General features: G+C 71.6%; 50 protein-coding genes and 2 pseudogenes (1 of these 52 cut by a window edge). 25 read left to right on the forward strand and 27 right to left on the reverse strand.

Annotated elements, in window-relative coordinates:
* Positions 1 to 1,307: Re/Si-specific NAD(P)(+) transhydrogenase subunit alpha (locus ACFT2C_RS14385; protein ID WP_377207738.1), on the reverse strand; the 1,307-nt coding region annotated here is incomplete at its 3' end.
* 102 nt (positions 1,308 to 1,409) lie between these two features.
* Positions 1,410 to 2,675: a cytochrome P450 gene (locus ACFT2C_RS14390; RefSeq protein ID WP_377207739.1), complete on the reverse strand. Its 1,266-nt coding sequence runs from the start codon at positions 2,673 to 2,675 to the stop codon at positions 1,410 to 1,412.
* Between the two features lie 318 nt (positions 2,676 to 2,993).
* Here ACFT2C_RS14390 and ACFT2C_RS14395 point away from each other — a divergent pair, with 318 nt between their 5' ends.
* Positions 2,994 to 3,752 (forward strand): IclR family transcriptional regulator, encoded by a 759-nt coding sequence (locus ACFT2C_RS14395; protein ID WP_377207740.1) that lies wholly within the window; start codon positions 2,994 to 2,996, stop codon positions 3,750 to 3,752.
* Between the two features lie 9 nt (positions 3,753 to 3,761).
* Here the strand turns inward: ACFT2C_RS14395 and ACFT2C_RS14400 are convergent, their stop codons facing one another.
* Entirely contained in the window at positions 3,762 to 4,004 is a 243-nt protein-coding gene (locus tag ACFT2C_RS14400) for a hypothetical protein (RefSeq protein WP_377207741.1), read from the reverse strand.
* Here ACFT2C_RS14400 and ACFT2C_RS14405 point away from each other — a divergent pair.
* Positions 4,003 to 4,251 carry a hypothetical protein gene (locus tag ACFT2C_RS14405; protein ID WP_377207742.1) on the forward strand — a complete coding sequence of 83 codons (249 nt, stop codon included), beginning with the start codon at positions 4,003 to 4,005 and terminating at the stop codon, positions 4,249 to 4,251. The genes ACFT2C_RS14400 and ACFT2C_RS14405 overlap by 2 nt on opposite strands.
* Positions 4,252 to 4,321: 70 nt before the next feature.
* On the opposite strand, the gene ACFT2C_RS14410 is transcribed toward ACFT2C_RS14405, so the two are convergent.
* Together ACFT2C_RS14410 and ACFT2C_RS14415 are read right to left on the reverse strand one after the other, a co-directional pair.
* Entirely contained in the window at positions 4,322 to 5,239 is a 918-nt protein-coding gene (locus tag ACFT2C_RS14410) for a diacylglycerol kinase (RefSeq protein ID WP_377207743.1), read from the reverse strand.
* Positions 5,240 to 5,334: 95 nt separating this feature from the next.
* Positions 5,335 to 6,948 (reverse strand): FAD-binding oxidoreductase, encoded by a 1,614-nt coding sequence (locus ACFT2C_RS14415; protein ID WP_377207744.1) that lies wholly within the window; start codon positions 6,946 to 6,948, stop codon positions 5,335 to 5,337.
* Positions 6,949 to 7,009: 61 nt separating this feature from the next.
* On the opposite strand from ACFT2C_RS14415, the gene ACFT2C_RS14420 reads away from it, so the two are divergent.
* Positions 7,010 to 7,627 carry a TetR/AcrR family transcriptional regulator gene (locus tag ACFT2C_RS14420; RefSeq protein WP_377207745.1) on the forward strand — a complete coding sequence of 206 codons (618 nt, stop codon included), beginning with the start codon at positions 7,010 to 7,012 and terminating at the stop codon, positions 7,625 to 7,627.
* A gap of 73 nt (positions 7,628 to 7,700) precedes the next feature.
* Entirely contained in the window at positions 7,701 to 9,314 is a 1,614-nt protein-coding gene (locus ACFT2C_RS14425; protein WP_377207746.1) for a glycerol-3-phosphate dehydrogenase/oxidase, read from the forward strand.
* A gap of 15 nt (positions 9,315 to 9,329) precedes the next feature.
* On the opposite strand, the pseudogene ACFT2C_RS14430 reads toward ACFT2C_RS14425, so the two are convergent.
* Positions 9,330 to 9,419: pseudogene (locus ACFT2C_RS14430) on the reverse strand (type I methionyl aminopeptidase); the annotation flags it as partial.
* Positions 9,420 to 9,556: 137 nt separating this feature from the next.
* Between ACFT2C_RS14430 and ACFT2C_RS14435 the strand changes: the two are divergent.
* Genes ACFT2C_RS14435 through ACFT2C_RS14450 form a run of 4 tightly spaced genes read left to right on the forward strand, consistent with a single transcriptional unit; the run spans position 9,557 to position 13,209 of the window.
* Positions 9,557 to 10,579 carry an extracellular solute-binding protein gene (locus ACFT2C_RS14435; protein WP_377207747.1) on the forward strand — a complete coding sequence of 341 codons (1,023 nt, stop codon included), beginning with the start codon at positions 9,557 to 9,559 and terminating at the stop codon, positions 10,577 to 10,579.
* A 2-nt stretch (positions 10,580 to 10,581) separates the two neighbouring features.
* Entirely contained in the window at positions 10,582 to 11,421 is an 840-nt protein-coding gene (gene cysT / locus ACFT2C_RS14440; RefSeq protein WP_377207748.1) for a sulfate ABC transporter permease subunit CysT, read from the forward strand.
* Positions 11,414 to 12,262, forward strand: a complete 849-nt coding sequence (locus ACFT2C_RS14445; RefSeq protein WP_377207749.1) for a sulfate ABC transporter permease subunit — start codon at positions 11,414 to 11,416, stop codon at positions 12,260 to 12,262. The genes cysT and ACFT2C_RS14445 overlap by 8 nt, the downstream gene beginning before the upstream one ends.
* On the forward strand, positions 12,259 to 13,209 hold the full coding sequence (locus tag ACFT2C_RS14450) for a sulfate/molybdate ABC transporter ATP-binding protein (protein WP_377207750.1): 951 nt from the start codon (positions 12,259 to 12,261) through the stop codon (positions 13,207 to 13,209). Before ACFT2C_RS14445 ends, ACFT2C_RS14450 begins: the two co-directional genes overlap by 4 nt.
* A 72-nt stretch (positions 13,210 to 13,281) precedes the next feature.
* On the opposite strand, the pseudogene ACFT2C_RS14455 reads toward ACFT2C_RS14450, so the two are convergent.
* A pseudogene (locus ACFT2C_RS14455) lies at positions 13,282 to 13,986 on the reverse strand (hypothetical protein); the annotation flags it as partial.
* 46 nt (positions 13,987 to 14,032) lie between these two features.
* The gene (locus tag ACFT2C_RS14460) at positions 14,033 to 15,112 is read right to left on the reverse strand and encodes a LacI family DNA-binding transcriptional regulator (protein WP_377207751.1); all 1,080 of its coding nucleotides are present in this window, start codon (positions 15,110 to 15,112) and stop codon (positions 14,033 to 14,035) included.
* Between the two features lie 187 nt (positions 15,113 to 15,299).
* On the opposite strand from ACFT2C_RS14460, the gene ACFT2C_RS14465 reads away from it, so the two are divergent.
* The 4 genes from ACFT2C_RS14465 to ACFT2C_RS14480 all read left to right on the forward strand — a co-directional run bounded on the left by ACFT2C_RS14465 (position 15,300) and on the right by ACFT2C_RS14480 (position 20,428).
* A complete protein-coding gene (locus ACFT2C_RS14465; protein ID WP_377207752.1) occupies positions 15,300 to 16,169 on the forward strand; it encodes a carbohydrate ABC transporter permease in 870 nt (289 codons plus the stop codon).
* Between the two features lie 3 nt (positions 16,170 to 16,172).
* Positions 16,173 to 17,102 (forward strand): carbohydrate ABC transporter permease, encoded by a 930-nt coding sequence (locus ACFT2C_RS14470; protein WP_377207753.1) that lies wholly within the window; start codon positions 16,173 to 16,175, stop codon positions 17,100 to 17,102.
* A 75-nt stretch (positions 17,103 to 17,177) separates the two neighbouring features.
* The gene (locus tag ACFT2C_RS14475; protein ID WP_377207754.1) at positions 17,178 to 18,521 is read left to right on the forward strand and encodes an ABC transporter substrate-binding protein; all 1,344 of its coding nucleotides are present in this window, start codon (positions 17,178 to 17,180) and stop codon (positions 18,519 to 18,521) included.
* Positions 18,522 to 18,637: 116 nt separating this feature from the next.
* The gene (locus ACFT2C_RS14480; protein ID WP_377207755.1) at positions 18,638 to 20,428 is read left to right on the forward strand and encodes a beta-galactosidase family protein; all 1,791 of its coding nucleotides are present in this window, start codon (positions 18,638 to 18,640) and stop codon (positions 20,426 to 20,428) included.
* Between the two features lie 130 nt (positions 20,429 to 20,558).
* On the opposite strand, the gene ACFT2C_RS14485 is transcribed toward ACFT2C_RS14480, so the two are convergent.
* From ACFT2C_RS14485 to hutH, 8 genes are all read right to left on the reverse strand, one after another.
* Positions 20,559 to 21,479 (reverse strand): carbohydrate ABC transporter permease, encoded by a 921-nt coding sequence (locus ACFT2C_RS14485; RefSeq protein WP_377207756.1) that lies wholly within the window; start codon positions 21,477 to 21,479, stop codon positions 20,559 to 20,561.
* Between the two features lie 11 nt (positions 21,480 to 21,490).
* The gene (locus ACFT2C_RS14490; RefSeq protein ID WP_377207800.1) at positions 21,491 to 22,345 is read right to left on the reverse strand and encodes an ABC transporter permease; all 855 of its coding nucleotides are present in this window, start codon (positions 22,343 to 22,345) and stop codon (positions 21,491 to 21,493) included.
* Between the two features lie 131 nt (positions 22,346 to 22,476).
* A complete protein-coding gene (locus ACFT2C_RS14495; protein WP_377207757.1) occupies positions 22,477 to 24,156 on the reverse strand; it encodes an extracellular solute-binding protein in 1,680 nt (559 codons plus the stop codon).
* A 256-nt stretch (positions 24,157 to 24,412) separates the two neighbouring features.
* Positions 24,413 to 25,609, reverse strand: coding sequence for an imidazolonepropionase (gene hutI / locus ACFT2C_RS14500; protein ID WP_377207758.1), 1,197 nt, complete (start codon positions 25,607 to 25,609; stop codon positions 24,413 to 24,415).
* Complete coding sequence (locus ACFT2C_RS14505; protein WP_377207759.1) at positions 25,606 to 27,057, reverse strand: formimidoylglutamate deiminase; 1,452 nt, start codon at positions 27,055 to 27,057, stop codon at positions 25,606 to 25,608. The genes hutI and ACFT2C_RS14505 overlap by 4 nt, the downstream gene beginning before the upstream one ends.
* Positions 27,058 to 27,106: 49 nt before the next feature.
* The gene (locus ACFT2C_RS14510) at positions 27,107 to 28,513 is read right to left on the reverse strand and encodes an allantoate amidohydrolase (protein ID WP_377207760.1); all 1,407 of its coding nucleotides are present in this window, start codon (positions 28,511 to 28,513) and stop codon (positions 27,107 to 27,109) included.
* Positions 28,510 to 30,204, reverse strand: coding sequence for a urocanate hydratase (locus ACFT2C_RS14515; protein ID WP_377207761.1), 1,695 nt, complete (start codon positions 30,202 to 30,204; stop codon positions 28,510 to 28,512). The genes ACFT2C_RS14510 and ACFT2C_RS14515 overlap by 4 nt, the downstream gene beginning before the upstream one ends.
* 38 nt (positions 30,205 to 30,242) lie before the next feature.
* Positions 30,243 to 31,865, reverse strand: a complete 1,623-nt coding sequence (gene hutH / locus ACFT2C_RS14520; protein WP_377207762.1) for a histidine ammonia-lyase — start codon at positions 31,863 to 31,865, stop codon at positions 30,243 to 30,245.
* An 89-nt stretch (positions 31,866 to 31,954) separates the two neighbouring features.
* On the opposite strand from hutH, the gene ACFT2C_RS14525 reads away from it, so the two are divergent.
* The 4 genes from ACFT2C_RS14525 to ACFT2C_RS14540 all read left to right on the forward strand — a co-directional run bounded on the left by ACFT2C_RS14525 (position 31,955) and on the right by ACFT2C_RS14540 (position 35,280).
* Entirely contained in the window at positions 31,955 to 32,722 is a 768-nt protein-coding gene (locus ACFT2C_RS14525; protein WP_377207763.1) for an IclR family transcriptional regulator, read from the forward strand.
* 349 nt (positions 32,723 to 33,071) lie between these two features.
* Positions 33,072 to 34,199 (forward strand): hypothetical protein, encoded by a 1,128-nt coding sequence (locus ACFT2C_RS14530; protein WP_377207764.1) that lies wholly within the window; start codon positions 33,072 to 33,074, stop codon positions 34,197 to 34,199.
* A 303-nt stretch (positions 34,200 to 34,502) separates the two neighbouring features.
* Entirely contained in the window at positions 34,503 to 34,901 is a 399-nt protein-coding gene (locus tag ACFT2C_RS14535; protein ID WP_377207765.1) for a hypothetical protein, read from the forward strand.
* A gap of 100 nt (positions 34,902 to 35,001) precedes the next feature.
* Entirely contained in the window at positions 35,002 to 35,280 is a 279-nt protein-coding gene (locus ACFT2C_RS14540; RefSeq protein ID WP_377207766.1) for an IclR family transcriptional regulator C-terminal domain-containing protein, read from the forward strand.
* Positions 35,281 to 35,424: 144 nt separating this feature from the next.
* On the opposite strand, the gene ACFT2C_RS14545 is transcribed toward ACFT2C_RS14540, so the two are convergent.
* The 3 genes from ACFT2C_RS14545 to ACFT2C_RS14555 are packed head-to-tail and all read right to left on the reverse strand — an operon-like array spanning position 35,425 to position 38,184.
* On the reverse strand, positions 35,425 to 36,534 hold the full coding sequence (locus ACFT2C_RS14545; protein WP_377207801.1) for an NAD(P)/FAD-dependent oxidoreductase: 1,110 nt from the start codon (positions 36,532 to 36,534) through the stop codon (positions 35,425 to 35,427).
* Between the two features lie 5 nt (positions 36,535 to 36,539).
* Positions 36,540 to 37,067 carry an isoprenylcysteine carboxyl methyltransferase family protein gene (locus tag ACFT2C_RS14550; RefSeq protein WP_377207767.1) on the reverse strand — a complete coding sequence of 176 codons (528 nt, stop codon included), beginning with the start codon at positions 37,065 to 37,067 and terminating at the stop codon, positions 36,540 to 36,542.
* 1 nt (position 37,068) lies between these two features.
* Positions 37,069 to 38,184: a type III polyketide synthase gene (locus tag ACFT2C_RS14555; RefSeq protein ID WP_377207768.1), complete on the reverse strand. Its 1,116-nt coding sequence runs from the start codon at positions 38,182 to 38,184 to the stop codon at positions 37,069 to 37,071.
* 67 nt (positions 38,185 to 38,251) lie between these two features.
* Here ACFT2C_RS14555 and ACFT2C_RS14560 point away from each other — a divergent pair, with 67 nt between their 5' ends.
* Both ACFT2C_RS14560 and ACFT2C_RS14565 read left to right on the forward strand, forming a co-directional pair.
* A complete protein-coding gene (locus ACFT2C_RS14560) occupies positions 38,252 to 39,109 on the forward strand; it encodes a UbiA family prenyltransferase (protein ID WP_377207769.1) in 858 nt (285 codons plus the stop codon).
* A 78-nt stretch (positions 39,110 to 39,187) separates the two neighbouring features.
* A complete protein-coding gene (locus ACFT2C_RS14565) occupies positions 39,188 to 40,708 on the forward strand; it encodes a hypothetical protein (RefSeq protein WP_377207770.1) in 1,521 nt (506 codons plus the stop codon).
* A 48-nt stretch (positions 40,709 to 40,756) separates the two neighbouring features.
* Here ACFT2C_RS14565 and ACFT2C_RS14570 read toward each other — a convergent pair whose 3' ends face one another.
* From ACFT2C_RS14570 to ACFT2C_RS14585, 4 genes are read right to left on the reverse strand one after another with little or no spacing between them, the layout of a single operon-like run.
* On the reverse strand, positions 40,757 to 42,412 hold the full coding sequence (locus tag ACFT2C_RS14570) for a hypothetical protein (protein ID WP_377207771.1): 1,656 nt from the start codon (positions 42,410 to 42,412) through the stop codon (positions 40,757 to 40,759).
* A gap of 6 nt (positions 42,413 to 42,418) precedes the next feature.
* On the reverse strand, positions 42,419 to 43,249 hold the full coding sequence (locus ACFT2C_RS14575) for a carbohydrate ABC transporter permease (RefSeq protein WP_377207802.1): 831 nt from the start codon (positions 43,247 to 43,249) through the stop codon (positions 42,419 to 42,421).
* 2 nt (positions 43,250 to 43,251) lie between these two features.
* Positions 43,252 to 44,208: a carbohydrate ABC transporter permease gene (locus ACFT2C_RS14580; protein ID WP_377207772.1), complete on the reverse strand. Its 957-nt coding sequence runs from the start codon at positions 44,206 to 44,208 to the stop codon at positions 43,252 to 43,254.
* Between the two features lie 5 nt (positions 44,209 to 44,213).
* Entirely contained in the window at positions 44,214 to 45,512 is a 1,299-nt protein-coding gene (locus tag ACFT2C_RS14585; RefSeq protein WP_377207773.1) for an ABC transporter substrate-binding protein, read from the reverse strand.
* A 252-nt stretch (positions 45,513 to 45,764) separates the two neighbouring features.
* On the opposite strand from ACFT2C_RS14585, the gene ACFT2C_RS14590 reads away from it, so the two are divergent.
* The gene (locus tag ACFT2C_RS14590; RefSeq protein WP_377207774.1) at positions 45,765 to 46,394 is read left to right on the forward strand and encodes a ClpP family protease; all 630 of its coding nucleotides are present in this window, start codon (positions 45,765 to 45,767) and stop codon (positions 46,392 to 46,394) included.
* Entirely contained in the window at positions 46,391 to 46,978 is a 588-nt protein-coding gene (locus ACFT2C_RS14595) for a ClpP family protease (protein ID WP_377207775.1), read from the forward strand. The genes ACFT2C_RS14590 and ACFT2C_RS14595 overlap by 4 nt, the downstream gene beginning before the upstream one ends.
* A gap of 33 nt (positions 46,979 to 47,011) precedes the next feature.
* Here ACFT2C_RS14595 and ACFT2C_RS14600 read toward each other — a convergent pair whose 3' ends face one another.
* Both ACFT2C_RS14600 and ACFT2C_RS14605 read right to left on the reverse strand, forming a co-directional pair.
* Entirely contained in the window at positions 47,012 to 47,398 is a 387-nt protein-coding gene (locus tag ACFT2C_RS14600) for a helix-turn-helix domain-containing protein (RefSeq protein ID WP_377207776.1), read from the reverse strand.
* Between the two features lie 72 nt (positions 47,399 to 47,470).
* Positions 47,471 to 49,690: an alpha-galactosidase gene (locus ACFT2C_RS14605; protein WP_377207777.1), complete on the reverse strand. Its 2,220-nt coding sequence runs from the start codon at positions 49,688 to 49,690 to the stop codon at positions 47,471 to 47,473.
* A gap of 98 nt (positions 49,691 to 49,788) precedes the next feature.
* Here ACFT2C_RS14605 and ACFT2C_RS14610 point away from each other — a divergent pair, with 98 nt between their 5' ends.
* Positions 49,789 to 50,973 (forward strand): ROK family protein, encoded by a 1,185-nt coding sequence (locus ACFT2C_RS14610; RefSeq protein WP_377207778.1) that lies wholly within the window; start codon positions 49,789 to 49,791, stop codon positions 50,971 to 50,973.
* A gap of 154 nt (positions 50,974 to 51,127) precedes the next feature.
* On the forward strand, positions 51,128 to 51,892 hold the full coding sequence (locus ACFT2C_RS14615) for a hypothetical protein (protein WP_377207779.1): 765 nt from the start codon (positions 51,128 to 51,130) through the stop codon (positions 51,890 to 51,892).
* Between the two features lie 51 nt (positions 51,893 to 51,943).
* Here ACFT2C_RS14615 and ACFT2C_RS14620 read toward each other — a convergent pair whose 3' ends face one another.
* Both ACFT2C_RS14620 and ACFT2C_RS14625 read right to left on the reverse strand, forming a co-directional pair.
* Entirely contained in the window at positions 51,944 to 52,759 is an 816-nt protein-coding gene (locus ACFT2C_RS14620) for a phosphotransferase enzyme family protein (RefSeq protein WP_377207780.1), read from the reverse strand.
* A 9-nt stretch (positions 52,760 to 52,768) separates the two neighbouring features.
* The gene (locus ACFT2C_RS14625; protein WP_377207781.1) at positions 52,769 to 54,475 is read right to left on the reverse strand and encodes an FAD-dependent oxidoreductase; all 1,707 of its coding nucleotides are present in this window, start codon (positions 54,473 to 54,475) and stop codon (positions 52,769 to 52,771) included.
* Between the two features lie 90 nt (positions 54,476 to 54,565).
* Here ACFT2C_RS14625 and ACFT2C_RS14630 point away from each other — a divergent pair, with 90 nt between their 5' ends.
* The 3 genes from ACFT2C_RS14630 to ACFT2C_RS14640 form a co-directional block, all read left to right on the forward strand.
* The gene (locus ACFT2C_RS14630; protein WP_377207782.1) at positions 54,566 to 54,730 is read left to right on the forward strand and encodes a hypothetical protein; all 165 of its coding nucleotides are present in this window, start codon (positions 54,566 to 54,568) and stop codon (positions 54,728 to 54,730) included.
* Between the two features lie 14 nt (positions 54,731 to 54,744).
* Positions 54,745 to 55,005: a metal-sensitive transcriptional regulator gene (locus tag ACFT2C_RS14635; protein WP_377207783.1), complete on the forward strand. Its 261-nt coding sequence runs from the start codon at positions 54,745 to 54,747 to the stop codon at positions 55,003 to 55,005.
* A 112-nt stretch (positions 55,006 to 55,117) separates the two neighbouring features.
* On the forward strand, positions 55,118 to 55,878 hold the 5' portion of the coding sequence (locus ACFT2C_RS14640) for a glycosyltransferase (RefSeq protein ID WP_377207784.1). It continues 415 nt past the right edge of the window; only the first 761 of its 1,176 coding nucleotides appear in the window; it begins with the start codon at positions 55,118 to 55,120; the stop codon falls past the right edge of the window.

The raw sequence follows: 55,878 nt of genomic DNA on the forward strand, positions 1-55,878 counted from the left end.
ATCAGGGCGGGTGGAGCTGGGCGCGCGCCCCCCCCGGCTGGCCCCCCCCCCCCCCCGGGGGGGGGTGGTTGGCGACACCGGGGGGTGTCCACCACACGCCCCCCCGGCGAGGCGCCGCCCACCGCAGGCCCGGCCTGCGCCGTCACCGGCGACGACACCGCCACCGGTGGCGGCGGCCAGAGCACCTCGCCGTCCCGGGCCACCGTCATGCCGCGCACGACGACGTCGTCGGGGTCGAGCACGAGGCGACCGTCGCGCTCGGGCGTGCCGAGCTGGACCAGGTTGGCGACCGCCGTGCCGAGCAGCTCGGAGGTGTGCCGCGGCATGCGGTCGGGCAGGTCGGTGTACCCGAGGACCACCACCCCGTTCGCGCTGACCACCCGCGCGCCGGGCACGGTGAGCTCGCAGTTGCCGCCGCCGGGCGCCGCGAGGTCCACGATCACGCTGCCGGGCCGCATGGCCGCAACCATCTCGGCGGTGATCGTGGTGGGCGCCGTCCCGCGCACCAGCGCCGTCGTGATGACGATGTCGGCGGCCGCCGTCTCGACGCCGTACGCGCGCAGCGCCGCCGCCTCCTGGTCCGCGGTGAGCGCCGAGGCGTACCCGTCGGCGCTGACCTGCTGCGCGGCGTCGTCGGCCCGGACCACAGTGGCGCCCATGGACTCGATCTGCTCCGCGACCTCGGGCCGGACGTCGAAGGCGCGCACCTGCGCGCCGAGGCTGCCGGCCGCGCCGATGGCCGCGAGCCCGGCAACGCCCGCGCCGATCACGAAGACGTTCGCGGGCGGGGTGGTACCGGCCGCCGTGACCTGGCCGGAGAACATGCCGCCGAACTCGGCCGCCGCCTCGACGACCGCCCGGTACCCCGCCACGTTAGACAGCGCGCTCAGCACGTCGAGCGACTGCGCCCGGGAGATGCGCGGCACGGCGTCCAGGGCGAGGGCGGTGACGCCGCGGTTGGCGAGCGCGCGCACCAGCTCCGGCCGGGCGGCGGGGGCGATCTGGGCGATCAGCACCGCACCGATCCGTAGCCCGTCCGGGCCTCGCGCGCCCGGCCGCAGCCCCGCCGGGCCGGGCTCGCCGAGCGAGTCGGGCGCCCGGGTGACGGCCACGACGTCGGCGGCCCAGGCCACGGCGTCGGGCACGACGACAGCGCCCGCCGCCGCGTACGCCGCGTCGGGGAAGCCCGCCCCCGCGCCGGCCCCTGTCGCGACGGCGACGTCGTAGCCGAGGCCGACCAGCCGGGCGGTGGTCGTCGGGGTGGCGGGCACGAGCGGCCCGCCGTCGTCCGGTATGCCGATGCGCATGTGACCCTCCTCGCTCACGTGCGCAACCTACCCCGTGCCACCCACGCTCCGGGCACTACCCGGCCGCTGCGCCGAGCCCTGTGCCGAGCTTTGTGCGGCGTCCTATGCCGAGTCGACAGACGGCGGGAACGTGACCGGGAGGCTCACCGGCTGGCGGATCCACAGCGACTGGTCCCAGGTGACGTCGGACGCCGGGATCCTGAGCACGACGTCGAGCCGGCGCAGGATCACCTCGACCGCGATCCGCGCGATCACGCGCGCCGTGCGCGGTGCCGGGCACGCGTGCGGGCCGGTGCCGAACGACACGTGGGCCCGGCTGCCGACGTGGTCCCAGGGGTCGCCGGTGTCCATGCGCGGGTCGGTGTTCGCAGCGTGGACCGCCAGGACGAGCGGGTCCCCGGCGGCGATGAGCTTGCCGTCCAGCATGATGTCCTGGCGCGCGAACCGCGGCAGGGTGTTGATCGTCGGGGTGGAGCGCCACAGCACCTCGTCCATGGCGTTGTCCAGGTCGAGGCGGCCGCCGTGCAGCCGCCCCGAGAACCGCGAGTCCGTGAGCGTGAGCAGCAGGGTCTGCGCCACCCACGCCGTCAGCGTCAGGTTCCCCGAGTAGGCGACGACCAGCAGGGTGTGGACCACCTCGGTGTCGTCACGCATGTTCGGGTGCGCAACCAGCGAGCTCGCGAGGTCCCGCTGCGGGCGCTCCCGGCGGAGGGCCACGAGGTCGCCGAGCATCCGGTCGACCTCGGCCACCGCGGGAGCGGCGTCGGTCCCGCCGCCCGCCACCCGGCGGGTCAGGTCGAACAGGCGCTGCCCGTCCTCGGGGTCGAACCCGATCATGTCGGCGACCACGAGGAACGGGATCACCGACGCGTACTCCAGCATCAGGTCCGCCCTGCCGCGGTCCTCGAAGCGGTCGATGAGGAGGTTGCAGAACGAGCGGACCTTGGCCGCCGTCATGCTCTCGGAGAGCTGTTCGAAGGCGTCGTCGAGGGGCTCGCGCAGGCGCTGCCGCAGGGCACCGTCGGTGTGGTTCGCGGCGTAGCGCTGGTGCGACGTGAAGACCGGCCGCAGACCCGACGTCGCGGGCAGGCCGCCGCGCTCGTGCCCGTTCCACGTCCGGGGGTTGGTCGCGAAGACGTGCTCGTTGCGCATGACGTCGTAGACCAGCCGCTGTCCCATGACGAGCCAGGCGGGCACCCCGGGCTCCAGCTCGACGGGGGCGACCTCGCCCCACTCGCTCTCGAGCTCGTCGTAGAACACGCGCGGGTCCGGCATCGCCGACGCCTGCACCAGCGGCCTCAGGTTCGTGACGCTGTCGAGCCGCACAGGCCTGGTGCCCGGCCAGGGACGGTCCTGCGTGCTGCGCATGTCGTCGAGCAACGTGTCAGGCCCTCTCGGGGTGGTGTCCCGGGCCGGGCGACGGGCCGAGAGCCCGGTGGATGCTTGCCCGGTATCACCCAGTTCAGGTAAATTCATACATCCGCCGTATCTGTGCAGTCATCTTCGATCGCCCAGGGTGAACTTACCCGTGTTGCCACCCTGTATCGTGACCTCTTCGCAACCCGTGGCTACGATGTCCGCGAGGGCACACACACTGTTGCACCCTCGAACCACCCTGTCGAGACCCATTCGCGCAGTACCACGGTCGAAATAACTGTCGGCACCACCGACGAGCAAGGGGGGCACGTGACTTTGTACGCCGAGCGGGAACGCCCGGACGACCTCGTGCAGAGCGTCACGCGCGCCCTCCGCGTTCTCGAGGTCGTCACACGCTCCCCGGGTCTTCCCGTCAAGGCCATCGCCCGCCGCAGCGGCCTCAATCTCTCCACCACCTACCACCTGGTGCGCACGCTCGCCTACGAGGGCTACGTGACGCGGCTCAAGAACGGCACGTACGACGTCGGCGAGCAGGTGAGCATCCGGTTCTACGAGCAGCTCGGCTCGCTCGGCCGCGGCGCCGGCACGCGCGAGGTGCTGAGCCACCTCGCCCAGAGCACCGGCTACAGCGCCTACCTGGGCCGCATCAGCGCCGGCCGCGTGGTCGTCGTCGACTACGCGGAGGCCCCCGGCTCGCCGTACCTCGAGGACCTGGAGCGCGGGCTGGACGTGTCCGCCCACGCCACTGCGCTCGGCAAGGCCCTGCTGCTCGGCGTCTCCCGTCGGGAGCGGCACGAGCTCGTGATCGACGCCGGGATGCGCAAGTTCACCGCGCGCACCACCCCGGACCTGGCGGTGCTCGACGCGCAGCTCGCCCGCCTGCGGCCCGACTCCGTGGTCGAGGAGCACGGCGAGTTCCGCGACGACATCACCTGTGCCGCGTACCTCGTCCCCCGCAAGGACGGCGAGGTCACCTGGGCGGTCGGGCTCAGCATCCCGGGCGAGGTCGTGCCGCAGCAGGCCCGCCGCGAGCTGAGCCTCGTAGCGGGAGACCTCACGACGATCTGACCGGGCGGGTCAACCGGGCGGCCGGCCCGCGGGCACGTGCGCGCCCTCGCAGAGCGTCGGCGCCTCACGGCGCGCCTCGATCGTCACGAACAACGGTCCGACCCGCTCGCCGTCCGCATACGCGACCAGACCTGCCAGGGCCTCCAGGGGGATCTCGGACCTGCGTAGTGTCGTGACGTCCGGCCGCTCGAGGCAAACAGGCGCGCAGCCGGTCCTGCGCGATGTCAGGGGCGGGCGATAGTCTCTTCGCATGACAGTCGACCCGCACGGCCATGACGCACATGGTGAGGATTCAGACCGGAAGCGATTCGGTCTGCGCGCCTACGTGACGCGCCAGTTTGCGGGATTCGACGATCGCCCGACGATGGACGCCCTAGCGAAGCAAGCAGATGCTCGCCGGGCACATGGAGCAGCGCTCGACGGTACAGCGCTCGTCGATGTTCTGCGTGAAGCGAGGGACGAGGACGAGGCTGGACAGTGGCGCACTCGGACGGTCTGATCGTCGTACACAACGCCGTGATCGAACTCTTCCCGACGTCCGGCGCACGCAGCCAGCATTAGTTCGGACGTCACGCCGGGACGCAGAGCGTCAGCGACTCTCGGTGCGCCTCGACGGTCACCGGCAGCGGCCCCACGAGCTCGCCGTCGGCGTACGCCACCAGCCCCGCCGGTGCCTCCAGCCGGACGGCGGACGCCCGCAGCGTCGTGACCTCCGGCCGCTCGACATGCGTACCTGCCTTGATCAGCGGGTCGAACGCGAGGATCTTGAACCGGCCGACGGCCTGCACCAGGGTGACGTCGAGCAGCCCGTCCGCGGGGTCGGCGCCCGGGCAGATCGGCACGCCGCCGCCGTAGTACCTGGTGAGCCCGATCGCGAGCATGTACCCGTCCTGCTCCAGCGCCGGCGCGCCCGTCGGGAGCAGCCGGTACCCGAACTTCCGCAGCCGCAGCCACTCCAGGTAGACGGCCACCTGGTACCGCGCAGGGCCGGTGGGCCACGTCATGCGGTTGGTGCGCTCGTTGGTCAGGGAGTCCAGGCCCGCGCACAGCACCGTGACGAAGTGGCGCACCGTGCCGTCGTCGGCGGTGATGGTGCCCGTGTCGACGCGGCGGCGGGCGCCGTCGAGCGCGACGTCGGCGGCGGCAGCGGCGTCGTCCAGGGGGATGCCGTGCTCGCGCGCGAGGTCGTTGCCCGTGCCGCCGGGGATCACCGCCAAGGGGACGCCGGACTCCAGCACGGGCGCCAGCACCGACGAGACCGTGCCGTCGCCGCCCACCACGACGAGCACGTCGGGGCCCTCGTCGACCGCCCGCCGGGCGAGCGCTACCGTCTCGGCCTCGCTGCTCCCCTGATAGACCCGGACGTCGGCGCCCCGGGCCCGCAGCCGGTCGATCGCGACCTGCCCGCTGTCGGCGCCGGTACCGCGCCCCGAGACGGGGTTCACGAGCACCGCGATGTGCCCGCCCCCACCTGACTGCTCCGTCATGCCCGAAACCTACCCGACCACCGTGACTTGGCTGTGAACGCGATCGTTTCGCCTAAAACGGGCTGGTAGTGACAACGATCGCGCCCACAGCCAGGTCAGGGGCGGGGGATCAGGGCGGTCGGGTTCATGATTCCGGCCGGGTCCAGCTCGGCCTGGACCGCCCGGAGCATGCGGATGCCGGCCGAGCCGATCTCGTGCTCCAGCCAGGGCGCGTGGTCCGTGCCGACCCCGTGGTGGTGGCTGATGGTGCCGCCCGCCGCCATGATCGTGTCGTTCACCTGGGACTTCACGCGCCCCCACGGCTCGAGTGGCTCAGGTCCGAGCCCGGCGATCACCGTGAAGTACAGCGACGCGCCCGTCGGGTACACGTGCGAGATGTGGCACAGGATCCGGTTCTTCGCCCGCTCCTCGGCGAATCCGCGCGCCAGCGCCGTGGTGACCGCCGCCTTCAGCGCGTGCAGGTTCGACCAGGTGGTGGCCGTCTCCAGCGTCTCGCAAAAGACGCCGTGGGCGAGCAGCGCGTCGCGCAGGTACGGCGCCTTGAACCGGCCGTGGTCCCAGGCGGCGGCCAGCTTGGCGTCGGCCTGCTCGCCGCCCGCCTCCCGCAGCACCCGGGTCGTCGCCTCGCGGCGCGCCGGCGTCAGGTCGGCGGGTCCCTCGTGCAGCACGACGGCGGAGCAGCCCCTGGTCAGCGCCCGGCCGATGCTGCCGACCTGGGCCAGGGAGACGGCGGTCTCCTCCTCGTCGGACAGGCGGATCACCGTGGGCCCCGTGCCGAGCTGCGCCACGCGGCGCAGCGCGTCCGCGCCCGCGGCGAAGCTGCGAAAGGTCCACGCGTCGAACAGCCGCGCCTCCGGGGCGGGATGCACGCGCAGGCGCAGCCGGGTGGTCACGCCGAACGTGCCCTCCGAGCCGAGGAACCACCGCACCAGGTCGGGGCCCGCCGCCGAGCCGGGCGCCCGGCCCAGGTCGAGCGCGCCCGTCGGCGTCACGGCCCGCAGGCCGGTGACCATGGCGTCGAACCGCCCGTACCCGGCGGAGCTCTGGCCGGACGAGCGCATGGCGGCGAACCCGCCGAGCGTCGCGAACTCGAAGCTCTGGGGAAAGTGCCCCAGCTCGAAGCCCCGCTCCGCCAGGAGCGTCTCGGCGGCGGGCGCCGTCGTGCCCGCCAGGAAGGTCGCCTCCTGGTCGACGTCGTCGAACGCGACCAGCCCGGTCAGCCGACGCAGGTCCAGGCTGACCACGCCCCGGTGCGGCCCGGCGTCGGGCGCCAGGCCGCCGGTCACGGCGGTGCCACCGCCGAACGGCACTACCGCGAGGCCGCGCTCGCCCGCGACGGCGAGCACCGCCGCCACCTCGCCCTCCGTCCCTGGCAGCACGACGGCGCCCGGCGCCACCTGCTCGGCCTCCCGGCGGCGCAGCAGGTCCGGCGTGGACTTCCCGCCGGCGTGCAGCAGGCGCACGTCGTGGCCGGCATCGACGTGTGCCTCGCCGACCGCCTCGGCCAGCGCGTCCAGGTCGGCGTCGGCCAGGGGCGGGGTGCTGATCCTGACGTCGGCGAGGCGCGGGATGCGGGGCGCCTTCGGCACGCGGCCGAGCACGGCCGTGAGCAGCAGCTTCACGCCGCCCGGGAGCCCGTGCGCCCTGGCCGGGTCGCCCCAGCCGTCCCAGCGCATGTCGATGCGCTCGTTCTCCGGCAGCGTGCTCACGGATCCTCCTGTCGGGTCGCGGTCGGATCGTGCGGTGACGCGCGTTACAGTTTGACACATCATGACAATCCGTAACGCACCCGCCGAGGACCAGAGCCCGCCGTCGGGCGGCCAGGACGGCGCCGACCACGTCGAGCGCCGCCTGCTCGACGCCGCCTCCGAGATCGTCGCCACCCGCGGCACCCGCGGCCTCTCGGTCACGGAGCTCGCCCGGGCCGCCGGCGTCTCCCGCCCCACGGTGTACCGCCGCTGGGAGTCCGCCGACGACGTCCTGCGGGCCCTCATCGCGCACCGCATGCAGCAGGTGATCACCGCCGTCGGCCCGCGGGCCGCCGACCGCGCCGCCATCGTCGACAAGGTGGTCCGGTTCGGCGAGCTGTTTGACGCCGACCCCGTGTTCGGGCGCCTCCTGGACACCGAGCCCGAGGTCTTCACGCGCTACGCGTTCCAGCGGATCGGGCGGTCGCAGCGGGTCATTCTCGAGTGGCTCGCCGCCAACATCCTGGCCGCCCAGCGGGGCGGCACGGTCCGGGCCGGGTCCGCCACGGACCTGGCGGTCATGGTCCTGCTCATCTCCCAGTCCGCCGTGCTCTCCCACAAGACCGTCACGACGGTGATCGAGGCCGACGCCCTGCATACCGAGCTGACGCACGCCCTCGACGGCTACCTCCGCCCCTGACCCGGACCGCCCGCCCCGCGGCGTCCGCCGACGGACGCCCCCGCCGGGGCGTCCCCCACCGGAAGCAGGACCGATGCAGCGCACCGCCCTCACCGCCCGACGCCGCGCCCGCGAGCTCGACGAGCTCGCTTCCGAGTCCTTCGACCTGCTCGTGGTCGGCGGCGGCGTGACCGGCACGGGCGTCGCGCTCGACGCCGCCGCGCGCGGCCTGTCCGTGGCCCTGGTCGAGGCGCGCGACCTCGCGTGGGGCACGTCCCGGTGGAGCTCCAAGCTGGTGCACGGCGGCCTGCGGTACCTGGCCACGGGCGACGTCGGCGTGGCCCGCGAGAGCGCACGAGAGCGGCACGTCCTGATGACCCGCACCGCGCCGCACCTGGTCCGGGCGCTGCCGCAGGTGCTGCCGCTCACCCCGGGCGTGGGGCACCGGCAGGGCATCACAACGGGCATCGGGCTCGGCCTCGGGGACCTGCTGCGGCGCGACGCCGGGACGCCGTCCCTGGTGCTGCCCGCGCCGCGCCTCGCCCGGCGGGGCGAGGCCGCGCGGCTCGTGCCGGCGCTGGCCCGCGAGCACGTGCACGGCGCGTGGATCGCGCACGACGGCCAGCTCGTGGACGACGCCCGGCTCGTCGTCGCGCTGGCCCGCACCGCGGCGGGACGCGGGGCGAAGATCCTGACCCGCGTCCGGGCCACCGACCTGCGCGCGGACGGCGCGACGCTCCAGGACGCGCTGACCGGCGCGAGCCTGACCGTGCAGGCCCGCGTGGTCGTGAACGCCACGGGCGTGTGGGCCGGGACGGTGGACCCGTCGGTGCGGCTGCGGCCCAGCCGCGGCACGCACGTGGTGGTGCCCGCCGCGCGGCTGGGCAACCCGACGGGCGCCCTCATGGTGCCCGTGCCGGGCTCCGGCTCGCGGTACGTGTTCGCGCTGCCGGCGCAGCTCGGGCGCGTGGTCATCGGCCTGACCGACGAGGAGGCGCCCGGCGCCGTCCCCGACGTGCCCGTGCCCACGCGGCCCGAGATCGAGTTCCTGCTGGCGACCGTCTCCGGCATGCTGGACCGCCCCCTGCTGCCCGACGACGTCGTGGGCGCCTTCGCGGGGCTGCGCCCCCTCGTGGACTCGGCCGGGTCGGGCGACGAGGCGTCCGCCGACGTCTCGCGCAAGCACCTGGTGGCGGTGTCGCCGTCGACCGGCGCGGTGAACGTGCTGGGCGGCAAGCTGACCACGTACCGGGCCATGGCCGAGGACGCGGTGGACCTGGCCGTCGAGCACGCCGGGCTCACCGCCGGCCCGTGCTGGACGACCGACCTGCCGCTGGTCGGGGCACCTCCGCTGGGCGCCTCCCCGCTGGTCGAGCCCGTCGAGACCCCGTCGGCCGCCAGGGTCTCGACAGGCTCGACCGGCGAGGGCGGGAGCCCGCTCGTCGCCCGGTACGGCACCGAAGCCGCTCAGGTGCTGGCCGCTGCGACGCTGCCGGGCTCCGCGGCCGCCGTCGGGCAGGGCATCGCGGACGCCGGGCACCTGGACATCACGCGCGCGGAGATCGAGTGGGCCGTGACGCACGAGGGCGCGCTGGACGCGGACGACGTGCTGGACCGCCGCACCCGCATCGGCCTGGTGCCCGCCGACCGCGCGGCGGTCCACGACGTCGTGCAGGAACTGGTCGCGGAAGCCCTCGCCCGCCTCTGATCCGCAAGGCTCTGAACGGCCGGGCCGCCCGGTGTTCGGGACGTGCGGGTCCTGGTGCACCGTCGATCCGATGCCGTGCCCGCCGAGCTCGGTGTTGATCGGGTACCGCGAAGGCGTCGCCTGGGAGGCGAAAAACGTCCCACATGTTGGCCGACTTTCCCGATCGAACTCGTCTGCTTTACTTTGCTCTCACTGCAGGGGGAAGTTGCCCGCGACTCGGCGGGGTGAAGAGAGGCATCACCATGAAGAAGCTCAAGCCGACGGCTTATCTCGCTGCGGGTACCGCTGCGCTCCTGATGCTCACCACCGCCTGCACCAGCGCATCCGGCGGCACGGGCGGCGGCGGCGAGGTCATCAACATCGTCGGGTTCGCCGTCCCCGAGGCGGCCAACCAGGCCATCGCCGCCAAGTTCCAGGAGACCGAGGCCGGGAAGGGCGTCACGTTCTCCGGCTCGTACGGCGCCTCGGGCGACCAGAGCCGCAAGGTCGAGGCCGGAGCCGACGCCGACTACGTGCACTTCTCGCTCGAGCCGGACATCACCCGTCTGGTGGACGCGGGCCTCGTCGCGGACGACTGGAACGCGGGCCCGACCAAGGGCATCGTCTCGGACTCCGTCGTCGTGCTGGTGGTCCCCGAGGGCAACCCCAAGGGCATCAAGGGCTGGGACGACCTGGCCCGCGACGACGTCAAGGTGATCACCGCCGACCCTGCCAGCTCCGGCTCCGCCAAGTGGAACGTCCTGGCGGCCTACAGCCAGGCGATCGCCGAGGGCAAGTCGGAGGACGAGGCGCTCGACTACCTGACCAAGCTCTTCGGGAACGTCTCGCAGTGGGCCGGCAGCGGCCGCGAGGCGACCGAGGCGTTCGACAAGGGCGTGGGCGACGTGCTGATCACCTACGAGAACGAGGCGATCCTGGCGCGCCAGAGCGGCAAGGCGTATGACTACATCGTGCCGGACGACACGTTCCTGATCGAGAACCCGGGCGCCGTCCTCAAGGACGCCACCCCGGCCGCCAAGCCGTGGCTGGACTTCGTCCTGAGCAAGGAGGGCCAGACGGAGTTCGTGAAGAAGGGCTTCCGGCCCGTCATCGACGGTCTGGACGACGTCGAGGTCGAGGGCGCGAACGACCCGGCCGACCCGTTCCCCACCCCGACCAACCTCGGCACCGTCGAGGACCTCGGCGGCTGGTCCGAGATCAACGCCAAGTGGTTCGACGACGGCGCCCTGTTCTCCCAGCTCTACGACGAGGCCACCCAGAAGTGACCGTGGCCGCCCCGACCGTGACGGGACCGGCGCGCACGCGCCGGTCCCGTCCGGCCAGCACCCTCACCGCGGCATCGGGCCTGGGGCTCGGTGTCGCGGTGCTCTGGCTCAGCATCCTCGTGCTGATCCCGCTGATCGCCGTCGTCGTCGCCGCCCTGGAGGGCGGTGTCGGTACGTTCTGGGCGGCCCTCACCGATCCGCAGACGTTCGCCGCGCTCCGGCTAACCGTCCTCGAGGCGTTCGGGGTCACGGCGCTCAACGTCGTCATCGGCACGCTCATCGCCTGGGTGCTCGTCCGCGACGAGTTCCCCGGCAAACGGGTCCTGGACGTCGTGATCGACATCCCGTTCGCCCTGCCGACGATCGTGGCCGGCCTGGTGCTGCTCAGCCTGTACGGACCCAACAGCCCGGTCGGGATCAACCTCGTCAACACCCGGCAGGGAATCTTCCTCGCGCTGGCCTTCGTGACGCTGCCCTTCGTGGTCCGCACGGTGCAGCCCGTGCTGCTCGAGCTCGACGTCGACGCGGAGGAGGCCGCCGCGTCCCTGGGCGCCGGGCGGCTGACGACCTTCCGCCGGATCATCCTGCCCAGCCTCCTGCCCGCGATCACCGCCGGCGCCTCGCTGGCGTTCGCCCGCGCGATCAGCGAGTTCGGCTCCCTCGTGCTGATCTCCGGCAACACGCCGTACGAGACCGAGGTCGCCTCGCTCAAGATCCTCAAGTTCATCGAGGGTGACAACCAGGCGCAGGCGGCTGCCGTGGCGACCCTGCTCCTGCTGGTGGCCGTCGTCGTCATCGTCGCGCTCGACCTGATCTCCCGGAGGGTGGCCCGCCGTGGCTGACCAGAACCGCACCCGGACCCAGCGCGGGCCGGTCACCCGCGTGCTGCGCTTCGTCGTGATCGCCTACGTGTTCGTGCTCGTGGTCTGGCCGGTCTCCGTGGTCGTCCAGCGCACGTTCGCGCCGGTGAACGGCCAGGAGGGCGGCTTCGGCGCCTTCGTCGCCCGGCTCTCGGACCCTGCCGTGGTGTACGCGTTCAGCCTCACCGCGACCATCACCTTCTGGGCGGTCCTGATCAACACGGTGTTCGGCGTCGGGGTCTCCCTGCTGCTGGTGCGCTACCGGTTCCCCGGCCGGCGCGTCCTGTCCGTGCTGGTCGACCTGCCGATGTCGGTCTCGCCGGTCGTGGTCGGCCTTGCGCTCGTCCTGGCCTACAGCACCGGGTCGGGCTGGTTCGGCGAGGCCCTGGCCTCGGTCGGCATCCCGATCATCTTCTCCACGCCGGGCCTCATCATGGCGACGGCGTTCATCAGCCTGCCCTTCGTGATCCGCGAGGTGGTGCCGGTGCTCGAGGAGATCGGAACGGAGGCCGAGCAGGCCGCTCTCAGCCTCGGCGCCTCGGCGTGGCAGACCTTCTGGCGCATCACCGTGCCGAGCATCAGGTCGGCCGTGCTCTACGGCGTCGTCCTGAGCATTGCCCGCTCGCTGGGCGAGTTCGGCGCAGTCAAGGTCGTCAGCCAGGGCGCGGCCTTCAACGGCGAGACGGCGACCCTTCTCATCCAGAACCGCTACGGGAACTTCGACGAGTCGACGGCGTACGCCGCGGCCTTCGTGCTCGTGGTGGCCGCCGTCCTCGCGATCGTCGTCGTGAACCTGATCCGCAAGCCAGAAGGAACGAAATGAGCATCGAGATCCGCGGCGTCGCCAAGCACTACGGCGACTTCACCGCGCTCGAAGACATCGACCTGAGCATCCCCACCGGTCAGCTGACCGCGCTGCTCGGCCCCAGCGGCGGCGGGAAGTCCACGCTGCTGCGCATCGTCGCGGGGCTGGAGTCCGCCGACTCCGGCACCGTCGAGATCGAGGGCACCGAGGCGACGCACCTGCCCGCGCAGAAGCGCAACGTCGGCTTCGTCTTCCAGCACTACGCGGTCTTCAAGCACCTCACGGTGGCGCGCAACGTCGCCTTCGGCCTGGAGATCCGCAACCGGCCCAAGGCGGAGATCAAGGAGCGGGTCGCCGAGCTCCTCGAGCTGGTGCACCTGTCGCAGTTCGCCGACCGGCTGCCCGCGCAGCTGTCCGGCGGCCAGCGCCAGCGCATGGCGCTCGCCCGTGCCCTGGCCGTGGAGCCGAAGGTGCTGCTGCTCGACGAGCCGTTCGGCGCCCTGGACGCCAAGGTCCGCAAGGAGCTGCGCGACTGGCTGCGCCGGCTGCACGACGACGTGCACGTCACCACGGTCTTCGTCACCCACGACCAGGAGGAGGCCCTCGAGGTCGCCGACAAGATCGTGGTGATCAACCAGGGCCGGATCGAGCAGATCGGCACCCCCGACGAGCTGTACGACGAGCCCGCCAACGACTTCGTCGCCGGGTTCCTCGGGCCGGTCACCGAGCTCGACGGGCAGCTCGTCCGCCCGCACGACATCGACGTGCACCGGGAGGCCGTACCCGGCGCCGTCGTCGGCAGCGTCGCCCGGGTCCTACGGGTCGGGTTCGAGGTCCGGCTGACCGTCCTGCCCGACGGCGGCGCGCCCGCCGCGCGTCCGGTCCAGGTCACCCTGACCCGCGGGCACGCCCGGGACCTCGTCGCCGGGACCAAGGTCTGGCTGACGCCGGCCGACCGTTCGTAGCGGGGCGCGCAGCACCGACAGCGCGACCATGCAGGCGATGAACCCGAGCAGCCAGCCGCCGGGGATGTCGCTCAGCCAGTGGTAGTCGAGCCACGACATGAGCGCGCCCGCGATGATCACGATCGTCGCGATGACCGGGATCATCGTGCGCAGCCGGGCGACGCTCGGATGGAGCCCGTTCTGGGTGAACAGCAGGCAGAGGATGAAGAAGCCGGTGAAGAACGTGTTCGCCGCGTGCCCCGAGGGGAACGCCTGGCCGCCGGCGTGCAGCACGTCCATGTTGTGATGCGGGCCGGTGCGCCCGAGGCCGAACTTGGTGGCGTAGCCGATCGCCGCGATGGTCGCGAGGCCCGCCACCACGGCCAGCACCGGCCGCCGCGTGCCGAGGTTCCACAGCGAGCCGGGGCCGCCCTGTCGTCGCGCCACGTAGAGGGCGGTGCCGCCCACCATCGGGATGGTGAACATGCGCTCGCCGGTGATGCTGGCGACGATGTCGAGGAAGGTCTTCTCCCACCCCACGGGGTGGTGGGAGTCCACGTAGTAGTGGAACTGCCAGTCCCAGGCGATGAACGGGCCGCGGACGACGACCTGCCAGATGCAGAGCGCGAACACCAGGGCAGCGATGACCGCCGCGATCACGGAGCTGCGCCACGTGGGACGGGTCGACGGGTCGAGCAGGGCCTCGGCTGACTGTGACTCCACGCGCGTTGCACACCTGCCCTCTGATTGCGCCATCGAGCCGATCCTACGGGTTTCAGGGTGAATGTTCGGTACCATAAATGTGTCCAGCAGGGGCTGTGCGTAACGATCTTGGTACGCCCCGCTACGCCGGCGGTCGGGGCGGGGCCGTGCTCTGCCGGACTTTGAGCTCGACCGGGACCACCTCGTGGAGGTCGTCCTCGTCGTCCTCGTCGCCCTCCGCCTCGTCAGCGCTGGTCTCGGCCAGGCTCACCTCGGCGGCGTTCACGCCGCCCCCGGCCCGGACCTGCTCCAGCAGCCGGGCCACGAGCCGCCGGCCGATCTCGTCGAAGTCCTGCACCACCGTCGTCAGCGGCGGCCAGAGGTACCCGGCCAGCAGGATGTCGTCGAACCCGACCACCGAGACGTCGCCCGGCACGGCGCGCCCGGCCTCGTGCAGGGCCCGGAGCACCCCGGCCGCCATCTCGTCGTTGGCGCAGAACACCGCGGTGACGTCCGGGTCGGCGGCGAGCCGGCGTCCGGCGTCGTATCCCGAGGCCGCCGACCAGTCCCCCACCACGATCTCGGGGACGGGGCTGCCCGCCGCGCCGAGCGTGGCCCGCCAGGCCTCGGCCCGCAGCTGCGCGGGCGCCGAGTCGGCCGGCCCTGCGACGTGGTGCACCGTGCTGTGCCCCAGGTCCAGGAGGTGCTGCGTGGCGCGGCGGGCGCCGTCGGCCTGGTCCGCGCCGACGGCGGGGTGGTGGCCCACGAACCGCGAGTCGGAGACCACCACGGGCAGCCGCGGCGGCAGCGCCAGGGTGGCCGGCGTCGCCGTCTCGGCCCGGATGATCACCAGGCCGTCGATCGCCTGGTGCGACAGGCGGTTCGCCGCGGCCGAGACGACGTCGGACGTCGGGTTCTCGACGTCGATCAGTGTCACCGTGTAGCCCTCGGCGCGTGCCGCCTCGACCACCGCCTCGACCGTCCGGGACTCGCCGGTCCGGGCCAGCCGGTGCGCGATCACCCCGATCGTCCGGAAGCTGCCGTACCGCAGCGCGCGCGCCGCGGTGTTGGGCGCGTAACCCAGCTCCGCCATCGCCGCGAGCACCTTGTCGCGGGTCTTCGGACGCACGTTGTCCAGACCCATCGACACCCGCGAAACCGTCTGGGTCGACACCCCGGCTAGCGCCGCGACGTCCACCAGGGACGGACCTCTGCCCTCCACGCCATCCACCTCCTCGTGATGCGCCTCGCACCGGTGCGCGCTTGACACTCCGGGTGACTCACCAGCACCCTAGTCCGAGTCACCATGTTTACGTCAACACGACGACATGCTGACCCCACCCGTGAAGGAGCAACTTCCCTTGACCACGCTCGCATCGCCGCCGGCAGTGCACAGGACCATACGACGGATGCGACACAGCTCCCGCTGGACCGGATGGGGCTTCGTCGGCCCCTTCATGATCGTGTTCGCGCTGGTCTTCCTCGCGCCGATCGTGTACTCGCTCTACCTGAGCCTGTTCCAGACGAAGCTCGTCGGCGGCACGTCGTTCGTCGGGTTCGACAACTACGCGCGGGCGCTCGGCGACCCCCAGTTCTGGGACGGCGTCGGCCGCGTGACCCTGTTCCTCGTGGTCCAGGTGCCCGTGATGCTCGGGATCTCGCTGCTGGTCGCCCTGGCGATCGACAGCGGCCGCTTGTACGGGCGCGACTTCTTCCGCCTGGCGATCTTCCTCCCGTACGCGGTGCCCGGCGTCGTCGCCGCGCTGATGTGGGGCTTCATGTACGGGGAGCGGTTCGGCCTGGTCGGCAACGTCAACGACCTGCTCGGCACCAGCATCCCCGACCCGCTCGCGTCCGCCCTCGTGCTCCCCGCGATCGGCAACGTCGTGACCTGGGAGTTCGTCGGCTACAACATGCTGATCTTCTACTCGGCCCTGCGCGTCGTGCCGGCCTCGCTCTACGAGGCCGCCGAGATCGACGGCGCGGGCCCGTGGCGGGTGATCTCCGCGATCAAGCTGCCGGCGATCCGGGGCGCGCTGGTCGTGGCGACGATCTTCTCGATCATCGGCTCGTTCCAGCTCTTCAACGAGCCGAGCATCCTGCAGTCGCTGTCGCCGAACTACATCTCGACGCACTACACCCCCAACCTGTACGCCTACTCGCTGTCCTTCTCCGGGCAGCAGTACAACTACTCGGCCACGGTGGCGATCATCATGGGCGTGCTCACGATGCTCGTGGCCTACGTGGTGCAGCTGCGCGGCATGCGCAAGGAGGCCTGAGCCATGAGCACGAACACCCTGATGACCGCGCCCACCGCTCGGACGCACCGGCCCCGCCCCCGCATCCGGCAGCGCCGCAGCTCGCACGCCCGGCCCACGCGCAGCATCCTGCTCACGGTCCTCACCGCACTGGTCGGCATCTACGCCCTGATCCCGCTGGTGTGGCTCCTGATCAACGCGACGAAGACCCAGCCCGACCTGTTCAGCTCGTTCGGGCTGTGGTTCAGCGGCGACTTCGCCCTCTGGGACAACATCGTCGGCGTCCTGACCTATGACGGCGGGGTGTTCGGGCGCTGGTTCCTCAACACGCTCATGTACGTGGTGCTGGGCGCCGGCGGCGCCACGCTGCTGGCCCTGCTCGGCGGCTACGGCCTCGCGAAGTTCACCTTCCCCGGCAAGCGCGCCGTGTTCGCGACGGTCATCGGCGCCGTGGCCGTCCCGGGCACCGCCCTGGCCGTGCCCACGTTCCTCATGTTCGCGAACATGGGCCTGACCAACACGCCCTGGTCGGTGATCATCCCGTCGCTCATCTCGCCGTTCGGGCTCTACCTCATGTGGACGTTCGCCGCCGACGCGGTGCCGGACGAGATCATGGAGGCCGCCCGGATCGACGGCGCCAGCGAGGCCCGCACCTTCTTCCAGGTGTCGCTGCCCATGCTCGCCCCCGGCATCGTGACGGTGCTGCTGTTCACCGTCGTCGCCACCTGGAACAACTACTTCCTGCCGCTGATCATGCTGCGCGACCCGGACTGGTACCCCCTGACCCTGGGTCTGAACGCATGGAACCAGCAGGCGACCACGGCGGGCGGCGAGGCCATCTTCAACCTCGTCATCGCCGGCTCGCTCCTCACGATCCTGCCGCTCATCGCGGTCTTCCTGCTCCTGCAGCGCTACTGGCAGTCGGGTCTCGCCGCCGGCAGCGTCAAGGAGTGAGCACTCCCCGCACGGCCTTTCCCAGATGAACCACAGAGACTCCGTTCGACTGACGAAGAAGTGAGAGGAACCACCATGACCATCCGCCACCACCGCGCCCTGGGTGCGCTCGCCGCGGCGAGCGCCCTGGCGCTCACCCTGACCGCGTGCGGGTCCGGGTCTGACGGCGGCGACGCCCCCGCCGAGACGGTGTCCCCCGAGGACGTCTCCGCGGCGCTCGAGGAGGGCGGCGACCTGCTGGTCTGGGCGTGGGACCCCACGCTGGACCAGGTCATCAAGGACTTCGAGGCCAAGTACCCGAAGGTGAACGTCGAGGTCGCGAACGTCGGTACGGGTAACGACCACTACGTGGCGCTGCAGAACGCGATCAGCGCGGGCTCGGGCGTGCCCGACATCACGCAGATGGAGTACTACGCCCTGCCGCAGTTCTCGATCGGCAAGTCCCTCGCGGACCTCGCGCCCTTCGGCGCGAGCGAGCTGAGCGACACCTTCTCCCCCGGCCCGTGGGACTCGGTGACCGACGGCGACGCGGTGTACGGCCTCCCGACGGACTCCGGCCCGATGGCGCTGTTCTACAACGCGAGGGTCTTCGAGGAGGCCGGGGTCGAGGTGCCCGCCACCTGGGACGAGTTCGCCGACGCCGCCAAGAAGATCCACGACTACGACCCGAACACGTACATCACGTCGGACAGCGGCGACGCCGGGTTCGCGACGTCGATGATCTGGCAGGCCGGCGGTCACCCGTTCAAGGTGGACGGCACGAACGTCACGGTCGACCTCGCCGACGAGGGCTCGGCCAAGTGGGCCGAGAAGTGGCAGGGGCTCATCGACGACGGTCTCCTGTCGGACGTCCCCGGTTGGACCGACGAGTGGTTCCAGGGCCTGGGCAACGGCGAGATCGCAGCGCTGGTGACCGGCGCCTGGATGCCGGGGAACCTCGAGTCCGGTTCCGCCGCGGCGTCGGGCGACTGGCGCGTGGCACCCATGCCGCAGTGGACCGAGGGCGCTCACGAGACCGCCGAGAACGGCGGCTCCGCGCTGTCGATCACGGAGGCGAGCGAGAACAAGGCGCTGGCCTACGGCTTCCTGGAGTACGCGAACGTCGGCGACGGCGTCGCGACGCGCCTCGAGGCAGGCAACTTCCCGGCCACGCTCGCGGACCTCACGGACGAGAAGTTCCTCGGCGAGGAGTCCGAGTACTTCGGCGGTCAGAAGATCAACGAGGTGCTCTCGGAGTCGGCCACGAGCGTCGTGCCCGGCTGGCAGTACCTGCCGTACCAGGTCTACGCGAACAGCGTGTTCCCGGACACGGCCGGCCAGGCCTACACCGGCTCGACCCCGCTGAAGGACGCCCTGGGCGCCTGGCAGGAGTCGATAGTCAGCTACGGCAACGAGCAGGGCTTCACCGTCAGCGAGTGAGTACCTGTTCGCCGAAGTAGAGCGCCTGTCCCCTTCTCGATGAGGCTCGCCACGTGCGAGAGCGGGACAGGCGCTCTACTTCGGCGGACCCCCACATCACCCCAGAGGGAGCATCTATGCCCATGTTCGACATCGGACCCGAGGACTTCCTGCTCGACGGCGAGCGGATGCAGGTCGTCAGTGGCGCGCTGCACTACTTCCGCGTCCACCCCGACCAGTGGGCCGACCGCATCCACAAGGCCCGGCTGATGGGCCTGAACACCATCGAGACGTACGTGCCGTGGAACTTCCACGCGCCCGAGCCCGGCGTGTTCGACCTGGACGGACGGCGCGACCTGGGCCGGTTCCTCGACCTAGTGGCCGCCGAGGGCCTGCACGCCATCGTGCGGCCGGGCCCCTACATCTGCGCGGAGTGGGACGGCGGCGGCCTGCCGGCCTGGCTCCTGGCCGACGACGCCGTCGGCGTGCGCCGCCACGAGCCGCGGTTCCTCGAAGCGATCGGCAAGTACTACTCGAGCCTGCTGCCGCTCGTGGCCGAGCGTCAGGTGACGCGCGGCGGCCCCGTGCTCATGGTGCAGATCGAGAACGAGTACGGCGCCTACGGCGACGACCCCCTGCCGGAGCGGCAGAAGTACCTGCGCGCGCTCGTGGACCTGACGCGCGACCAGGGCATCGACGTGCCGCTGTTCACCTGCGACCAGGCCAACGACGAGATGCTCGCCCGGGGCGGCCTGCCGGAGCTGCACAAGACCGCGACGTTCGGGTCGCGCAGCACGGAGCGGCTCGAGGTGCTGCGGCGGGCCCAGCCCACGGGGCCGCTGATGTGCATGGAGTTCTGGAACGGCTGGTTCGACTCGTGGGGGCTGGAGCACCACGTGGCGCCCGCCGAGGCGAACGCCGCCGACCTGGACGACCTGCTCGCGGCCGGCGGGTCCGTCAACCTGTACATGTTCCACGGCGGCACCAACTTCGGGCTGACCAGCGGCGCGAACGACAAGGGCATCTACCGGCCCATCACGACGTCGTACGACTACGACGCGCCGCTCGCCGAGGACGGCACGCCGACCGCGAAGTACTACGCGATGCGCGACGTGATCGCGCGGCACCTTCCGGTGCCCGACGAGGCGGCCCCGGCGGTCCCGGAGCCGGCGCCCGTCCTGGACGTGGCCCTGACCGCGCACGTCCCGCTCGCCTCCGCCGTGCCCGCGCTGGTGCGCGGCGACCTGGGCGCGTTCGACCACGCGCCCACGATGGAGGAGCTGGGCCTCTGGTCGGGCTTCGCGGTGTACCGCACCACCATCCGGCCCGACGACGCCGTCCTGGCCGTCGACGAGGTGCGCGACCGGGCCGTCGTGCTGCTCGACGGGGATCCGGTCGGCGTGCTCGACCGCGGGTCGCACACGTACGCCGTCGCCCTGCCGGCCCGGGCGGGCGAGCTGACGCTGCTGGTCGAGAACCAGGGGCACGTCGACTACGGCCCCCGGATCGGCGAGCCCAAGGGGCTGATCGGGTCCGTGCGCACGGCGGTGCGGGTGCTGGACCACTGGGAGGCGGGCGCGCTGCGCGTCGAGGACGCGCCGGAGCTGCTGCGGGCGGCGCTGGACGCTGGCGGGGGCGACGGCGACGGCGGGGGCGCGGCCACGGCCGGGCTGCACCGGGGCACGTTCGACTCGGTCGCCGGGGCGGACCACTTCCTGCGCCTCGACGGCTGGACCAAGGGCCTGGCCTGGGTCAACGGTGAGCTGCTCGGCCGCTACTGGAGCCTCGGCCCCACGCACACGCTGTACGTCCCGGGCCCGCTGGTGCGGGAGACGGGCAACGAGCTGGTCCTCCTGGAGCTCCACGGCGCGGCGAGCACGCGGGCGTCCTTCGTGGCCGGCCCTGCCCTGGGCATCACGGAGCAGTAGGCCGCAGGCAAGGGTCTCGACAGGCTCGACCACCGGTGCGACAGGCTCGACCACCGGTGCGACAGGCTCGACCACCGGTGCGACAGGCTCGACCACCGCTGGTCGAGCCTGTCGAGACCCTGTTCGTGCGTCAGCCCTTGACCGAGCCGAGCATCACCCCCGAGACGAAGTACCGCTGGACGAACGGGTAGACGCACAGGATCGGGATGATCGTGAGGATCATCGTCACTGCCTGGATGTTCGCGGAGATGGCCGCCGTCGTCGTCCCCGCGGCCGCCGCCCCCTCCGACGCCGTGGTCGACGCGCCCGCGATGAGGTTGCGCAGGAAGAGCGTCACGGGGAAGAGCTCCTGCTTGTCGAGGTAGAGGAACGCCGCGAACCAGTCGTTCCAGTACGCGACCGAGTAGAACAGGACCATCGTGGCGATGACCGGCTTCGACAGCGGCAGGACGATCCTGCAGAAGATGCCGAACCAGCCCAGCCCGTCGATCTGCGCGGCCTCCTCGAGCTCCCGGGGCAGGCTCTCGAAGAAGGCCTTCATCACCAGCAGGTTGAACACCGAGATCGCCCCCGGCAGGATCACCGCCCACATGGTGTTCTTCATGCCGAGGGCCGAGATCAGCACGTAGTTCGGGACGATGCCGCCGTTGAAGAACATCGTGAAGACGGCGATCCCGATCAGGACGTTCCGGCCCCGCAGGTGGGGCTTGGAGATCGCGTACGCGAAGGTCGTCGTGAGGACCATCGCGATGGTCGTTCCGAGGACGGTGTACAGCACGGTGTTGCCGTACGCGCCCCAGAACGTCCCGTTCTGGGCTACAGCGCCGTAGGTGTCGAGGTTGAACCCGACCGGCCACACGCTGACCAGGCCGGCCTTGATCGCGCCCGGGCTGGAGAACGACTGGGCGATCACGGTCACGAACGGATAGAGCATCACCGCGCACACGAGCAGGAGCACTACCGTGTTGGCGGCCGTGAAGGCTTGGTAGCCCCGCGTGTCGCGCGGGCCGACCGACACCCCGGAGCCCGCCGAGACTGACGACACGGTCATGGCGTTCTGGGTCACCACAGGCTTGCTCCCGTCATTCGTCGCGAGATGAAGTTCGCCGACAGCACCATGACGAGCCCGATGCAGGCCTGGAAGAGCCCGATCGCCGCCGCGTAGCTGAGGTTGTTGGACACCAGGCCGACGCGGTACAGGTACGTCGAGATGACGTCGCCCGTGGCGTAGGTCAGCGGGCTGTAGAGGAGGAGGACCTTCTCGAACCCGACGTTGAGGAAGGTCCCGATGTTGAGGATCAGCAGCGTGATCATGGTGGGCCGGATCCCGGGCAGGGTGACGTGCCACGTCTGCCGCCACCGGTTGGCGCCGTCGATCCGGGCCGCCTCGTAGAGCGAGGCGTCGACGGTCGTCAGCGCGGCGAGGTAGAGGATGGTTCCCCACCCGAGGGTCTGCCACACCTCCGACCCGACGTAGATCACGCGGAACCACTCCGGCCGCTGCAGGAACGGGATCGCCTCCCCGCCCAAGGCCTCGGTGATCTGGTTGACGGTGCCCTGCAGCGACAGGAGCTGCATGACCATGCCGGCGACGATCACCACCGAGAGGAAGTGCGGCAGGTAGGAGATCGACTGGACCACCCGCTTGAACGCCTTCTTGCGCACCTCGTTGAGCAGGAGCGCCAGGACGATGGGCAGGGGGAAGCCGACGATGAGCGTGAGCAGCCCGATGGCAGCGGTGTTGCCGAACACGTGCCAGAACATCGGGTCGTTGATGAACATGTCGACGTAGAGCAGCCCCACCCATTCCTCGCCGAAGATGCTCCCGCCCGGCCGGAACCGGCGGAACGCTATGACGTTCCCCAGCATCGGGCCGTAGCGGAAGATCAGGAGGAACACGACCGGCAGGACGGCCATCAGGTAGAGGACGCCGTCCCGCCGCCACACGACCCGCCACGGCACCTTGGGCCCGTGACCGCCCGGTCGAGCGGTGTTTCCCTGTGGTCGGCCGACGGCGGGCCGTCGGCCGACCAGTGGTTCGGCGACCACTACCCGTTGCTCTCGGCGAAGCGCTGGTAGGCGCCGTTGACGAGGTCCAGGTACCCCTGCAGGTTCTGGCCCTCGAGCTCGGTGACGTACGCGTCCCACTCGCTGAGGTCACGCTCGCCGAGGATGAACTTGAGCGTGTTGGTGTTGACGGTGTCCGTGAGCGTCGTCGTCAGGAGCGAGGCCTGCTCGAGCTCCGCCTCGTTCAGCGGCGCGGGCGGGAACGGGTCGCGCGGCGTCCTCGTCGAGAGCACCGAGTCGATGTACTCCACGAACTGGGGCGAGTTGTACGACTCCTTGAGGGCCCTGGACTCGGTGGAGCCCGCGAGGACCTCCGACGAGAACCCCAGGTCCTTTCCGATGTCCGTGGGCGCGTCGGGGTTGAGGTTGAACGCGTCGAGCGAGTAGTCGGGCTCGAGCGTGAACTTCCCGTCGTCGGACTTGGTGTACGTCTCGCCCTCGACGCCCCAGCGCAGCATCTCGCGGGCGTCGGGGCTGTAGTACAGCCAGTCCAGGAACTGCAGCATGGCGATGAAGTGCGGGTCGTCCTTGGCCTCGGAGTTCACCATGAAGCCGTTCCAGAAGTTGCGCGGCTCGACGACCTGGCCGGCCTCGCCGCCCGGGGGCGCGATCTCGACGACCTCGTGGTTGCCCTTGCCCTCGGTCTCGTCGAGCGCCGTCGAGAACTCCTGCACGGTGCCGTTCGAGCCGGAGGCGGCGAAGACCTTGCCGGCGGCGAACTTCTCGGTGACCGTCCCGCTGCCGTCGTTGGCTGCGGTGAACGACTCGGGGTCGAGCAGCCCGTCCTCCACGAGCCCGTGGAAGTACTCGACCATGTCCCGGTAGCCGTCGGACGTGCCGGCGTAGACGAACTCGCCGGCCTCCTCGTCGAAGAACGTGCCGTCGCCGTAGCCCCAGCCGGCCCTGGTCCCGAAGGCGTGCGAGGCGTAGTTGAGCATCGACTGGCCCTCGAACCCGTCGGCCAGCGGGTAGCTGTCGGGGTACTTGGCCTTGATCTTCTCGAGCCCCGTGCGCAGCTCGTCCCAGGTCTCCGGGATGGGTGCGCCGACCTCGTCGAACACGTCCTTGCGGACCAGGAGCGTGAAGACCGGGACCGAGACCTCCTGCAGGCCGGGCATCATGTAGTACTTGCCGTCCGCCTGGCGCAGGTTGTCGATCATCGGGCGCAGGTCCCACTCCTCCACGTACTTCTGGAAGTTGGGCATGTACTCCTCGTAGTCGCTGAGCGGCAGCACCGCGCCCGACGCCGCGAAGCTCTCCTCCTCGCCCGTGTAGACGAGCGGGATGATGTAGGGCGCGTCACCGGCGCTGAGGAGGAGGCTGCGCTTCTCCGTCGCGTCGCTGAACGGGATGTTGGTCAGGTCGAGGGAGACGTTCGTCCGCTTCTCGATCTCGTCGAAGAGCTGCCAGGAGTCCTTGACCGGAAGCTCGGGCCAGTCCGTCCAGAGCATCGAGAAGTTCATCGGCTCAGTGGCCTTGAACTGCTGGTCGGCCTCGAAGCTCGCCATGGCGCCGGTGGTCTGCTCGAGCCCGTCGGGCTCGTCGCCTCCGCCGCCGTCCGCGGTACACGCGGCCAGGGCGAGCAGTGTCGCCACGCCCACGACCGCCGTCATGCGCCGGCCTGCGCGGCGCGCCCGTCGAGATGTCACGTCACGAGTCATGTCTCTCCTCATCGAGAACCGATCCCGAGCGCCAGTGCCCGGGCATCACCTGCGTCAGTCGCGCTCAGCCGGCCGCGTTCGACGGCTTGCCGAACACGAGGTTGATCGAAAGCTTTTCGTGGTGTTTCGGAAATTTACCGTTAAAGTAGGCCAGGGTTGGATGCCCGTCAAGCCCTCGGTCCGGGCGAATTCGTCGCCTCCGGGCGCGCGGCAGCGAAGCGACCGATCGTCTCGGGCGCGCTCGAAAGTTTCGCGGTCAGACCCGCGCGCCGTCCTTCCACACCTGCGACACCAGCGGCACGCCCGGGCGATAGGCCAGGTAGAGGTGGCTGGGCGCGTCGAGCACGGTGAGATCGGCGCGGGCACCGACCCGCAGATGGCCGACGTCGTCCCGCCTCAGCGCCGCAGCGCCGCCCGCCGTCGCCGACCAGAGCGCCTCGGCGGGGCTCATCCGCATCTCGCGGACGGCGAGCGCCACGACGAACGGCATGGACGAGCTGTAGCCCGAGCCCGGGTTGCAGTCCGTGGCGAGCGCGACCGGCACGCCCGCGGCGAGCAGCCGGCGCGCGTCCGGGTAGGGCGAACGGGTGGAGAACTCGACGGCGGGCAGCAGCGTGGCGAAGGTGCCAGGCGCGGTGCCGGCCCAGGACCCGGCGAGCGCGTCGACGTCGGCGTCGGACAGGTGGGTGCAGTGGTCCACGCTGGCCGCCCCGACCTCGACCGCGAGCCGCACCCCGGGGCCAGCCGAGAGCTGGTTGCCGTGCACCCGGGCGAGCAGCCCGGCACGCAGGCCGGCGGCGAGCACGGCCCGGGACTCGTCCTCGTCGAAGGCGGTAGGCGCCGCTGGCTCGCAGAACACGTCGACCCAGCGGGCGTGCGGCGCACAGGCGGCGAGCATCGGCCCGGTCACGAGGTGGAGGTATGCGGCGCGGTCGTCCGCGTACTCGGCGGGGACGGTGTGGGCGCCGAGGAACGTCGTCTCCGGCGTGAGCTCGCGCGCGACCCGCAGCATGCGGGCCTCGGTGGCGACGTCCTGGCCGTAGCCGCTCTTGATCTCGACGGTCGTGGTGCCCTGCGCGAGCATCTCCCGGACCAGGGCCTGGCCGCGCGCCCGCAGGGCCTCCTCGGTCGCGGCGCGGGTGGCGGCGACCGTGGTGGCGATGCCGCCGCCGGTGTACGGCTCGCCGGTCATCCGCGCGGCGAACTCCGCGGACCGGTCCCCCGCGAACACGGTGTGCGAGTGCGAGTCCACGAAGCCCGGGAGCACGCACCGGCCCTGGAGGTCGACGGCGACGTCCGCCGCAGGCGCCGACGACGCCGGCCCCGTCCAGGCGATCCGGCCCGCCTCGATGACGACGGCGGCATCCGGCACGACGCCGAGCCCGCCCGATCCAGCGCCCTGCGCCAGGTCGTTCGTGACCAGCTCGCCGATGTTCGTCAGCACCACGCTCATGCTCTGCTCCTCCATGGTTCCTTGGCGGCGGACCAGGTCTCTTCGATCGCCTCCGCGAGCATCCGCCCGACATTCCCGGCCCGATGCTCGCCGCCCCGCACCACAATCTCGCCGCCCGCCACGACGTCGGACACGTCCGCCGCGCCCGCCACCAACGCGACCTGCGCGGGGTCGATGCCCGCGGTGCGCGCCGTGTCGAGGCGCACCGCGACCAGGTCGGCGGGTGCGCCCACGGCGATCCGCCCGGCGTCCGGCCGACCGAGCGCCGCATGCCCGGCCGACGTCGCCAGCTCGACCAGGGTCGCCGGATCGAACGCGCCGCGCCGTCCGGCCGCGAGCCGCTCGTGCTCCTCGACGCCGCGCGCCTCCGCGAGCACGTCGGCGGTCACGTGCTGGTCCGTGCCGACCGACAGCGGGCTGCCCGCCCGCAGCAGCCGGAGCCCGGGGGCGATGCCGTCGGCGAGGTCGCGCTCCGTCGTCGGGCAGAGGCAGACGCCCGTGCCCGAGCCGCCGAGCAGCGCGACGTCGTCGTCGGTCAGGTGCACCGCGTGCACGGCGGTGGTGCCAGGGCCGAGGGCCCCGGCGTCGTGCAGGAGCCGCGTCGGGGTGACGCCGAAGGCCGCGAGCGCCGCCTCGTTCTCGCCGGGCTGCTCGGACAGGTGGACGTGCAGGGGCGCGCCGGCCTCCCGCGCCCAGCGGGCGACGTCGCGCAGCTCGTCGGGCGTGACCGCGCGCACGGAGTGGGCCGCCGCGCCGACGAGCACGCGGTCGTCGCCGGCCCAGGCGGCGCGCAGCGCGTCGACGCGGCGGGCCCACGCCTCGACGGTGCCGTCACCGAAGCGGGCCTGCTCGGGCGTGAGCGGCTCGTGGCGTTCCGGGCCGACGCCTGCGGCGTCGACGCGCGTGGCGCCGAGGCCGCCGTGCAGGTAGCAGGTGTCGAGCAGCGTGAGGTGCACCCCGGCGTCGCGCGCGGCGGAGCGCAGTGCCTCGGCCATGACGTTCGGGCCGCCCTCGGACGCGGGGTACGGCGTCCCGTCCGCGCGATGGTGCACGTAGTGGAACTCGCCGACGGCGGTGGTCCCGCCCAGCGCCATCTCCGCGAATACTGCGCGCGCCAGCCGCTCGTACAGCTCGGGCGTGAGCGCCGAGGCGAGCGCGTACATGCCCTTCCGCCAGGTCCAGAACGATCCGCCGCCCGCGTGTGTCCGCCCGCGCAGGGCGCGGTGGAACGCGTGCGAGTGCGCGTTGGCCAGGCCGGGGAGCACGATCCCCCCGAGGCGCACGTCGCCGTCCGACGCCGGAGCACCGGGCTCGACGCCGACGATCCGCCCGCCGTCGGTCTCGACCCGCACGGCCTCGACGACGCGACCCGGCGCCCCGCGGTCGCCGGGCACCCAGGCCCGCTCGCACCAAAAGCTCACTGGTCGTCCCTCTCCGTAACGCTGCATGCCCGTGTGGTCGGCAAGCTGTCAGGTGGTCGGCATTCCGGGGTGCCGACTACCTGACAGTCTGCCGACCAACCGGAATGGATCCCGCGTGAGTCAGCAGGTCTGCCAGGACAGCCGTCAGGGCGCGGACGCCCGCTTCGCAGTCGGCCTGCTCCGCGAACTCGGCCGGCGAGTGCGAGATCCCTGTCGGGTTGCGGACGAACAACATCGCCGTCGGCACGCCGGCGGCGGCGAGGATGCCGGCGTCGTGCCCGGCGCCCGTCCCGATCACAGGAGCGGGCAGGTCCGAGCCCGGCCGCCCGACGACGTCGGCGAGCCGCGCCGCAAGCGCCGGGTCGAACACGGTGGCGGGCGTCCAGGACTCCTCGACGGGACGCCACGGCGCAAGCCCTCCGCCGAGTGCAGAGTTGGTTGCGGCTCCGGGCCCTGAAACCGCAACCAAGTCTGCAGTCGGCGCTGCCGCTGCGGAGTCTGCAGTCGACGAGGTGCCCAGCACTGCCCGGACCGCGTCCTCCGTCTCCGCGCGGGCGTCGATCCAGGCGCGCACGCGGGACGGGATCGCGTTGACGCCGTTCGGCTCGACCTGGACCTTGGCCAGCGTCGCGAGCGCCCCGGCGTGCTCGGCGGCCGCGCGGACGTCGGTGATGAGCCGCGCGAGGTCGAGCATCGGGTCGTGGCGGTGGGCCAGCGGCGTCGTGCCGGCGTGGTTGGCCTCGCCCGCGAGGTCGACGCGCCAGCGGCCGTGCGGCCAGATCGCAGCGCCGACGGCGACCGGCGCCGCCTCGTCCGACGGCAGGTCAGCCAGGTACCGGCCCTGTTCCACGTGCAGCTCGACGAAGACGCCGATCCGCGCGACCGCCTCGGGGTCATTGCCGTAGTGCTCGAGCGGCACTCCGCCGACGCCCCCGTGGGTCGAGCTTGTCGAGACCGGTCTCGACGAGCTCGACCCACGGTGCGTCCCGCCGCCGACCCGCCTCAGCACATCCGCGAGGCTGTCTCCCGCGCCGTCCCGCAGCGCGAGCAGCCGGTCCGCGCCGACGGTCCCGGTGACCGCTCGCGACCCGAGGCAGGCGAGCCCGAACCGGGCGCCCTCCTCGTCGGAGAAGTTCACGATCCCCAGCGGCCGTTCGGGGCGCACACTCGCGGCCCGCAGGGCGTCGAGCGCCGCGAACGCGCTCGCCACCCCGAGCGGACCGTCGAACGCGCCGCCGCCGGGCACCGAGTCGAGGTGGCTGCCGGTCACGACGCCCGGCCCGTCGGCGTCCGGGTCGCCCCACCACGCCCACTGGTTCCCAGCGCGGTCGGTCACCACGGAGAGCCCGCGCGCGGCGGCCTCGGCGGCGAACCACTCGCGCAGGGTCAGGTCGTGCGCGGTCCAGGCGAACCGCTCGTACCCGCCGGCCGCGGCCCGCCCGACGTCGGCGATCCCGTCGAGCAGAGACCCGACTCCGGTCACGACGTCTCCCGCATCGGCACGCGCAGCCCGCCGCGCTCGGCGGCCGCGACGGCGTCGTCGTACCCGGCGTCGACGTGCCGCAGCACGCCCGTCGCGGGGTCGTTGGCGAGCACTCGCGCGAGCTTCTCGGCGGCCAGCGGCGTGCCGTCGGCCACCGACACCTGGCCGGAGTGCAGCGACCGCCCCATGCCGACGCCGCCTCCGTGGTGGATCGAGACCCACGTCGCGCCCGAGGCGGTGTTCATCAGGGCGTTCAGCAGGGGCCAGTCGGCGATGGCGTCCGAGCCGTCCGCCATCGACTCCGTCTCGCGGTAGGGGGAGGCGACCGATCCGGAGTCCAGGTGGTCGCGCCCGATGGCGAGCGGCGCGGAGATCTCGCCCGAGGCGACGAGCTCGTTGAACCGCAGCCCCGCGACGTCGCGCTCCCCGTGCCCGAGCCAGCAGATGCGGGCGGGCAGCCCCTGGAAGGCGACCCGGTCCTGGGCCGCGCGGATCCACCGGCCGAGGTGGTCGTTGTCGGGGAACAGGTCGAGCACGGCCTTGTCCGTCACGGCGATGTCGCGCGGGTCCCCCGACAGCGCCGCCCAGCGGAACGGCCCCTTGCCCTCCGCGAACAGCGGCCGGATGTACGCGGGCACGAAGCCCGGGAAGTCGAACGCCCGGTCGTACCCGCCGAGGCGGGCCTCGTCGCGGATCGAGTTGCCGTAGTCGAACACCTCGGCGCCGGCGTCCTGGAAGCCGACCATGCCCTCGACGTGCCGGGCCATCGACTCGCGCGCCCGGTCGGTGAATCCCGCGGGGTCCTTCTCGGCCTCCGCGGCCCAGTCCTCCAGCGCGACGCCCGACGGCAGGTACGACAGCGGGTCGTGCGCCGAGGTCTGGTCCGTGACGATGTCGATCTCGACGCCCCGGCGCAGCAGCTCCGGCACGACGTCGGCTGAGTTGCCGACCACGCCCACCGACAGCGCGCGGCGCTCCTTCTTCGCCGCGAGCGCCAGGGCGACGCCCTCGTCCAGCGACTCCGCGACGACGTCCAGGTAGCGCGTCTCGACGCGGCGGTGCAGGCGGGCCGGGTCGACGTCGACCACGAGGCAGACGCCGCCGTTGAGCGTCACGGCGAGCGGCTGGGCGCCGCCCATGCCGCCGCAGCCGCCGGTCAGCGTGATGGTCCCGGCCAGGGTTGCCTCCCCGGTGATCGAGCTTGTCGAGATCTTCGCCGCCACCGCCGCCAGCGTCTCGTACGTGCCCTGCAGGATGCCCTGCGAACCGATGTAGATCCACGACCCGGCCGTCATCTGCCCGTACATGGTCAGGCCGAGCTGCTCCAGGCGGCGGAACTCCGGCCAGCTCGCCCAGTCGCCCACGAGGTTGGAGTTGGCGATGAGCACGCGCGGCGCCCACTCGTGCGTCCGCAGCACGCCCACGGGGCGGCCCGACTGCACCATCAGCGTCTCGTCCTCGCGCAGGTCCGTGAGCGAGCGCACGATCGCGTGGTAGCTCGGCCAGTCCCGCGCGGCGCGGCCGGTGCCGCCGTAGACGACCAGGTCGTCGGGCCGCTCGGCCACCTCGGGGTCGAGGTTGTTCATCAGCATGCGCAGCGGGGCCTCGGTCTGCCAGCTCCGGGCGGTCAGGGTGGTCCCGCGCGGTGCGCGGACGGCGACGGGGGTCCCCCGGTCGTACGGCTGGTTCATGGTTGCGTCTCCAGTCAGGGGTACGGGTTCGGTCAGGTTCAGTCGAGGTGTCCGACGGCGGCGGTGGGTGCCGCCGCGATCGCGCCGGTTGCCACGAGCTGGACCACGTGCTCGATCTCGGGTGCGAGGTAGCGGTCCGGTCCAGGACCGGGCACGGCGGCGCGGACGGCGGCGTGCACCGCACCCGTGCCCGCCGCGGGGGCCTCCGTGCGGAAGTCGAGGGCCCGCGTCGCCGTGAGCACCTCGATGGCGAGCACGCGCGTGAGCCCGTCGACGGACCGGCGGAGCTTGCGCGCGCCGGCCCAGCCCATGGACACGTGGTCCTCCTGCATGGCGGAGCTCGGGATCGAGTCCACGCTGGCCGGGGCCGCCAGGCGCTTCATCTCGGACACGATCCCTGCGGCCGTGTACTGGGCGATCATGTGGCCGGAGTCGACGCCGGGGTCGTGCGCGAGAAACGCGGGCAGGCCCTCGGAGCGGGAGACGTCGAGGAACCGATCGGTGCGCCGCTCGCTCATGCTGGCCAGGTCGGCGGCCGCGATGGCGAGGAAGTCCAGCACGTACGCGACGGGCGCCCCGTGGAAGTTGCCGTTGGACTCCACCCGGCCGTCGGAGGTGACCACCGGGTTGTCGATCGCGGACGCCAGCTCCCAGCCGGCGACCGTCGCGGCGTGCTCCAGCGTGTCGCGCGCGGCGCCGTGCACCTGGGGCGCGCAGCGCAGGGAGTACGCGTCCTGGACGCGGGTGCACGCGGGGTTTCCGGCGTCGTCCAGCTCGCGGTGGCTCGCCATGAGCGGCGAGCCCGCCAGGATCCTGCGCATGTTCGACGCCGACGCCGCCTGGCCCGGGTGCGGGCGCATCGCGACGAGGTCCTCGGCGAACGGCGCGTCCGAACCGAGCAGGGCCTCGACGGACAGGGCGGCGGCGACGTCGGCCGTGGTGAGCAGGCGGCGCAGGTCGTGGAGGGCGAGGCAGAGCATGCCGAGCATGCCGTCGGTGCCGTTGATGAGGGCGAGGCCCTCCTTCTCGGCGAGCACGAGGGGCGCGATGCCGGCGTCGGCGAGGGCCTGAGCAGCGTCGACATCGCTGGTCGAGCCCGTCGAGACCACCCGCACCCGCCCCTCCCCCATCGCGGTGAGCGCGACATGAGCGAGCGGCGCGAGATCCCCGGAGCACCCGAGCGACCCGTACTCGTGCACGACGGGTGTGATCCCGGCGTTGAGCATCGCGGCATAGGTCTGCGCGGTGACCGGCCGGGCGCCGGTATGCCCGGTGACCAGGGTCGCGAGGCGCAGGAGCTGCAGAGCGCGCACCACCTCGGTCTCGACCTCGGGACCGGACCCGGCGGCGTGCGACCGCACGAGGCTGCGCTGGAGCTGGGCCCGCTTCTCCGCGGGGATGTGCCGGCGCGCGAGCGCTCCGAACCCGGTGGAGACGCCGTAGTGCGGCACGGCGTCGTGGGCGAGGTCGTCGATGACGGCGCGGCTGGTCGCCATCCGGGACAGCGCCGCCTCGTGGATCTCGACGGACGCGCCGTACCGGGCGACGGCGACCACCTGGTCGACGGTCAGCGGCGTGCCGTCGAGGACGACGTGCCGGGGCAGGTCCGGGGCGGCCGGGCGGGCGTCCGACGTCGGCCCCTCGTGGTGCAAGGTGCTCATGCGCTCATAGAACCCCGCTATCGGGTGCGTGGCGCGCCCGGAACCGCGGATAGAGTCTGGGATACCAGACAGTTCACCGGGAGGAAACAGTGGCCGGCAGCAGCGCCGTTCCCGCCGCCCGCACCACGGCCCGGCTGCTGACGTTCCTCGCGGCGCAGCCGGGGCCGGTTCCGGCGGGCGCGATCGCGCACGGCATCGGGTTGCCCCGCTCCAGCGTCTATCACCTGCTGTCGGTGCTGCGCGACGAGGGCTTCGTGCGGCACTTCCCGGACGAGCGCCGCTACGGCCTCGGCGTCGCCGCCCTGGGACTGGGCAGCGCGTACACCCGGCAGGCGCCGCTCACCCGGCTGGCGGCCCCGGTCGTCGCCCGCCTCGTGGAGACGGCCGGCGAGAACGGGCACCTCGCGGTGCTGAACGGCCGGGAGGTCCTGTACCTGGTGGAGCATCGTGCGGCGGGACGTCCGCCCCTGGTGACCGACGTCGACGTCCACCTCCCGAGCCACCTCACCGCCAGCGGGCGCGCGGTGCTCGCGCTGCTGCCCCCGGCCCAGGTCAGGGCGCTGTACCCGACGCCGGGGTCGTTCACCGACCTCACGGGATCCGGCCCGCGCACGCTGCGCGAGCTGCGAACGGTGCTGCGGGAGGCGCGGGAGCGGGGCTTCGCCGTGGAGGACGGCGAGGTGACTGCCGGGTTCGCGTCGGTGGCCGCCGCCGTCGTGGACCACACGGGACGGCCGGTGGCGGGACTGGCAGTGACGTTCCGCTCGGGTGCGTACGACGACGCCGGGCGAGGAGGGCTGGCGGAGCAGGCTACGCGGGCGGCGCGGGAAGTGAGTCGGCGGCTGGGGGCGCGGTGAGGTGGGGGCGAACTCACCCACGCAGTCTCTTGCGATCCTTCTGAATATCGTGCGGTCAAGAGGGTCCTGGGGGTCAACCCCCAACGACTCGCACCCCTGTGGCGTACTGAACCCAGGCACGCTGCCGTATCACCGTTTTTCACCCGCTACTTTCGGTGACAGCGCTGTCTACCCGTCGTTAGGTTCGCCGAGCGGTCCACAGGCGGACCTGGGTTACGGCAAGTTCAGCGAACGTTCCGTCGAAGGAGTATCTGTGCTACGTACACACAAGACTCGCCTCATTGCGGGAGCAACACTCTCTTTCAGTCTCTTGACGGCAGGGTCAACGCAAGCGGTCGCCGATGCTCCTGTGGTCGAGGTGGACCCAGCGCTGGCCACGGCACTGCCGGCCTTCGAGCTCGCCGCGCCCGCAGGGTACGAGCTCTCATCATCCGCTCAGGTGTACGTCGCAGCCTGGCCTACCGAGGTGAACGATGAGTCATTTCCAGACGGCGGCAAGGCAGACCTACACACAGTGGACGCCACGATGACGAACATCAGCGCTTCGGGTGCCACGATCAATATCGCACCCGAGACCATTCCGGCTGCGGCCGTCTATGAGGGTGGCCTGGTGGACTTCGAGGTCGACGTGGTCGACACCGCCGCAGGTTGGGAAGGCAGTACTTCGCTCACGGCACGCGCAACGGACCTGGGCGCGGGAGCCGTCTGGGCCGACCCGTTGTACGCGGTGGAGGACCTGGAAGCCGAGGGGGCAGGGGTTACGGCCGACGGTGGTGTCCCCGTCGCAACGGCGGAACTCACAGTGACAGCGGAGGGATCCGCGGCGGCGAAGGACATGGCACCTGCCGACTGCAACGTCTTCTATTCGACGACACTGCTCGGCCACCGCAATGTTTGGTCCCGAGTGGGCTCGACGTTCGTCAATAGTGACTGGGTAAGTGAGGCCGCGTTCGGCTTCGCCAGCGGCGTCGAACACACCTGGGAGTTCGGCATCGGTTCGTCGACTGACAACAGCTCTTTCTCGGCGAGTGGTACCAAGACGGTGAAGTCGGACTGGGGTTTCAACTTCGTGAAGAACAACAGTTTCAGAGCGTACAAGGTGCAGGTGGACTTCGGGCGGTATGAGATTCGCCGTACCTTCGACTGCGTCAGCGGCACTGACTACTTCTATAAGTTCCGGGCACGGTATACGACCGGTGGCGTCGAATCAGCGAGCCTCAGCAGCAAGCCGGACTACAGGAACTGTGCCCCACTCAACGCTACAGGTGAGTGGCATCGGGAATCGTCCAGCGGCAACGCGTACAAGGCCAGCGGCGGTATTGAGGCCGCCAGCGCGATCGGGATCAACCTCGATGCCGAGAGGCAGTATTCCGTCAGTAAGAAGTACACCTACTGGCCGAACTCGACCAACAAGAAGATATGCGGTGGCGACCTTGCGCCGGCCTACGCGTCGAACGTCGCGCTCTTCCTGCAGTAAGCCGGGATGCGGGACCGCGCGGACTCGTACCGCGCGGTCCCTGCCAATGCCTCATGAAAGGGTCTTCGCATGTCGTCCGCTCTTCGGGCAGCAACGCTAGCCGTCGCAGTGCTTGTTCTGACCACTGGTTGTCAGGCGGGCTCTGCTGCCACAGTGCACAGTGACGATGACCAGCATCCGATGGCCTTGTACGCGGGCAGTGGAGGCTTTGCGTCATCCGCTGACCAACGAGCGCCTGACGGCACTTGGACAACAACATTCGGCTCAATTTTCCCTTGCGTTGCCAATGGGCCCGGGCCCATAGTGATCGACGGCGTCGACTGGATGAGCGACGAGGGCCTGCGGCCACTCTCCGTTCGGGTCTACCTCCGGACGTTTGACGACTCGGAATTCGACCCGGTCGCAAGCATGCTTGGCACCCCGCTCGATAACAACTACGAAGACTGGTCGGGGACTGTCCAAGAGGGCGTGGAAGGTTTCAAGGTCGAGCGCTCCTGCACAGAGAACATGGACGGCAAGGGCCAGACCGACGAGATGCTGGTCGCCGTGACGGCCGATGAGGGCGGTGCCCATGTCGGGGACTTCACGGTCCGCTACACCACGCCGGACGGGAAAAAATACGCCGTGGTCAGCGACTGGGACATGCACATCTGCGGCACGAAAGCCCCGAAGAACCTCTGCGACGGGAACCCCGAGACCTGAGTTCGGGCGCAGGCAACTTGTACAACAGCCGTAGATCGTGGCCGTGACCTGGGCTGATGTCTGGACGTGAGGCGGCCACCGCCAGCAGGATTCGTTGCTTGTGTGGAACAAGATCCCCGCGGCGGTGGCCGCGGGTCATAGTGAGCTGCGAACGGTCCTGCCCGAGGCGCGAGCCAGGGGGTTCGCCGTGGAGGACGGCGAGGTGACCACTGGTTTTGCGTCGGTGGCCGCTGCGGTGGTGGACCACACGGGGCGGCCCGTGGCAGGGCTGGCGGTGACGTTCCGCTCGGAGGCCTATGACGAGGCCGGGCGGGCATGGCTGGCGGAGCAGGCGACCCGGGCGGCGCGGGAGGTCAGCCGGCGGCTGGGGGCGCGGTGAGCCGGTTGGCGACCGTCAGCCTCGCTCGGCGACGAAGCGGCGCGTGACGGCGATGTCGCGGTCGCCGTACCCGGACGCGCACAGCTCGTCGAACGCCGCGCGCAGGGCGGCCCCGGCCGGACCTTGGATCGAGCTCGTTGCGGGTCAACGGGCCAGCCGCTCGACCACGGCACCGTAGAGCCACGGCGCCCGCGACGCCGCGGGCACGATAGCCCCACGGGCAGGACTCGATGCCCAGGCGAGCAGCCCTGTGGTCAGCGCGCGGTAGTCGCGGGTCACCGTCCGCCACGCACTCTCGTACGCGTCGGCGTCACCAAGATGGCGGACGGCGGCGTCCGCCTGAGCGAGCCCCACGCGAACCCCCTCACCGGTCAGGGCGTCGACGTAGCCCGACGCATCGCCCACGAGCCGCACCCGTCCGGCGGAACGCCGCCGCGACCGACGGCGCAGTGGTCCCGCGCCGAGCAGCGTTCCGGCGGCCGTGGCGGAGGCGAGCCGTGCACTGAGCTCCGGGAACTGCGAGCGCAGCAGCGCGTCGAACCCCGCCTCGTACACCGCTCGAGACCCGAGCAGCGCGACGCCGACGGCGTCGGCGGCGACGGGTGTCACGTACGCCTCGGCGTGCGGCGCCCAGTGCACCTCGACGAGATCGGTCCACGGTGGCACCTGGAAGTGCCGGCGCAGGCCGTAGCGGTTGCGCGCCGGCTGGCCGCCGGGCTGCCCGGAAGCGACATCCAGCCCCGCCAGCCGACGAACCGTGGAGTGCAGGCCGTCGCACCCGAGCACCCAGCCGGCGCGCACCGTCACCGGAGCTCTTCCCCCGCCGGTGCCGTCCGCACGACCGCCGGGGGCCACCTCGACCTCGACGCCTGTGGCGTCCTGCCGCAGGGCCTTGATCCTGCCGTACAGGAGTGGCGCACCGACGTCGGCGGCGCGCTTGCTCAGGGTCTCGTGCAGTGCGGTGCGACGGACGCCTCGGCCGGTCCCGGCAGCGAACTGGTGGTCGGCGTGTCGGCCGGGTGCCCGGTAGCTGATCCCGGAGAGCGGATGGCCGGGTGGGTCGGCGCCGAGCGCCTGCACGGCACGCAGGGCGCCGGGGAGCAGTCCCTCGCCGCATGCCTTGTCGAGGGTGCCTGTCCGTCGGTCCACGACCAGCACGTCCAACCCGGCCGCCCGCGCGTGGATGGCCGCCGCCAGCCCGACCGGCCCGGCCCCCACCACCACGAGGTCCGTGTCCGCGCCGCCGTGGCTCATGATGCTCACCGCACCCCGGGTGCGGCCAGCCGGAGTGCCCGGTCCTCGGCCGGGATGCGGAAGCGGGTCAGCAGCACCAGGTTCAGCAGGGTGAACCCGAGCGCCGTGACCCAGGAGGTGTGCACCATCGGGAGCGCGACGCCCTCGACCACCACTGCCACGTAGTTGGGGTGGCGCATCCACCGGTATGGGCCGGCGGAGACGAGCGGCAGCCCCGGCACCACGATGATGCGGGTGTTCCAGCGGTGGCCGAGCGTGGCCACGCACCACCACCGCAACACCTGGCTCGCCACCACGAGGACGAGCATCGGCCAGGCCAGCCACGGCAGGAACGGCCGGTCGGCGAGCACCACCTCGGCGACGCACGCCACCAGCAGCCCGCTGTGCAGAGCAACCATCGCCGGGAAGTGCCCCCTTCCGGACTCGACACCGCCGCGGGCGAACGACCACCGGGCGTTGCGGGTCGACACGACGAGCTCGGCGAGGCGTTCGACCGCGGTGGCACCCACGAGGGCGACATAGAGCCCCAGCATCTCAGCGGCCGTCCAGCTGCAGCAGCACAAGCTCGCACGACACGCCCGGGCCGAAGGCCATGAGCACGACCGGTGAGCCCGGCGGGGCGTCGGATCGCGCGAGAGTCCTGGCCAGCACGTCGAGCACGGACGCGGACGAAAGGTTGCCCGCGCAGGCAAGGCTCGCCCGGCTCTCGCGGACGGCTTCCTCGGGCAGCGCGAGGGCGTCGCGCACGGCATCGATGACCCGGGGCCCGCCTGCGTGCACCACCCAGGTGGGCACCATGTCGGGCGCGAGGCCGTGCTCGGCGAGCAGGCCCTTCACGTCGGCAAGCAGGTGCGCGCGCAGCAGGTCCGGCAGGCCGGCGGAGAGCACGATCGCGAACCCGGTGTCGCGCACCTCCCAGCCGAGCGCGGCCGTGGTGCCCGGGTACAGCCGCGAGCGGGTGTCGATCACCCTCGCGGTGCGCCGCCGACGGGCCGCCGTCGGCGGCGCGGCGGCACGCGGCGACGTCGGCGGCGCCAGTGGGTGTTCCCCGCCCACGACGACGACTGCTGCCGCGCCGTCGCCGAACAAGCCGGAGGCCACCAGGTTGGCCGTGGAGTCGTCGCCGTGCTGGAGGGTCAGGGAGCACAGCTCGACCGACACCAGGAGAGACACGTCGCGCGGCCGGCCCAGCAGGTGGTCGTGCACGCGCGCCAGCCCGCCGGCGCCACCCGCGCAGCCAAGGCCGAACGACGGCGTGCGCCGCACGTCGCTGCGCAGGCCGAGCCGCTCGGAGAGCAGCACGTCCAGCGATGGCGCCGCCACGCCCGTCACCGAAGTGGCGAACACGTGGTCGACGTCCCCCGGCTCCAGTCCGGCGGCGGCCAGCGCCCGCCGACACGCCTGCTCGGCCAGCAAGGCGCCCTCGCGGACGAAGACCGCGTTGGCGGCGCGCAAGGAACGCAGGCTCGCGTACTGCTCGAGCGGCAGCACCAGGTGACGGTGGTCCACGCCGGCCCCCGCGTGCAAGCGGCGCAGCAATGCGGACCGTGCCGGATCTGGCGCCACGATCGGCCCGAGGACCGCGGTGATCGCCTCCTGGGCGTACACGTGCTCGGGCAGGACCGACTCCACTGCCAGGACGCGCGACATCTAAGCATCGTGACGTACGACCCGAATACCCGCGCGGGGAGAACCCGCCAGGACTAGCGTTCCGCTCATGATGCACGGCAACGAAGCCCGCCGCCTGGCCCGCGGCCTCGTGCTCGCGAGCCACGCTGCTCCGGCTGCCGTCGTGACCCTTCTGGCTGCCGCGCTCGCCGCGGCCCTCGGCTCCGCATGGGGCACCTTGGCGCTCATCACGGTGGCGGTCGGAGCCGGTCAGCTCTCTGTCGGGTGGTCCAACGATTGGATCGACGCTCCTCGCGACGTCGCCGTCGGCCGAACCGACAAGCCCGTGGTGGCAGGGCTCCTCACCGCGCGCACGCTGCGCGTCGCCGCGCTCGCGGCGCTCGCCGTGTGCGTCGCCTCGTCGCTGGCGCTGGGCGTCGTGCCTGGGGCCGCCCATCTCGTAGCGGTGGGTGGGGCGTGGGCGTACAACGCCGGTCTCAAGAAGACAGCGTGGTCCTGGTCGCCCTATGCGCTGTCGTTCGGGCTGCTGGCGGTCTTCGTCGTGCTCGCGGCGCCCGGCCCACGCGTCCCGGCCGGCTGGGCGGTCGCAGCCGCGGCACTGCTGGGCGTAGGAGCGCACGTCGCGAACACCCTGCCCGACCTGGACGACGACGCCTCGACGGGCGTTCGGGGTCTGCCGCACCGGCTCGGTCGCCGCACGTCCGGCGTGCTCGCCCCGTGCCTCCTGGTGGTCGCGGTCGCCGTGGTGGTCACCGGCCCGAGCGGTGCCCCGAATCCAGCCGTCTGGATGGGCGGCGGCGTCGCCGTCGGCCTGGCTCTTGCCGCGGGCGCCGTGGCTGTCGCCCGGCCGCACAGCCGCGCGCCGTTCGGCCTCAGCATGGGCGTCGCGGTGGTCTGCGTGGTGCTGCTGGCCCTGGCCGCAGCCGACATCGCGGTGGTCCCCTGACCCGGTCGGGAGATCAGCCGGCGGCTGCGGGCGCCGTCCATCCCATCGGGGGTAGCGTCGAAGAAAAGGGAAGGCACCATGGCCAACGTCGACAAGGACGCCGATCTCGCCGTACTCCTGCGCATCGGCAACAGCTGGTCACGGGACGTCTCGGACGATGGGTTGTACCTCGCGCGCGGCTACTGGCGCGTGGCCGCCGAGAAGGCAACACGGGTCACCCGAGCGGTCGCGGTCGCTGACGGCATCGTTCGAGGCGTCTTCGATGTCCACGCGTGGCACCCCGCGCCTCCTCGCGGCGACGAGGGCCGGATCGCGTTCGACGGAACGCCGGCCACCGAGAGCGCCGAATGGGTCGGGACCGATGTCTCGAGCATCTTCTCGCCCGGTTCGCAGAACCCGGTGCGGTACGTCCTTGCCGCCGACCTGGACCGAATCCTGACCAGCCGGAGGTCGCGGCACGTCGGCGACGATGACCTCGCCGCGGCGGTCCGGGTCGAGGAGCCGACGACCGCCGAGCAGGTGACCCCCATCGTGGAGGCCTTTGAGTCCGACGTCGTCTGGCACATGGCGCGTGGCGCTCCCGAGCGGTTCCACAGCAACCTGCTCGGCTTCCTGATGAGCACCTACCCCGACGCCACCGCGCCGCTACGCCGCCTCTTCACGCCGGCGTCCTCCGGCGGCGAGCTGACCGTGTGGCGCGAGTGGCGACACATCGACGTCGTCGCAGAAGGCCGAGGGGGGAGCGACCGGTTCGTGATCGAGATCAAGATCTACTCGATCCCCGATGCAGGGCAGCTCGAAGCCCTTGCCTCCGCACCGCTGCCGTGGTCGGCGGGCCACGGGGCACTCGGCGCACCGGACACGACCTACTGGTTGTTGACCCTCATGGAGCCGCCCTTCGTGCTCGCCGCCCCGTGGCGTCCTGTCCGGTTCGACGACGTTGCCCTCGCCCTGGACGCCATCACCCTGGACGTGCTCGGATCCGATCCCGAGCTGTTCGATCGCTACCGGGCCTTCGTCCGTCGACTCGTCGGGCTGAGGGATGCGATCGACCCGCGCAACCAGCTGGACGGGCCGTTCTGGGTGACCACAGCGCTCGGGGACTCCGTGCCCGGAAGTTGGCTGGGGCCGCTCCAGCGAATGCGCTTCACGGGGCTCGGCCATGCCATCGATCTGGAGCACGGCGGACACGTCGCCCTCAAGATCGACCTCACGCGCGGGACGGGCCTCGTGACCCACCTACGGCCGCTGGCGTCGAACATCAACCGGTCCGTGGGTTGGCAGGTGCAGGGCGATCAGCTCCGACTCGTCGCTCTCGTCCAGGACAGCGGATTTCTGGGCAGAGGCATCGAGCACAAGGCACGGAGGGCATCGATCGTCGAGAACGAGTACCTCAACTGGTTCGACTTCCACGCCGCACAGGAAACGCTCGGCGACCTGCTCATCCCCAGGGAGTGGGCGGCAGGGCAGTGGAATCACTACTACCCCAACTTCGTGTACCGCTACCGCAAGATCAAGCCGGGGACGACCACCCGGCAGCTCGCCACCGCCCTGGCTCGGATCACGTCACGCACCGACACATGGGCACTAGCGCACTGACAGCCGATGAACAGGCAGGTCAGCCGGAGGCTGGGCGCGCGACAAGTATCAGGCGGGGCGGAGGGTCAGCGTCCAGGCGCCGGGGGTCGTGCCGGTGAGGTAGAGGCGAGGGCCGTCCAGGGCGTCGGTGCCGCCCAGGAAGGTGAAGGCCTCACCGGGCTCATAGGTGCCGACCACGTCGGGCTCGGGATCGACCGAGGTCTCGATGACCAGGGCGTCGTCGCCGTTGCGCAGCTCGGCCGCGTGGCCGGCCATGCGGTAGACGTCGGTGGCGACCTGCTCGACGCCGGTCAGCGCACCGTCTCCCAGCGCGAGCTCCAGAGACCACCGCGTGGCCGCACCACTGGTCGTGACCTGCAGCTCGACGGCGCCCGGGCCGCCGCGCACGCCCGAGCCCCTGCGCACGACGACGTCGGTCACCAGCTCGACCTCGTCACGGGCTCGTTCGTCGAACGCCATCGAGGCGCTGAAACGTCCGTCGGAGACGAGCCGGTAGCGCCCGTCCGCACGGCGTCGTCCGTCCGCCATCGGCTGGTAGTAGCCGGCGGCGACGCGCTCGTGCAGGTGTGCGATGCCGTCGTCGGCGACCTGCAGGGCCTCGGCACGGAACGGGCCGAGCCCGAAGAACACGCGGGACAGCCGCAGCGACCGCACCACGGCGGCACCGGACCGGAACCTCAGGAACGTCGGGTCGCCCGCCAGGCCCGAACCGATATGACCGACGTGCGGTACGTCGGAACCGCCGTAGACGACGGACCGCACCTGCCCGTGCTGGGCTACCAGCAGCCCGACGTCGGCGAAGTGCCGGACCTGTTCCACGCTCGGCGGCGCGGGCGGGGCCGGGAGCGGAGCGTCGAGCTCGGGTTCGGTAAGCACCTCGAGCAGCGCGATCGCCGCCACCCCTTCGGTGCGCGGCTCCGACCGCGCGGCGCCGGCCGCGCAGGTGGCGCAGCCCCGCACGGCGAAGCGCCGCAGCTGGGTGTGGAAGACCTCCAACGGCATCTGCCCGCCCTGGTCCTGACGGCGCGAGAAGACCGTCTCGACGACGCCGTCGGCATCGGTCAGGTCGAGCTGGCTGTGCAGGTTGTCGTGCACGGCCTGAAGGAGGTCGGGCCGCTGCAGCCCCTCCGCCAGCACCAGCAGCGACGGGTTGCTCACGAACGCCGCGTAGATGGCGCTGCGCTCGGAGTAGAGGCCGTCGCGGTCGGCGTCGACCCCCTCAGCGAGCCACTGCCGCGCCCGGGCGATTGCCCGCTCGTCGACGTCGCGCAGCCGAACCAGCGCGGCGCTGACCTCCCACCGGTGGTTGGGCGTGTGCACACCACCGGTGACCAGCGCGGGGAGGGCTCGCTTGGCGATGCCCCGCAGCTGCTGCTCCAACGGAGCGAGCGCGGGGTCGCCGGCGCGCTCGAGCAGCGTGAGCGTGATGCCGACGTCGTTGAGGGTGAACGCGCTGTCCGGCGGGGACTGCAGGTTCCCGTCGGAGGAGAACAGCCCGCCGGCGCCCTGCAGCGAGGCGAGCCGCTCCGCGAGGGCGAGCGCGGTGTCGACCCGGCGGGACGCGGCCGCCCCTGGCCGCAGGATCCGCAGCGCGACGGCGGTCGCGACCATCCGCATGAGCTCACGGTGGTCGAGCGTGAGCGGATCCGGCTCGCGATCCCACCAGGGCTCGACGAGGTCGGCCATCCGGCCTGCGAAGTTCACGGGAGATCAGTCCTTCAGGCCGGAGTTCATGTCGGCGCTCATGATGTGGCGCTGGAACACGACGAACAGGATCACCATCGGGACCAGGGAGATCACCGACGCCGACAGCAGCACGGACCAGTCGATGTTGTTCGCACCCACGATCGACCGGAGCGCGATCTGCAGCGTGTACTTGTTGGGGTCGTTGAGCACGATCAGCGGCCAGATGTAGTCGTTCCAGCGCCACTGGAAGGAGAAGATCCCCAGCACGATCGCGATCGGCCGCGCGATCGGGAGCATGATCGCGAAGAACGCCCGGATCTCGCCGACGCCGTCGATGCGCGCCGCCTCCAGCAGCTCGTCCGGGACGGTCCGGAAGTACTGCCGGAACATGAAGACCCCGGTCGCGGTGAGGATCGACGGCACGATGATGCCCGCAAGGGTGTTGTAAAGCCCGAGGTCCCGGATCACCGCGAACGTCGAAGGCATGATGACCTCGGTCGGCAGCATCGTCGTGACGAGGATGCAGATGAAGAACGCCTGCAGCCACCACGCCTTGTATTTGGCGAAGGCATACCCGGTCATCGCGGACACCAGCACGGTCAACGCCGTCGTGACGAGCGCGACGATGCCGGTGTTGGCGAAGTACCTCCAGAAGTCGAACCGGGTCCAGGCGGTGGCGTAGCCCGAGATCGTCCACCTCTCCGGGAACAGCGTCAGCGGCAGTCTGAACAGCTCGCTGCCCGGCTTGAACGAGCTGAGCAGGAACCACAGCATCGGGAAGGCGAACAGTGCGGCGATCACGACCAGGAGCAGGGTGAGCCAGGGATTGACACCGCGGAAGGCTGGACGTGGCATGGTCACGACAGGTCCTCGCTCCGGTCGAAGCGCATCTGGACGACGGCGATCACGATGAGGATGACCATGAGCACCATCGACACAGCGCTGGCGTAGCCGATCTGGGCCCGCTCGAAGCCGGTCTGGTAGATGTACTGGACGATCAGCATGTTCTCGGTTCCGGGCCCTCCGCCGTTGAGCGCCTGCACCATGGCGAACTCCTTCATCGCGCCGAGGGTGTCGAGCAGGATCACCATGAAGGACGTCGGGCGCAGCAGCGGCAGCGTGATCCTGAAGAAGCGTTGCGCGGCCGAGGCTCCGTCGATCTGGGCGGCCTCCAGGTAGGACTTGGGGATGTTCCGCAGGGCCGCGATGAACAGCAGCATCGTGAACGCGGTTCCCGACCAGGTGCTGGCCAGGATGACGACGGCGAGCGCGAGGTCGCCGTTGGTCTCCCACTGCTGCGGCGGCAGGTTGAGGAGCGTGATCACGTAGTTGACCAGCCCGAAGTTCTCGCCGAAGATCCAGCGCCAGATGACGCCCGTGACGATCGGGGAGATGAGCCAGGGCAGGAAGAAGAGGACCCGGGCGACCGTGCGGAACCTGGTGGCGGCCGAGACCAGCAGCAACGAGATGCCCAGCGCCGCCAGGTAGTGCGCCGGGACCGCGAACACCGTGTAGAGCACGGTGCGGCCGATCGAGGAGTAGAACTGCTCGTCGCCGAACAGCTTCTGGTAGTTCTCCAGCCCGGTGAACTGCGGGACCCCGACACCGGTGTAGTCGGTGAACGAGTAGTACAGCCCGAGCAGCCCCGGGCCGAGGAAGAACACGGCGAAGAGCACGACGGCCGCGGAGATGAACAGCAGCGGCGCGAGGGTCTGACCTGGCCGCCGCAGCCGGCGGCGGCGCCGTGTTCTCGGTGTCGGCGCCGGCGCCGGTGCGGGCGCCGGCGCCGCGGCGACAGGAGTTTCCTGGGCCATCGGACTCAGCTCGCTGAGCCGAACGCCTCGGTCATCTGCTCACCGATGGTGGTGATGCACTCGTCGACGCCGATCTCGTCGTTGAGGTAGCGGACCACCTGGTCACGCAGCGGGTCGCCCTCGGTGGTCAGGCCCGCGACCTCGAAGCCGAGCTCCATCTGCTTGATCTTGGTGACGATCGGGTCGGAGGCCGCGATCTCGGCGTTGTAGAGCTCGAACGCGTCGGCGTTCTTCGCGTACTCGACCGTGATGCCGTTGACCGCAGGCAGGAAGCCCGAGGTGGTGGCGAGCTCGGTGTAGTTCTTCTTGGTGTACAGCCAGTTGACGAAGTCGAGCGCGGCCTGCTCCTGGCCCGTTCCGTCGAACACGACGATCGAGGCGGCGTTGCCGAAGTTCACGGCCTGCACCGGCTGGCGCGGCGTCGGCACCGAGGCCCACTTGAAGTCGGCGATGTTGACCGCGAAGTCGGCGATCTGCCAGGAACCGGAGTAGTAGGCCACGACGTCGCCGGACTTGAAGAGCGCGTTGCCGTCGGCCTCGCTCAGCCAGACGGAGCGGGGCATGAACTTGTCGTCGTTGATGTCGTAGAAGTACTCGAGCGCGGTCTTGGTGGCGTCGTTGGTGGTGTACGTGCCGCTGCTGTCCGGCTGCCACAGCGTCGAGCCGAACTCGTACAGGAAGGACTTGAGCCGGTGCGAGCTGGCGTCCATGGCCATGCCGTAGGAGGCGCCGGTGGCTTCCTGCACCTGCTTGACGGCGGCCACGAAGTCGTCCCAGGACCACACGTCGCCGTCGAGGTCGGCCGGGAACTCCACGCCCGCCTTGTCGAACAGCGACTTGTTGATGAACAGTCCGACGCCGGTGACGTCGGTCGGGAGCGAGAAGACCCGCCCGTCCTCGTCCTGCGTGGACAGGTCCGCCATGACGCCGGCTGACGTCATGATCTCGGCGAGGTCCTTGGTCGCGTTCTTCCAGACCGGGTCGACGGCGCCGACGCGGGCGAGCGCGGGCAGGTCGTTGGCCTGGGCGGCGTTCGTCAGCCGCGTCGCGAGGTCGTCGTCGGCGATGTCGACGATCTCGACCTTGAAGCCGGTCTCCTTCTCGTACTTCGCGGCCATCGCCGCGAAGCCGCCGCCCTGGTTGGCGTCGCCGGAGAGGAAGAACTGCAGTGTGCCGACCTTGGCAGGATCGGCGGACGCGCCGGACGCGCCGGACTCGCTACCGCAGGCGGCGGTGAGACCGATGACCGCGGCGCCGGTGAGTCCTCCGATGAGAACCTGACGGCGAGTGAAGGTGGAGCTCATTGGGGGGTGCCTCTTCTCTGAGGTGGCCGAACCCGCTCGGCCCGCGTAATGCTGGGAATGCGATTACCGCGGACGTTAACATCGGCCAGGATCGCGGGTCAACGGTTTGTCCGGACATTCTTACGTGCAGTCCCATGAGGGCTGGTCGCGGGCCGCTGAACACTCCAGCTCTGCCGGGCTCGCTGCTCAGAGCAGGCCTGCTCTCGGCAGATCCGGCCTCCTGGGGCGTGCTCCGGGATGCACCGTGGGGTCATGACCGACACACCGAAGCCGCCCCTGTTCGGCGCACACTCCCGACGCGAGCTGTACGAGCGGCGCGTCCTCGTCCTCGACGGACCACTCGACGACGACAACGGGACGCTCCTCATGACGCAGCTGATCGCCCTGGCCACCGAGGACTCCTTGACCGACATCGACCTCTGGATCCACTCCCCGGGCGGTTCGGTGCCCTCCATGCTGGCCATCCGGGACATCATGCGCACCATCCCCAACGACGTCTCCACGCTCGTGCTCGGCATCGCCTACAGCGCGGGACAGTTCCTGCTCTCAGCGGGCACCAAGGGCAAGCGCCGCGCGCTGCCGAACTCGCGGGTCCTGATGCACCAGGGTTCCGCGGGGATCGCGGGCACCGCCGTCGACATCGAGCTGCAGGCCGACGACCTGCGGCACACCCGCGACACCATCCTGCGGCTGGTCTCCGAGGACACGGGACAGCCGGTCGAGCGGGTCTTCGAGGACTCGCTGCACGACCACTGGTACACCGCCGAGGAGGCGCTCGACTTCGGGTTCATCGACACGATCGTGCAGGGCTTCGAGGGCATCAAGCCGCGAAACCGCCAGCCGACCGGATTCAGCGCCGTAGCCGAGGGAGACGCACGATGAGCAGCTACACCATCCCGAACGTCATCGCGCAGCACCCCCGGGGAGAGCGGATCATGGACGTCTACTCGCAGCTTCTCAGCGAGCGGATCATCTACCTCGGCACCGCGATCGACGCCGGCGTCGCCAACGCCCTGATCGCCCAGCTCATCCACCTGGAATCGAGCAACCCGGACAGCGACATCCAGCTCTACGTCAACTGCGAGGGCGGGGACCCGAGCGCAGGCATGGCCATCTACGACACCATGCGCTACATCCGGCCCCAGGTGTCGACGACGTGCGTCGGGCAGGCCGTTGCCGTCGGCGCCGTGCTCCTCGCCGGCGGTGCCGAGGGAAAGCGGGCGGCGCTCCCGCACGCGCGGGTCATCCTGCACCAGCCCGCGGCGCAGGGCCGGGGCGCGATCCCGGACCTGATCCTGCAGGCCGACGAGGTCGTCCGCATCCGTGCGGACATGGAGACGGCGCTCGCCCAGCACACGGGTCAGACCGTCGAGACGCTCCGCGCCGACACCGACCGCGACCGGATCTTCACGGCCGGCGCCGCGCGCGACTACGGACTCCTGGACCACGTGATCGACCAGCGCTGACGTGCGGCTCCCGGGTCGGGCGGCCCGGGAGCGTCACGCCGCCAGCGCGAACGCCGCCTGGCAGGTCGGCTGCCGCAGGGTCTCGCGCACGGGGACCGTCTCGCGGACGACGACGAGGCGTTCGGCGACCGCGACGACCAGATCCACCAGCGTGATCTCCAGCGCACCGGTGATCGCCGCGATCATCTCGCTCGACGGCTCCTTGACGCCGCGCTCGATCTCCGAGAGGTACTGCGGCGAGATCCCGGCCCGGCGGGCGGTCTGGTCGAGGGTCTCGCCGCGCAGGTGACGCAGGTGTCTCAGGCGTTCACCGAGCATGTGCCGCAATAGCGGCTCGCGTGTCGTCGGCGTCGACGGGGCGCCTGGCCCTTCGGGCACCCCGTCGCGCCCTGGGCGCTGGGGCGGAGCGGTTTGGGTCATACCTGAGCGTAGAACCGACCCTTCGGCGGACGTCGGCGCTTCTGCTGAGAGCAGCGCCGCCCGGGGCGTCGCTCAGCCGACGGCGGTGAGCTCCAGCACCATGCCCGACGCCGGCTGCAGCACCGGCAGCGTCAGCCCCGCCCCCGCGACGACGGCGCCGGGGACCCGGAAGCCCTCGGCGTTGCGGGCCCGCGCCAGCCAGGCGGGCTCCTGCCCGTGCACGGCCGTCGGGCCGAACGCGTCGGGCACGCGCACGACGTAGTCCCGCCCCCGGTCGAGCCCGGGGAACGGCACCCGCACCCCCTGCGGGCCGTCCGAGCTCGCCAGCCGCACCCAGGAGAACAGCGCCCGCGCGCGGTCCTCGGACACCGTGCCGTGCAGCAGCGTCTGGTCGTCGGGCAGGTCGGCGTGCACCCGCACGCCACCGTGCAGCAGCCCCCGCCGCGACGTCACGAACTGAGCCCAGGACGCGAGCCGGGCCATCTCCTCCTCGGTGCAGCCGCTGATGTCCCACTCGATCCCCGGCGCGGCGAACGCCGCGGTCACCAGCCGGAACGACAGGTCGGTGACCCGGTTGGTCGTGTGCGCCCGCGCCGCGCCGACGTGCGAGCCGAGCAGCTCGGGCGGCAGCAGCAGCTCGCTCCAGAGCTGGATCTGCTGACGCTCCACGGGGTCGTTGCAGTCCGACGTCCACACCCGGTCGGTGCGCTCGAGGATGCCGAGGTCGATACGGCCGCCGCCCGAGGCGCAGCTCTCGATCTCCAGCGACGGGTGCCGGGCACGCAGCTCGTCGAGCAGGGCGTAGAGCGCGAGGGTCTGCCGGCGCACGCCCGGCCGGTCGCCGTGGGCGCCGCCGCGGACCACCGCCTCGTGCAGCTCCCGGTTGTGGTCCCACTTGATGTAGGCGATGTCGTAGCGCTCCACCAGCTTGGAGATGGAGTCGAACAGGTACGCGTACGCGTCGGGGTGCGCGACGTCGAGCACGTACTGGTTGCGGAAGCTCGCGCCGACACCCGCCGAGGGCGCAAGGAGCCACTCCGGGTGCCGGCGGGCGAGGTCGGAGTCGAGGTTCACCATCTCGGGCTCGAACCACAGGCCGAACTCCATGCCCGCGTCGTGCACCCGCTCGACGAGCGGATCGAGACCGTCGGGCCAGACGTCCGCCTCGATCTCCCAGTCGCCGAGACCCGCGGTGTCGTCGCGGCGCCCGCGGAACCAGCCGTCGTCGAGCACTATCCGCTCCACGCCCACGCGGGCGGCCCGGTCGACGAGCTCGCCGAGCCGGTCCAGGTCATGGTCGAAGTAGACGGCCTCCCACGTGTTCAGCACGAGCGGCTGGGGCGCACGCCGCGGACGCCGGGCGCGCGCCCGGCGGTGGAACCGGTCCGCGAGGCCGTCCAGTCCGGCGTCCGACCAGGTGAACAGCACGTCGGGCGCCTCGTACCGCTCGCCCGGGGCCAGCCGCACCTCGCCGGGGCGCAGCAGCTCGCCGCCACCGATCACGGCCGCGTGGGCGCCCGCGCCCTCGGGCAGGCGCTGCGCGATCCAGCGCTGGTCCCCGCTCCACGCCACGTGGGCCGCCCAAACCTCGCCCGAGCGATGGGCGAACCCCGGCGTGCCGGCGACCAGGAGGTAGGGCGAGTCCAGGCCGGGCTTGCCCCGGCGCACCTCGCGCAGGTGCGCGCCGTCGACCAGTGGCAGGCGCTGCGGCGCCCGCTCGCGGCTCCAGCGGCCGCTGAAGTCCAGGATCTCGGAGGCCCGGGCCGGGATCGGCAGCAGGGTGACGACGTGCGACAGGTCGTACGCCGTCGCACCCTGCGCACGAGCAGGCTCCACGCCGGCAGCGCCTTCCGCTTCGGCGGTCACGCTCCACCGCACCCGCAGGACGCCGACCGCCTCAAGCTCGACCTCCGCCACCAGCTCGAGCCCGGCGATCGGCTCGCGCAGCACGAGCCGCACCGTGCCGCCGAGGCCGCCGGCCGGCCCGTCGACGCTCACCTCGACCAGCTCGGGGCGCGGCGTGGTCGCGGTGCCGCCCCGGTGGCCCTCCAGGCCGGGCAGACCCGACCAGCCGTCTCGCTCGACCGGCAGGAGCGTGAGCGTCCTGGGCGTCTCCGGCGAGTTGGCGACCCGCGCCGTGGCGCCGGACTCCCGCAGCGCGGCGACCCCGTCGGGACCGAGGTCGCCGAGGTCCGCACCCCAGTGCAGCACCTCGGGCATCTCGCCCGCCAGATCGAGCACGAACGACACCCCGGCCGCTCGTAGCACCGCGTATCCGTCACCAGCAGACATGCTTCACCGCCCCGTCCTGAATTTCTTGACAGCGGAAATTTAGTCGCCCTACGCTGGCCGCGGCAACATCGAGGACTGTGAGGTTCCCTGTGAGCGCCGTGTCTCCACCGACCACCTCCCGCCGTCCTGAGCTGCGAACGGCCGCATCGGCGGAGATCTTCGCGCGCATCATCACGCACGGGCCGATCAGCCGGATCGAGATCGGCCGGCTGACCGGGCTCTCACCGGCCAAGGTGACCAAGACCGTCAACCCCCTGATCCGCGACGGCTTCGTGACGGTCGGCGAGCACGCCGAGCACTCGTCCCCGGGGCGGCCGGTCTACCCGCTGAGCGTCGTGTCCCGCTCGATGCTCGCCATCGGCGTCAAGGTCAACGCGGACGAGATCGTCGCCGCCACGGTGAGCATCGGCAACGAGGTGATCGCCTCGGCCCGCCGCAGGCTCAAGCAGCACGATCCCGAGACGGTCACGGCCGCCATCGTGCACTGCGCGCGCCAGCTCATCGAGAAGCTGGGCGACGACGCCGAGCGCCTGGTCGGCATCGGCGTCTCGGTGTCGGGCGACATCGACTCCGTGGGCGGCGTCGTGCGCCAGTCCCCCCTGCTCGGCTGGTCGCGGGTGCCGCTGGGAGAGCGCGTCTCGGAGCAGCTCGGCCTCCCCGTGCTCGTCGAGAACGATGTGCGCGCGCTCGCCAAGTCGGAGCAGTGGTTCGGGCTCGGCGTGGAGGCGGAGAGCTTCGCCATCGTGACCATCGGCGCCGGGATCGGCTGTGGCATCTACGTCAACCGCGACGTGGTGACCGGTGCCCACGGCGTCGTCGGCGAGATCGGTCACCTGCCGCTCGCCTCGCCCGACGCCGAGTGCGTGTGCGGACGCCGCGGCTGCGTGGAGGCGGTGGCGTCGTCGAGCGCCATCCGCGACGCCGTGCGCGCCGACCACGGCGACCCGGCGCTCACCCTCGCGGACGCCGTCCGCCTCGCGCACGCCGGGGACCGCAGCGCCGTCACCGCGTTCGACCGCGCGGGCACCGCCATCGGCGCCGCCCTCGCGGTCACCGTCAACCTCGTCGGGCCCGAGGTGGTCGTCATCGCGGGCGAGGGCGTCATGGAGTACGACCTGTACGAGCGCCGGATCCGCGAGGAGTTCGCGGCGCACGCGTTCGGCGAGGCGGCCAGCTGCCGCCTGGTCGTGCGGCGGCACACGTTCATCGACTGGGCGTGCGGGGCCGCCGTCGCGGCGTTCCGCGACGCGATCCGGCCCACGCCGGCCGGCGCTGCTGCCTGACGTCGCGGGCGGGCCCGTGTGCGAACGGGCACGACGTCGGAAGCCGTCCTGGCTGCCGAGGAACCGACGCCGGGCGACCCGCAAGAGCGGACCGGTGCAGGACACAGTCCGGGCAGACGCCGCGAGCGACGCAGCGCATGCCTGAGGAGCCGAGATGCGACGGAGCAGGTTGCTGCAGGGCTGGACGGTCGCCCTGGTGGCGCTGGTCGGCGGCTGCGCCCAGACGGGTGCTGCGGGTGGGGCGCCCGTCGGCGGCGCATCCGATGATTCCGGCGAGTACCTGTGCCAGGGCACGCCGGTCCCGGCGGCGGTGCTGACCGACGGCGCCACCGCCGACCAGCTCGGCGAGGAGGCCGCCGCGGCGCTCGACGGGGCGAGCGTCCCCGACATCGAGCCGGAACAGTGGCGGGTGCTGACCGACAGCAGCACGCAGGTCTACCTGATCCGGGAGCTGCCCGAACCACGGGACCTCGACGGCGAGCACCGCACGCACGAGCTCCTGGGCATCGAGTGGGTCGACGAGACCGAGGAGGGCGGCGAGGGCTGGCAGCTCTGGCAGAACGGCGACTGCGCCCTGCGCTACGACCTGGGCGGCCTCGGCGACGCCATAGTGGCGCTCGATCCCGACAACCCGCCCGACCCAGCGTCCTCGCAGGTGCAGCTGCTTGTGACGGAGACCGCGTGCGCGGGCGGCAAGGCGGCCGACGGCCGGGTGACGCTGGAGCACCTGGCCCAGCTCGACGACCGGGTGGAGCTCGTGATCGGCGTCGAGGCCCCGCCGGGAGACGCACAGACCTGCCAGTCCAACCCGCCGACGCCGTTCACGGTCGAGCTGGACGATCCGCTCGGCGAGCGGACCTTGCTGGACATCGCGGTCTACCCGGAGCGGGAGCTGGCCGCCGTGGCAGAAGCCTCGTGAGGACCGGTCCGAGGCTTGACGTGAGGTCACGGCGCCACCCGTGACCAGCGCTCAGGGGGGCCAGCCGGCGAGGTGCTTGGCGATGACGACCTGCACCTCGTCGAGCTCCTCGGCCGTCAGAGGATGCACGGCCTGGTAAGCGGCGACGAACGCGTCGCGCGCGTTCGGCGGCGTGGGCGCCCAGTTGTGATAGCGCGTCCCCAAGAGGACGGCGGCCTTGCCGAGATCGTCGACGCGCCGCGCATACCGGGCCTCCTCCAGGTCGAGCACCGCGGAGATGCGGCCGCCCACCCAGAGGATGTTGGCCGAACGGAAGTCGTTGCCCACCAGCTGCGTGCCCGACCGCCGCGGCTTGCGGGTGGGGACGACGTCGGGGTAGGCCGCGAGCTCGGCATGCAGGGTCGAGAGCATCTCGCCGGCCGCCCGAACCTGCGCGGCGTCGGCCACGTCGAGGAGGTCGCCCGGCACGACGTTCTGCAGGGCGAGAGAGAACCCGTCGAGCTCCAGCTGGAGACGTCCGTCCCGCGCGGGCTGTGGCGCCGACACCGGCACGCCGCGCTCGTCGAGCCAGCAGGTGAGCCGAGCGATCGCGGCGAGGCGCGTGAAGGCCGGCGTGTGGGCCGACCACTTCGCGATCATCCGCCGCTCGCCCACGATGATCCAGGCCATGATGTTGCCCGAGCTGATGACGAGCCGTTCGCACGAGCTCAACGCCAGGCCCCAGTACTCGGCGAGGACGTCGGACAGCCAGTCCACGGCCGCCGTCGGCGACTCGAAGCGGAATCGCCGGGCCAGTGCCTTGGCCGGATCCACGGCCTCCCACAGCATGCTCAACGACGGCGGGCTCGGCGCGAGGGGCTCAGGCATGGCCCCAACTCAACCACGCTCCGTCGCCCGGGCGGCGTCCCGCCACGTGAGGTAGCCGCCGTCGAGGTTGCGGACGTCGTAGCCGAGCTGGGTGAGCAGCCGGGCCGCGGTGTGCCCACGCTGGCCGACCTGGCAGTGCACGACGACGGGCGCCCCTGCCGGGATCTCGTCGCGCGCGCGTTCGCGGAGCTCGTCGAGCGGCACGTTCAGCGCTGGGGACGGCGCGCCGTCGACGACCAGCTCGACCGTGCCGCGCGCGTGCTCGGCGGGCGTGCGGACGTCGACGAGCGTCGCGCCGCCGCGGACCAGAGCGTCCAGCTCATGCCACTGGACGCTGCGCGTGTCCCCGGTGCGCAGGTTGTCCGCGACGTACCCGAGCATGTTGACCGGGTCCTTGGCCGACCCGTAGGCGGGCGCGTAGGCGAGCTCGAGGTCCGCGAGGTCGGACGCCGTCAGACCTCCCGCGATGGACGTGGCGAGCACGTCGATGCGCTTGTCGACGCCGTCCTTCCCCACCGCCTGGGCGCCCAGGATCAGGTCGGTGTCCGGGTCGACGAGGAGCTTGAGCGCCAGCGGGCTGGCGCCCGGGTAGTAGCCGGCGTGCTGGCTCGGATGGGTGTGGATGGCGCGATAGGGCCGGCCCTCGGCCCGCAGCCGCTTCTCGTTGCGTCCCACCGAGGCGGCGGTCAGGCCGAACACCCCGACCACGGCGGTCCCGATCGACGGGCGCATGCCGGTCCGGCCGAGGATCACGTCCGCGACGTGCCGCCCGTGCCGGTTGGCGAGGTTCGCGAGCGGGATGAGGGTGAACGGGTCCGGCTCGCCCGGCGCGGCGAGGGCGTCGCGCTTGACCGCGGCGTCGCCGACCGCGAAGACGTCCGGGACCGAGGTGCGCAGGTCCTCGTCGACGAGGACGCCGCCGCGCGGGCCCAGGTCCGCGCCGGTCATGGCGGCGAGCTCGGTGTCGGGCCGGACGCCGACGGCGGCCACCACGAGGTCCGCCGGCACCTCGTCGACGCGGCTGCCCGCGGCGTCGGCGAGCATCGCCGTCGTCGGCGTGAGCGCGGAGACCTGCGTGGACGTCCGGACGTCGACGCCGTGGGACGCCAGCTCGTCGCGGACCCGGACGGCCAGCTCGGGGTCGAGCGGCGGGAGCACCTGGTCGGCGAGCTCCACGAGGGTGACCGCGAGACCGCGGCGGACGAGGTTCTCGACGACCTCCAGCCCGACGAAGCCTCCGCCGATGACGACGGCGGTGCGCGCGCCCGCGCCGTCGTCCGCCCCGTCGATCGCGGCGACCAGCCGGTCGGCGTCGGCGACGTCGCGCAGCACGAGCGCGCGCTTGATGCCGTCAGCCGGCGGCACGACCGGGCGGGCACCGGGGCTCAGCACGAGCCGGTCGTAGGTCTCGGCGTACTCGTCACCGGTCCCGCCGTCGCGCACCGTCAGCTTGTGGGCGACGGCGTCGACGCCGGTGACCCGGCTCCGCACGCGCACGTCGAGCCGGAACCGCGACGCGAGGGACTCCGGCGTCTGCAGCAGCAGCGCGTCGCGGTCCTCGATCAGCCCGCCCGCGTAGTACGGCAGCCCGCAGTTCGCGTACGAGACATGGTCGCCTGCCTCGAGCACGACGATCTCGGCGTCCTCGGACAGGCGGCGGAGCCGGGTGGCGGCGGACATGCCCGCTGCCACTCCCCCGACGATGACGATCTTCATCTGGGTCCTCAATCTTGTTTGACGGCGCTGTTTGACGGCGACAATACCCCGGGGGGTATGCTCCGACCAACCTGACAGAAGGAGACCATCATGTGTCGAGCTGTGACGTGCAAGGACTGTGGCAAGACGACGTGGGCGGGCTGCGGCGAGCACGTCGACCAGGTGATGGCGGGCGTGCCGCGCCGCGACCGGTGCGAAGGCCACACCAAGGAGCCGGCCGAGGGCTCGTTCCTGTCCCGCCTCTTCGGGCGCTGAACGGAGGATCGATCATGGATCTCGACCCGCAGGAGATGAAGCAGGTCTCGAACCGGCTCAAGCGAGCCCAGGGACAGCTCGCCGCGGTGGTGCGCATGGTGGACGAGGGTGCCGACTGCGCGGACGTGGTGACTCAGCTCTCCGCCGTCTCCAAGGCGCTCGATCGGGCGGGTTTCGCCGTCATCGCCACCGGGCTGAAGCAGTGCCTCGCCGACGAGGAGAGCGGCGGGCCGGAGATGCAGAAGCTCGAGAAGCTCTTCCTGTCCTTCGCCTGACGACGGGGAGTCCGGGGTCCGGCCGACCACACCACAACGGAGAAGCCGCCGACCCTCACAAATCGCCTACAGTGGACTCGCGCCCCCACCCACGCCGTCCTGGGAGATCCACGTGAGTTCACACCCGCGCGAGTTCCGTCTGCTCGTCACCGGTGGAGGGACCGGCGGACATACCTATCCGGCACTAACAACGCTCCGCACCCTCCAGGCGAGGCTGGCCGAGGCGGGCACCGCCGTCAGCGTCCTCTGGGCAGGCACGGCCGCGGGGCTGGAGGCCAAGGTCACCGAGTCCGAGGGCATCCGCTTCGTGCCGGTCGCCACGGGCAAGCTCCGCCGGGCGAGCAACCCGCTGGGCATGCTGACGCCGGCGAACATGAAGGACATGGCGCGCGTGCCGCTCGGCGTCGCGCAGGCCAGGTCGATCGTCGCCGACTTCAAGCCGGACGTGATCCTCTCGACCGGCGGCTACGTCGCCGTCCCGATCGGGATCGCCGCCGGCATGCTGCGCCGTCCGCTCGTCGTGCACGAGCAGACCGTGCGGCTCGGACTGGCCAACCGACTCCTGGCCAAGCGCGCGACCCGCGTCGCGGTCTCCTCGCCCTCGACCCTCGAGCTGCTGCCCGAGATCGTGCGCGAGCGGACCGTCGTGACCGGCAACCCGGTGCGCGCCGAGGTGCTGGCCGGCGAGCCGCTCAAGGCCGTCGACGCGCTCGGCCTGGACTCGTTCGACCCGGACCTCCCCGTCCTGTACGTGACGGGCGGGGCGCAGGGGTCCGTCCAGATCAACACGGTGGTCACCAAGGCGCTGCCGTGGCTGCTCCAGCACGCGAACGTGATCCACCAGAGCGGGCCGAACAACCTCGAGACGATGAT

The sequence above is a fragment of the Promicromonospora sp. NPDC057138 genome (genome assembly GCF_042670845.1).
GTDB lineage: Bacteria > Actinomycetota > Actinomycetes > Actinomycetales > Cellulomonadaceae > Promicromonospora.

Excerpts from the sequence above, each read along its gene's own strand:
- ACFT2C_RS14390 (WP_377207739.1), bottom strand. The coding sequence starts at position 2,675 with ATGCGCAGCACGCAGGACCGTCCCTGGCCGGGCACCAGGCCTGTGCGG.
- ACFT2C_RS14405 (WP_377207742.1), top strand. The coding sequence starts at position 4,003 with ATGACAGTCGACCCGCACGGCCATGACGCACATGGTGAGGATTCAGAC.
- ACFT2C_RS14400 (WP_377207741.1), bottom strand. The coding sequence starts at position 4,004 with ATGCGAAGAGACTATCGCCCGCCCCTGACATCGCGCAGGACCGGCTGC.
- ACFT2C_RS14410 (WP_377207743.1), bottom strand. The coding sequence starts at position 5,239 with ATGACGGAGCAGTCAGGTGGGGGCGGGCACATCGCGGTGCTCGTGAAC.
- ACFT2C_RS14420 (WP_377207745.1), top strand. The coding sequence starts at position 7,010 with ATGACAATCCGTAACGCACCCGCCGAGGACCAGAGCCCGCCGTCGGGC.
- ACFT2C_RS14425 (WP_377207746.1), top strand. The coding sequence starts at position 7,701 with ATGCAGCGCACCGCCCTCACCGCCCGACGCCGCGCCCGCGAGCTCGAC.
- ACFT2C_RS14435 (WP_377207747.1), top strand. The coding sequence starts at position 9,557 with ATGAAGAAGCTCAAGCCGACGGCTTATCTCGCTGCGGGTACCGCTGCG.
- ACFT2C_RS14450 (WP_377207750.1), top strand. The coding sequence starts at position 12,259 with ATGAGCATCGAGATCCGCGGCGTCGCCAAGCACTACGGCGACTTCACC.
- ACFT2C_RS14465 (WP_377207752.1), top strand. The coding sequence starts at position 15,300 with ATGCGACACAGCTCCCGCTGGACCGGATGGGGCTTCGTCGGCCCCTTC.
- ACFT2C_RS14470 (WP_377207753.1), top strand. The coding sequence starts at position 16,173 with ATGAGCACGAACACCCTGATGACCGCGCCCACCGCTCGGACGCACCGG.
- ACFT2C_RS14475 (WP_377207754.1), top strand. The coding sequence starts at position 17,178 with ATGACCATCCGCCACCACCGCGCCCTGGGTGCGCTCGCCGCGGCGAGC.
- ACFT2C_RS14480 (WP_377207755.1), top strand. The coding sequence starts at position 18,638 with ATGCCCATGTTCGACATCGGACCCGAGGACTTCCTGCTCGACGGCGAG.
- ACFT2C_RS14485 (WP_377207756.1), bottom strand. The coding sequence starts at position 21,479 with ATGACCGTGTCGTCAGTCTCGGCGGGCTCCGGGGTGTCGGTCGGCCCG.
- ACFT2C_RS14490 (WP_377207800.1), bottom strand. The coding sequence starts at position 22,345 with ATGGCCGTCCTGCCGGTCGTGTTCCTCCTGATCTTCCGCTACGGCCCG.
- ACFT2C_RS14495 (WP_377207757.1), bottom strand. The coding sequence starts at position 24,156 with ATGACTCGTGACGTGACATCTCGACGGGCGCGCCGCGCAGGCCGGCGC.
- hutI (WP_377207758.1), bottom strand. The coding sequence starts at position 25,609 with ATGAGCGTGGTGCTGACGAACATCGGCGAGCTGGTCACGAACGACCTG.
- ACFT2C_RS14505 (WP_377207759.1), bottom strand. The coding sequence starts at position 27,057 with ATGCAGCGTTACGGAGAGGGACGACCAGTGAGCTTTTGGTGCGAGCGG.
- ACFT2C_RS14515 (WP_377207761.1), bottom strand. The coding sequence starts at position 30,204 with ATGAACCAGCCGTACGACCGGGGGACCCCCGTCGCCGTCCGCGCACCG.
- hutH (WP_377207762.1), bottom strand. The coding sequence starts at position 31,865 with ATGAGCACCTTGCACCACGAGGGGCCGACGTCGGACGCCCGCCCGGCC.
- ACFT2C_RS14545 (WP_377207801.1), bottom strand. The coding sequence starts at position 36,534 with ATGAGCCACGGCGGCGCGGACACGGACCTCGTGGTGGTGGGGGCCGGG.
- ACFT2C_RS14550 (WP_377207767.1), bottom strand. The coding sequence starts at position 37,067 with ATGCTGGGGCTCTATGTCGCCCTCGTGGGTGCCACCGCGGTCGAACGC.
- ACFT2C_RS14555 (WP_377207768.1), bottom strand. The coding sequence starts at position 38,184 with ATGTCGCGCGTCCTGGCAGTGGAGTCGGTCCTGCCCGAGCACGTGTAC.
- ACFT2C_RS14560 (WP_377207769.1), top strand. The coding sequence starts at position 38,252 with ATGATGCACGGCAACGAAGCCCGCCGCCTGGCCCGCGGCCTCGTGCTC.
- ACFT2C_RS14565 (WP_377207770.1), top strand. The coding sequence starts at position 39,188 with ATGGCCAACGTCGACAAGGACGCCGATCTCGCCGTACTCCTGCGCATC.
- ACFT2C_RS14575 (WP_377207802.1), bottom strand. The coding sequence starts at position 43,249 with ATGCCACGTCCAGCCTTCCGCGGTGTCAATCCCTGGCTCACCCTGCTC.
- ACFT2C_RS14580 (WP_377207772.1), bottom strand. The coding sequence starts at position 44,208 with ATGGCCCAGGAAACTCCTGTCGCCGCGGCGCCGGCGCCCGCACCGGCG.
- ACFT2C_RS14585 (WP_377207773.1), bottom strand. The coding sequence starts at position 45,512 with ATGAGCTCCACCTTCACTCGCCGTCAGGTTCTCATCGGAGGACTCACC.
- ACFT2C_RS14590 (WP_377207774.1), top strand. The coding sequence starts at position 45,765 with ATGACCGACACACCGAAGCCGCCCCTGTTCGGCGCACACTCCCGACGC.
- ACFT2C_RS14595 (WP_377207775.1), top strand. The coding sequence starts at position 46,391 with ATGAGCAGCTACACCATCCCGAACGTCATCGCGCAGCACCCCCGGGGA.
- ACFT2C_RS14600 (WP_377207776.1), bottom strand. The coding sequence starts at position 47,398 with ATGACCCAAACCGCTCCGCCCCAGCGCCCAGGGCGCGACGGGGTGCCC.
- ACFT2C_RS14605 (WP_377207777.1), bottom strand. The coding sequence starts at position 49,690 with ATGTCTGCTGGTGACGGATACGCGGTGCTACGAGCGGCCGGGGTGTCG.
- ACFT2C_RS14615 (WP_377207779.1), top strand. The coding sequence starts at position 51,128 with ATGCGACGGAGCAGGTTGCTGCAGGGCTGGACGGTCGCCCTGGTGGCG.
- ACFT2C_RS14620 (WP_377207780.1), bottom strand. The coding sequence starts at position 52,759 with ATGCCTGAGCCCCTCGCGCCGAGCCCGCCGTCGTTGAGCATGCTGTGG.
- ACFT2C_RS14625 (WP_377207781.1), bottom strand. The coding sequence starts at position 54,475 with ATGAAGATCGTCATCGTCGGGGGAGTGGCAGCGGGCATGTCCGCCGCC.
- ACFT2C_RS14630 (WP_377207782.1), top strand. The coding sequence starts at position 54,566 with ATGTGTCGAGCTGTGACGTGCAAGGACTGTGGCAAGACGACGTGGGCG.
- ACFT2C_RS14635 (WP_377207783.1), top strand. The coding sequence starts at position 54,745 with ATGGATCTCGACCCGCAGGAGATGAAGCAGGTCTCGAACCGGCTCAAG.